Here is a 42,624-nt window from a genome sequence, read left to right as displayed (position 1 = left end):
GTATCCCGTCCTTTCTTTTGCCTGATCTGGCAGACTCCCTCTCAAAAGCTCTTTTCTATATATAGTAGCCGGGCTTGTCCAACAAACGGTTCAGATTGTGGTTCGCTGCGCTCTCACAATCTAACCTTATTCGTTGGGCCATTTCCATTAATTCCACTATTGGAACTTAACTCCAAGTATTTTCCTGAATTCAACTTCAATTTCATTTTTTATTTCAAATACAATCTGTTCAATTGTGACTTGGCCATCTTCCCATGCTTGGCGAGCAGGTCCAATATCATCGTTTTGTTCATATATTTCTAGATGGTGTATCAATTTGCTTACCGGAGCCAAGAGTTCTTTATCCAATTTTTTAATTTTTACACAAACAGTTTCAGGGAAAAAAATTATATTTGGCTCATATATATTTCTAAATTTATTTACAGCATCCAATAATTCTTTTGATTTTTCTTTTCTGCTTTCTTTTTCTTCAAAAATTGCGTAACTGACGAATAGACTCGCTAAATCATATAGCTCTACAATGCTTGCATATAATCCTGCAAGTATTTCTGCTTGCTTTTCATGAAGTTTGCTAAATACAACCTGGTGCTCAAAAAATATTTTTTCTATTTCGTATTTAATTTTTGCTAATTCAATCTGATTCTGAAATTGTATTTGTGATTTATGGTTCTCCAATTCTTTGGCAAGAAATTGTGATGTCAGGGATTTGATAAGCCATGCGACAGCACCAAGTAAAACGGATGAACCGCCAAGAAATGAAATTAATTCAATAACTGACATGGCTTAATTCTCATAGTACATAACTCGACACAGTTGTAACTTGTAGTGCCAGCTAAAAATTGACCTGCTTTCTGTCGCTTTTTACGCATCTTTTTTCATAAAATTCCACCAAACCAAAAATGATATAATATATCCAGCAAGTTCGTATCCGATTTCCCATAATGACTGCGCTTCAAAATATCCTTCGACCACCCAAACAAGCCTCATCATGACAGCAACTACGATCATGCGAATTATAAGAGAAGCGAGTGCTAGCTGCTTTTTAGCTCTTGGTGCCAAAGAATAAACAACAAACATTGTAATTAACATGGCGAACACGGGCTTCACGAACGCAAAATCATCTGCACGGAATATTGCGTAAAATATCACTCCAACCAAAGAACCTAAGGCTGACAGCGGCACGAATAAGACCCACCTTAGCCATTCTGGTAAATTTTCATACCACTCAAACATGTTTCCTCCAGGTGGAGTTTAAGCCCAACTAATAATTATCCCGTTTCCGGATATCTCCACAATACATAGCCTTTGTCCCCCTAGAACCTGGAGTTACCAGACCATTTCTTAACTAGATATCACTCCTCACGGAACGATATCCAGGAAACAGGATACCACCGCACCATTGCGCTTCCCCTACCGTTCCACGAAAAACCCACATTTCACATGCCTGCCAAACGCGAACAATGCCAGAGATCAGCTCTTAAGGTGTTAGTGGTAAGAAATTCTCTCCAATAATGCCGATTGACGAAATCTGAAAAATACTAATATTTACCTGGCAACCCTACTCTTTTGCCACCTCCCTCAAAATAAATCAACAGTAAATCCTTCCTAGCACTATAATCGCGCAGCTCTCAGAATTCGCGATCACCATGACACTATCAATCACTGCAAGCGCGCTGCTATCCATCCTCCTTTATATGGAGGCTGAACAGATAAAAAGACTATGGTTGAAACGTTAAAATCTCAACGATATCCACACAAGCGATTACTGAAGCAGATTATGCTTGGGAATGGGTGCTGAAGACGACAGGATAAAAGATAAAATATAAGGCTGGGGTACAAAATGAGGATAAGACAGTCACGACGGATAAATAAGAGGGATGCCCGAGATCAAAGTTCGATCGGTCGGTTCTTCCTCTTTGGAGGGAAACGGCTAAAAGCACAAGGGCAACATCCAGTACAGTTTTGTTGCCAAGAGCTGTTACAATAACACTGATGCCCTGGGAGTGCTTGCCACCAACTTACAAGCTAACGAGACAACGGGCATCGTCTGCCGTCGGCGATCATGGCCAAGTCAGGCTGGGAGAGAGGAACTTTACCGGTTTTAAGAACTAACACCAGGCAGTCGGAACAGACATTGAACTCGGGACGATAATCTTCGGTCTCTTGAGCCAGTTCCCAGCACTCCGTGTCCGGTTGTTGCCGTGCGATGCAAGCATGATTATTACAATTCATGATCATCCAACAGGGAAGCTCTCTCATCCTTGCACCTCGGTATCGTTCTGTAATTCAAGCTTATCGACTGTAAGCGATCACAAAACATCCCGCAATCGCTTACGGTTAGGGCAGGACGTTACTGCTGAGCCTGCCCGGCAATCAATTATTTACGTGCCTCTTAACTGTTTCCCGCTAAATCTTCCGATGAGAATGAACAAGAACTCATACTCAATGTCCTGTTCCTTCGGCTTCGCTCAGGGAACGATTATCGCGGGACCGTTCCCTGAGCGAAGCCGAAGGGAACAGGATCAAGAAAAGCCTTGGTACGATTACCAACAAAAAGGCTGAAGATAGTCTAGAGCCGCAATTATTTATTATCTCGCGTGGCAGCCATAAAACCTTCCAGCCGGGCAATCAACTCATCCCTGCCCTCGCCAGTCTGAGACGAGAACAACACCCTTTCGCTTGGGGCCACCGTCAAACCGGCATCGAGAGCTGCTGCGTGTTGATAACGCTGCCCCCTGGTGATCTTATCAAGCTTGGTATAGACGAGGAGATAGGGCACGCATACTTCGCGCAGCCAGTTGACCAACTCAAGATCCAACTCCTTCAATGGATGGCGGATATCGATAATCACCACCACACAACACAGGGTTTTGCGGGATTCAATATAATCGGAAATCAAACCCTGCCACAGCCCCTTAACCGCCTTCGGCACCTTGGCGTAGCCGTATCCCGGCAGATCAACCAGGTAGAGCGCGTTGTCCACGGTGAAATAGTTCAAGCTCTGGGTCTTGCCTGGTTTGGCGCTGACCTTAACCAGGTTACGGCGATTGAGGAGCCGATTCATCAGACTGGACTTGCCGACATTGGAACGCCCGGCAAAGGCAATCTCGGGGTACTCCGGTTCCGGAAGCTGTTTCAGGGCATAGGCGCTAATCAGAAACTCGACTTCCGAATAGTTAATAGCCATCCTCAAATAACCTTGTTCAGGGAATACTCAACAATTCCCTCGGCACCGCTTTTCAGCAGTTTCGGCACCAGATCGCGAACCTCATGCTCGGAGATGACCGTCTCCACCGAGTACCACTCTTTCTGATAAAGATGGGCGATGGTCGGGGCATTCATGCTCGGCAACTGCGCAATCACCCGATCAAGATTCTCCTTGGACACGTTCATCTTGAGGCCGACGATATTATCAGCTCGCAACGCCCCTTGCAACAGGATGGAGATGTTCTGAATTTTTTCGCGCTTCCACGGGTCGGCCCAAGCCTCTTGGCTGGCGATAAACTGGGTGTTGGACTGCAACATCTCATGAATGACCCTGAGGCCATGGGCCCTGATGGTGGACTCGGTCTCGGTCACCTCAACGATGGCATCGGCCAGTTTGGACACTACCTTGGCCTCAGTGGCTCCCCAGGAAAATTCGATATCGACATTGATCCCCTTATCAGCAAAGAAGTTCCGGGTGTAGTTGACCAATTCAGTGGAAATCTTCTTGCCTTCCAGATCCTTCAACTCCTTGATGTCGGAGTCACCCGGCACAGCCACCACCCAGCGGGTAGGCTTACGGCTGACTTTAGAGTAAATCAGATCGGCGACCACTACTACATCGGACTCGTTCTCCATGGTCCAATCAAGGCCGGTGATTCCGGCGTCAAGGACTCCACGCTCGATATAGCGGGACATCTCCTGTGGTCGACAGATGGAACACGACAACTCGGGATCATCAATTTCGGGAAAGTAATTACGGGAGGAGAGCTTGATCTTCCACCCCGACTTATCGAACAATTCAATAGTAGCCTTTTCCAGGCTACCCTTGGGAATGCCTAACTTCAACACCTTCATTTCTTATATACCTCCGCCGGATCGAAAACCGTCGTACCCTTAATAACCAGCGACTCGCCTTCCAGCCGCCGAAAAAAACAACTGTGATATCCCTTATGACAGGCAGCCCCGCCCAACTGTTCCACGCGATAGACCACTGTGTCCTGATCGCAATCCACCAGGATTTCTTTAATCAGCTGAACGTGACCTGAGGTCTCACCCTTCAGCCACAACTGATTCCGAGACCGGCTCCAGTAATGGGCCTTGCCAGTAGCAATGGTGCGCTGCCATGCTTCCTCATTAACATAAGCCAACATCAAAACCTCGTTGGTCTCATAATCCTGAGCAATGGCTGGGATCAAGCCGTCACCCTTGGCAAAATTCAAAATTTCCATCACCACTTCCTTATCATTTTCCATGCGGCAATCACTTACCGCCCCTGCGGACACCCCGACATTAAACTTCCTGCTCACTGCTCTTCTCTGGAACAACAGCCACCATTGCGGCTTTGGCCTTGTTCTCCTTAGACACGAAATTGATCAGACAGGCCGTCCTGAATTTACAATATTCGGTAGGATGACGACAATAGGCGTCGTCTGCCTCCAACGTTTGCTTATACTTATCGCAAACAAGATCCACTATAGCTTCCCTGCACACACTTTAAGCAAAATCAATGAACGTCCTCTGCCCGCAGGAAAAAATCCGAGGTGAATAATACCAATAGTAACGCACGAGAGACAATCTCAGTCAGCAGTCAGAGTAATCCTACCCGCACCCAATAATTATCCACTATCAACAAACAATTTACACTAGGCGGAACTCTCTTTTTTGTCAAGAAAGTTCCCTTTTGACTCTCCCAATTTTTTGGATTTTCAAATGCCATATTTTCAGTTACTATAGTAGCTTTTCATGGTAAATGTTCTTGGTCAAGGACCTTATTAATTAAATAGCCCTATCATGATCAATACAAACATCCTGCTCCTACCTAGCTGCTAACACCAAAGAGTTCCACCTCCACTGACTTTGATCAGCATCAAACAAACTTCCACTGCATTTAACTCCAACGACGATGCCCCAACTCGAAAACGTAACTGCAATCCTCAACACCCTTCGATCCGATTTGAAGCGTGAAAAAGAGGCCATTATAACCATACTTAAAGACCCGAAAATCGCCGACTGGAACACCATCGACTATAAACACTATTCTCCTCTGCTTGACAGCGCTGGCATTGACACTAACGCTATCAGCGCAAGCCTCAACAACTACCAGCAACAGGCAAAAAAAATCGGTAAACAGATCGACGCTTGGAATATCGAGATTGGCAACCAGTTGGCCGACTGCATTGACATCTCTAACCCCCAGACGGCCCTGGCCTCTGCCCAGAAACTCGCGGAAAAAATCACCGGCCTTACCGCAATGAAGGAAGAATTCCAGACCATCATACGTCCACTCATAACCGCAAATCTTTGTCTGCAACAGCAACTCGACCTCACCCCCCTCATCGCTATTGCCAAACTTCTCGCCCCAGCCAAGAAAGATCAACTCAGCAGCGGGGCAACAATTCTGCGCCTGCTGACCAAGCAACCCGACGACAATGAGGGAAGACACAACCTGCTCGACCTTGGCCATGAACCAGAACGACTGGAAGCACGGTTCCAACGCCTTACCATCAACAAGCTGCCACGCCTGATTGAAGAGATCCTCTTTCACCACATCGAAAGCTCTCTCGCTGCCAACCGAGAAATCAAAATCTTTCTGCATGACCTAGTCGAACGAATGAGTCGTGAAATAAGTTTAATAGCCACCATCGAAAAAGATCTCCGCGCCATCCAGACCGAGTCCCCAGCCGCCCTGATCAAGGGCCTCGTGGCGCAGGGACAAATCATGGCTACTTTGCTTTCGTCCCTCTACCACAAACAAAATCTCCATAGCGCTATGGACACGGCAAGAGTAGCATTGGACTCCATCAACTTTTTTTGCAGCATCATGAAAAATCGGATCATCCCGAGCCTGCAGAAGGAGGTGGAATCAGCAGGGTCTCCCCTTAACCCAATCGTAGTATCCAGCAAGATGACCAGATCTTTTTTTGAAGGAACCGGCGGCATCATCCGCTCACTCAAACTGATGATGAATTCGCTGAAAGGCCAAGAAGCTGTTAACGAGATCGAGCTCCAACTTATGCTCGAAAAAGGAATTACCAACTGCAAAACCTTTTTCGGAACCTCTCATGATGACCTAAATAAAATCAAACATTATATTGACGGGATAGTCAGTCACTACAAGAAACCGTTTCCCTATAATGACCTTTTTAATCTGGTCAAGTCCACGATCATCTCATATGGCGAAGGGGTAGAAATATTCATCACGGACTATGAAATCCCCAAAGACATGCAACTCATGATTTCGCCTCCACCTACCAGGGTCGGGGCGGTGACCACGGCCATCAACAAATATAAAATCACTTTTCAAAAAGCAAATGCCAACACATGAAACAAGGAGCAGACAATGAAGGTAAAAACCGGCGACACCGTTGTGGTTCTCTATGACGGACTACTAGACAACGGCGAACTATTTGAATCCTCTGAGGCCAGCGGTCCTCTCGAATTTACCGTGGGCGATGGAAGCGTAATGGCGGCTTTCGACGCCCAGGTCATTGGCATGGGCGAGGGAGAGATCAAGACCTTCCGCCTTCCGCCTGATGAAGCCCACGGCCCGAGCAACCCCGAGCTGATCCATACTGTAGACCGTGCTGTCCTGCCCGGCCAGGAATCACTCAGCGTCGGCATGATCCTTGGCCTGACCATTGACCACGAAGGGAAAAAGGAACAGGTCCCAGCCACTGTAACATCGGTGACTGACAACATGGTTACAGTCGATTTCAATCACCCGCTGGCCGGGCAACCGCTTAACTACCAAGTCACTGTGCAATCGATCCGCCCCGCTGTCGACAAATGACCCACCAACAAACCAGGGCCATCCTCACCATTGCCGGATCCGATCCCTCTGGCGGGGCTGGCATCCAGGCCGACCTCAAGACTTTCACCGTCCTCAGCACCTATGGCTGCGCCGTCATTACCAGTCTCACAGTCCAGAACACCTTGGGTGTTCTGGACTGTCATCCACTCGCCCCGGAACTGGTCCATCAACAGATTGCCGCCGTCCTTGACGACATGACCGTGAGCCATATCAAAATCGGCATGATCGGCTCGGATGATATCGGCTCGGCCATCTGTCACGCGCTTCAAGGCTTTACCGGTGAGGTAATCTACGACCCTGTTATCTACTCCAGCGTCGGTCAACCAATACGGACCACCGACACCCTGGAAGGAGTTCATCAGCTTGCTGCGCGAGCCACGGCCCTGACCCCCAACCTCCAAGAATTAGGACTCCTCACTGGCCAGAACATCGGTTCCACCACAGAGGCGCTGGTGGCCGGGAAGAAGCTCCTGGCCGTATTTCCAAAACTGAAAGCCGTGGCAATCAAGGGCGGCCATCTTAATCCCGATCTGAACCAAGTAACAGACACCCTGCTTCTCGCCGGAGACGATCAACCTCTCTTCCGCTCTCATCCACGGATTATCAGCCGCAACACCCACGGAACCGGATGCACCTTCGCCTCGGCCTTGGCCGCCTTCCACCAGCATAGCGGTGATTACAGTGAGGCTTTTCAGCGCAGCATCGATTTTCTCAACTTCCTACTTGCTGCAAGCGTCGACTATCGCTTAGGGCACGGCAATGGTGGCCTCTGCCATCATCTCTATCGACACAATGAATAAGGGACCGAGAAATTACAAAAGTTCCGTTTATCTTTGCCGTCATACCAGCATGACCTTAGCTGGTATCCAGCGCGGAACCTGAATTGCGGATAAAAACATGCAGGAATGACGAATGTTTCGAGAGTTAACAAACGACATATCAATAATTGCCGACTCCCAAATACTCTCTTACCACCGGGGGAGCGATTCAGAAATCAGGGCAAATGATCGGGCAACAAGGAGAGCCTCCGCTGACAGAGGCTGAAAAAGTTGACAGGACTAGTTCCTATCAGTATATCATTAGTAGGTAGATACCACAAAGTGAGGGACCGTTACATATTCCACCAGAAAAGTCTCAAATTGGACAATTCACTTTAATTCATTACTTACACCATGAAAAAGTTATTCACCAATAACCCCACCGAGATCGCGGAAGAGATAAACTCGCTGATTACCAATAAGGGCGCGCTGGTGTGCGCCAAGGGGGGAACCTCCGACAAGATGAAAAAATTGCCTTTGGTGGCAAAAAGTAAATCCAGCGCCGGAGACCTTATGGTCATACTCCACCCCGATCATCCATGCGACTCTGATAAGTGCTCATTTTACTACGCCACCGCTGGGGCTCCTTTACGATACTTTGAGGCAGCACGAGTCAAAAAGGCCAAACAATTTCTTGGACTGCAGTATCCCACAGAAATTTACAATGTTTTCCGAAGAAAATCTCCCCGAGTCCAGACAGCCCGCAAGTCCACGATCACTTTCTCCATCCTCCACAAACAGCGGGTCTACAGCGGCAAAGTAGTCGACATCTCCCTGAATGGCGCTCAATTATCAATTGATCTTCCAGCGCAACTTTCAACAGGAGACACGCTCTGCGCCCTCTCTTTCATCCTCTGTTCCCGATTGCTCGCCGATTACGAAGAGACAATCACCCTCGCGGAAGCCAAGATAGTTTGGATTCAAACCGAAGAAGAACGAAACCACACCCTGGGAATCAATTTTGAACCGGATGACAATGCCCGCGATGCCTTAGAAAATTATATCAATTTACGAAAAATTGAAGATCCCAAAGATTTTGCGACATGAATCTCCACTTTCCCCCCATGTCACATCATCCTGATTCGTCCACAATCAGGACAGACCCACGTCGGTCCGTTGGTCAATCCCCATTTATTTTCCTGGAAACATTCATCACAGATTTGGAAACCACAGAGACAATTCCAGCAGAAGGGCAACTCCTTTTTACAGCAGTGACACACAAATAACTTCCCGCCCCGCCGCCGCTCCGAGTAGCTTCCACGTTTCATCACATACCTCAGAGATCAACTACGATCTTGATGGGCCAAAAACGGCTCAAATTCAATCTCATAGATATAGAGCAACACCAAAGCCAAACCAAACAGCAATGGCCCGTAGAGCAGTCCAATCAAGCCAAAACTGTTGATACCGCCAATCAGAGCGAAAAAGATCAACATCGGACTCATATTAGCCGCGCCCTTCATAAACAGGGGACGGATCAGATTATCGAGCAACCCCACCACCAATACGCACCAACCCGCCATAAAGGCAGCTGCCTCCCACCGGCCAAGGACCACAAGATACCCCGCCGCAGGCACCCAAATCAACGCCGTGCCCACAAAGGGAATAAGAGCAGCGAATGCCATCATGCTCCCCCAGAACAATCCCGGCAACCCGGTAATCCAGAAGGCCACCCCCCCTGCGGCTCCTTGGGCCAAGGCCGTCAGAAAAGTCCCCAAAAGCACTGAGCGGGAAACATCATGCACCTTGGCAAGAATCTTCTTCTCATGGGTGGAGGACATTGGGATCAAGTGCTGAAGATGCCTGACAATAATCTCCCCGTCTCGGATCATGAAAAAAAAGGCGAAGAGCAGGAGAAAAAAATGTCCGATAAAAGCGGTGAAATTGCCCATAATCCCGCCCCCTTGACTGACCAGAAACTTCCCGACCAGCGACGTAACATCAAGTACCGTCTGATTGATAGGCTGAGGGTCTCCCCCCAGTTGCGAAGCAATCTTAGACATATCGGGCAAATAAGGCATAATGACAGCCCATACCTTGATCACCAACGGCAGGGCAAAGAGTTTCTGATACTCTCCGGCATTGACCCAGGCATGAATAGCGTTAAAGGAGTCAACGCCCTGATGGATCAGCGAGACACCGACAAAGATGAGGGGCAAAACCACAACCAGCGTCAAGACAAGACATGAAAAGAGAGCGGCAACATGCCGCCTCCCTCTGGTCAGGCGGAGGATAACTTGATGAACCGGGGCAAAGACAATAGCGAGAATAATAGCAAGAATAAGGGCATGGGCATAATCGGCTACCACCTTAACGCAAGCCCCAAGGACCACGACGAGCAGAAAAAGGAGAAAATAATGCCCCATGTTCATCCCAGCATCCCCCTGCCCTTCAACCTCAGACACAGCAATCTCCTTTTTCCGCTTACCTCGTTGCCGTACCATCACTCTTCTCCCTCTGCTTCCGTCAATCCCAACCTGACCGACAATCTACCTAATAAACTAAGGGCTATAGCCTGATCAAATCCACATGATCCTCATCGTGGGGATTGATGTGAATCATGACATCGCCCACCTCGGAAAATCGCTCAAAAATTCGTTGTTTCACTTCACATGCAATCGAGTGAGAACGCTTCACCGTCATCTGAGGGTCCATGTCCAGCTTCAAATCGACAATGATATACTGCCCTGAGCGGCGGCAACGAATTTCATGGACATGATCGACCCCCTCCACCTCTTCGGCTAACACCGTAATCGTGGTGTTCAACTCTTCGGAGGGCTGACCGTCCATCAGCTCATGGGCGGCTGTCATGAAGGACTCATAACCGATATGAAAAATAAAAAAGGCCGTAAGTCCTGCCGCCAAGGGATCCATAATCTTAAATCCAAAAAAAGCGCTGGTAACACCAATCATAGTAGCCACCGAGGTAACTGCATCTTTGTGGTGATCTTTGGCAATGGCCAGCACTGCCGGACTCCCCAGCTCGTCTCCAACATTCTGTGAAACACGGTGCAGAGCCTCTTTGGTAACAATCGTCACCATAGCGGCGATCACGGCGATCATCCTCGGCTCCTGATAAACGCCGGTCATGACCGTGCGTACCGCACTATAAAGAATCCCCCCCCCCGTAGCGAAAATAAGCAGAGCCACAAGAATCGCAGCGATGCTCTCCGCCTTGCCGTGGCCATAAGGATGGTCATCATCAGAAGGTTTACGGCCAATATGAAGCGCAACAAGCGTTGACATAATCGCCACCGAATCACAGGCGCTCTCGACTCCATCGGCAAAAACCGCCTCCGACTTGCCAAAATAACCGGCCAGAAGTTTCATCACCATCAGCAACGCGTTAGCCCACAACCCTACCTTGATGACTCGACCCGCTTTATTGAAACGCTCATCCCTCAGCACAACCCTCTCCATGACACAAACAATTTAGGAATGCCTCACAATACCTAGGCAGCGTAATCATTTTTATTCCGGTTAGTCAACAGAGGAGATAAGGGACTCGGGAAATACCAATTTACCTGGATCACGCCCGGATCTGGGACAGATTTGGTTGCGCCGATTGAACAAAACCGCAGGCGTAGCAGCGCTACGTCGAGGATTTTGTGATTGAGTCGCGACCAAAGATGGCCCAAAGCCGGGATGCGTTATGGTAAATTGGTATTTTCAGCGTCCCTAATACCTGCGCCATCAAAAATCATTTGCTATCCCCTCCCCAACAATGCTACCATTATGAGCAAAGATTCTGGCAAAAAACATCCTAAACCCCACAAAAAGGAGAAATCACATGAACCTGCTCAAAACACTCTTTCTGGCCATTTGCGTATCCGTTCTTATGACCGCCTGCATGACTAAAGGGACTAGCCCGACCGCAAGCGCCCCCCAAGAAGAACGGACCGATATACTCTACAGCTGTAATTGCGGCCCCCAATGCAAATGCAACTCCGTCAGCCTCACCCCTGGAAACTGCAAGTGCGGTTCCCCAATGGCGTGGGGCCACGTGATCAAGGTCGAGGGCAATGAGGCCATTCTCTGCCAATGCAAGGAAGGATGCAAATGCAATATTGACCCCAAGGACCCGACCAAATGCGGATGCGGGATGCCGGTCAAACGGGTAAACCTTGCAGGATCAGGAATTTATTTCTGTAACTGTGGGGGAACTTGTGCCTGTAACACCCTGTCTGCCATGCCTGCAGGCTGCAAATGCGGGATGCCCTTGAAAAAAGCGGAGTAACTTCCGTCAAACACTGCCGCCCTTGAAATCAAGGGCGGCAGCCTCATGGAGACTGTCATGAAACCTGCGTCCCTGATTACCATCATATTTCTTTTTCTGATTGCCGCCCTCCACCTGACCCGTCTCATCATGAGTGTGGAGGTCATTGTCGCTGGAACGGTAATTCCATGGTGGATCAGCCTCTTCGGCTTTCTTTTCACGGCAGGCCTCGGTGTCATGCTCATGAGAGAAAGTCGAATCCATGACCAGTAAGTCCCGCAGCTCTTCCTCGAATTCCCCTGGGCAGTCAAACCTCACCCCATAAAAGACAGCTCCTTATCCCTTATCCTTCGAGTACACCCATGCTTCTTGCCATCGATATTGGTAACAGCCATACCGTCATCGGTATCTTTAACAACAATGACATCAGTCATCACTGGAGAATTCAGACCAACCGCCAGCACACCGCCGACGAAATCGCCATTATCGTCCACAGTCTCTTTGCCATGAGCAAGTTTTCCGCGGGCAGCATCCGTGGCCTCATCCTCGCAAGCGTTGTGCCCCAGTTGAATAGCGCCTGGCTCACCTTTTCGCGGACGTTAACAGCAGACCCAATCTTGGTGGATCACCACACAGCAACCGGTATCCCAATCATGATCGACACCCCGGCCGAAGTCGGGGCAGATCGGATTGTCAATGCTGTAGCTGGATTTCACCGTTATCAACAGGCCATGATCATCGTCGATTTCGGCACAGCCATCACCTTTGACTGCATCTCAGCTCACGGGGAATACCTGGGCGGCGCCATTGCTCCCGGCATGGGCATCGCCATTGAGGCGCTCGGCAGCAAAACGGCCAAATTACCCAGAGTCGATATCAATATCCCGCCACCACAACCCATTGGCACCAATACTGTCTCCGCCATCCAATCCGGTATCCTCTATGGTTATGGCGGCTTAGTGGAAGGGCTGATCCAACGGCTCAAGACCTCCTTCTCACCTCAGATCCCCAAGGTTATCGCCACCGGCGGCATGGCAAAACTGATCGCCCCTTATGCCTCGTCGCTTGAAGAGATCGAACCAAACCTCACCCTGGAAGGACTTCGCCTGATCTATGAGCGCTGCCATGAGTAATAAAGCCCTTCATCCCCCCCAACTACGAAAGGGAGACACCATTGGCCTGGCTGCACCGGCCGGGCCGATCAAGGAAGATATCCTCAGACAGGGACTGCAACTCCTTCGGGACAATCGGATCAAGGTTAAATTCGCCGACGATATCTGCCGCAAGGAAAACTATCTAGCCGGTTCCGATCAGCGCCGGCTTGAAGAGTTCCATCGACTCTGGGATGACGATGAAGTCAAGGCTATTGTGGCGGTACGCGGGGGCTATGGGTGCGCAAGACTCCTGACAAAACTTGATTTTGAACTCATCAGGCGCAAGCCCAAAATTCTGATCGGCTTTTCCGACCTGACCATTCTGCTCAACGCCATCCAACACCAGACCGGCCTTATCACCTTCCACGGCCCCATGTTGTCAACTTTGGCACGAGACGGCAATCCAGCCATGATATCGATGCTCAATGAACTTACGGTTCATGCCCAGGAGCATCTAAAAATCAAAGGTCTTGAGGTGCTGCGCCCCGGTGAGGTCCAAGGACACCTGATTGGCGGCAATCTGGCCTGCCTGGCACAATTAGTGGCGACCCCCTATGAACCGATGTGGGCCGGGCCATCCTCCTCCTTGAGGACATCAATGAATCAGCCTACCAGATTGATCGCATCCTGACCCAACTGAGCCTGGCCGGACGGCTTGACTCCCTGGCGGGAATCATCCTCGGCGATTTCCTGGACAGCGATATGCATAGCATCTCCGACCTGGACTTGATCTGGCAGCGGACTTTGGAGTTGACCGGAGAGCACATTCCGGTCTGGGCCAATTTTCCAGCAGGCCATGGCAGCCGCAATATCTTACTACCGATTGGCAGCACAGTCTCCATGGACAGCAGCAGATGCGTACTTTCGCTACTCAAATAACCAAAGGGCCTTCAACGCTTCAAAAAACCTCATGCCTTACCCTGCAATGAGGTCGGCTACCGCCTGTTGCAGACGGAGGGCAAGCGCCTGTTTATCTGATCCGGAGAATTTTGTCGTGTCTATGGGCTGACCAATCTTGATCAGAACCTGTCCCGACCGGGCCAGCAATTTTCCTTTGGGTAAAATCTGATGGGTTCCGATAATAGCCACAGGCACAATAGGCACCCCCGCTTTGATCGCCAACACCATCGCCCCGCTCTTGAAATCCTGAAGCTGATCGTCACGACTCCTGGTCCCTTCAGGAAAGATCACCACCGATGTCCCATCGGCAATCCTTCTGGCTGCCTCGATTAAACTCTGCATGGCCTGACGCCCCCGGGAACGATCCACCGAGATATAACCTGCCGACCTCATCGCTGCGCCAAAGATAGGAACAGCGAACAACTCTTTTTTGGCCATCCACCGAAAATCACACCCCAGATACCCCTGCAGAGCAAAGATATCGAACTGACTCTGATGGTTAGCGGCAAAAATATAGGGTCCGGCCTGAACAAGATTCTCCCGCCCCTCAACCGACACTCGTGCCCCGGCAAGAGAGCAGATAAGACGGCCCCATCTCTTGGCCAGCGCCTGAACCCAGACAGCAGGACTTCGAGTACAAGAACCCAGAATCAAGGCCGATATGCTCAGCGCCAATGTCGATGCCGGGGTGACAAGCAGCACCAGGATGGCCCGTAAATAGTGAAGTGTTTTCATAATCATCTTGCCGGGATACACGGCATAAGGTATTCGTAACCAGGAGTAATTTCTAAGCGGTTAAAATATCCTGAGGCTCTATTCTTAGGGATGCAATGATTTATCATGTTGATTTCGTTAGTTTTTAAATGTATCATACCTCCCCAGGCAAGACAATAAAAATCCTGGGAAGACGCTCGTTGCTGTTATACCGCATCCATTATATTAATTTTAATTGATGAGGCATGACCAATGGAGGTGAAAAGCTTTGGCGGCGTCCACAGCCACTTAGCTATCCCCCTCCGCCTCCCCTTAACACTCCTTGGTCGTGCCCCAACCTCTCGTAATGAAAAAACAAAACAGCCAACATGACCCTTTTGGCGACATATCCATCGACAGGCCGTCATCTCCAATCAACACTACCGCTGGCCGAACGGTACGATCACCGCGCCAACCCCATTTTTCACGACAGGCAATCCCTCCCAAAGCCAAGGTACCCTTCCCAGTCTCCTTAGTTCTCACTCTGCTTAGTATCAGCGCCATCGGCTATCTATCCTGCGGCTACTTTGTGCTCCCCTACCTGATCAAGACTCTCGGCGCACAAGCCATCGCCCGTGGCCTTGGCCGACCAATCACTATCGGTCAAGTGAACTTCGATCCGCTACGCCTTAAGCTTACCCTGATAAATGGCATTGTCGGTCCACTCCTCTCAGCCCCTAACGACAAAGTCGACCCCATCCTTTCATTCTCCAAGATGACCATTAATCTGGAAACAAGCTCTCTGTTCCACCGAGCCATCATCTGCCAAGAGTTGAGTATTGACCAGCCATTCTTCCACCTGGTTCAAGGCATTGACAACAAATACAATGCTTCTTCTCTCGTGCCGCCCACTGCCACAGAGAATCATCGCCTCTTGACCTGGCTCATCAGCAGAGCCGCCCAACGTTACTCAATCAACAATATCGAACTCACCAGAGGAGAGATCCGTTACGAGGTCCTGACAACGAATAAAAGTCACCGTCTGGAAGAAGTCACCCTGACCCTGCCGGCAATTGAGAATATCAATTATCACAGCGGCACTCTGCAGCCTCAATTTTCCGCCCGGATCAATGGCACCCCCATAGCTATGACCGGGCAAACGCCCCTGTCGCCACAGGGACCGACAACATCCCGCATGAGCCTAAAAATGGCCAACCTCGACCTGGAAACATACAAGGATCACCTGCCGCCACAACTTGGACTGCAAACATTGAAGGGACAGGCTGATCTTGACCTTGACGTGCTCTACGATGGTTCTCAATCAGAAAAAATTCGGGTCCTCGGAGAAATCTCCCTTCGCTCGTTCCAGGGCGAAAACCCTCAAGGAAAACTGACCATTGACTCCGGTCGCATCAGTGGCTGGTTCGCGCCGGTGAGCAAACAATTTCATGCCAATGCAATCACCCTCGCTCATCCTGTCTGGCATCGACCGGCTGACAAGGCATTTCCTTGGCGCCATCTGGCTGCGGCCCTCATCCAAACCAACCCCAGGCAGCTCGGCACCATGCCCGTTACCCTCCTCCAGATCACCAACGGAGAGATCTTCGCCCACCCCGACTCACCACTCAGTCCGGCCACAAACTGGAAAGGCCTTGACGCGTCGATCAATACCGCGCACCCTCCAGACGGCCCGGAACAGGCCTTCTTCTCCCTTAATGCCCGGACAGAAACAGGTTCTCGCCTCAGCCTCCAGGGCAGTGCCAGCGGGGCCCCATTTACCGCCAAAGGACTAATGATTCTCAACACTATCGATATCGCCACCATCCAGGACCTTTGGCAGATAATCGGACCTTCCCTGCCGATAACCGCTGGCACAATAGATCAGACGCAAACCAATTTTGCCGTCACCCTGGGACCAAACCAAGAACCAATCCTGCATCTTGACCCCTTGGCGATTCAGGCCAGAAATATCCTAGTTGAACTCAATGGCCAAACGCTTGAGGTCCCTGTCTGGCATAGTGATCAAGGATCATTCAACCCCGACGAACCAACGCTCCACCTTGGCAAAGTCCGCCTACAGCAAGCCAAGATCGTCTGCAGGAGGAGCAGCGCCACCGCCTCCTGGCAGACACCGCTTACCGATCCTGACATCCAGGCCACACCACCGCCGGATATCGACCTAAATGGGCTGGAGATTACCAACAGCAGCCTTGTGATCGAAAATCAAGGCCCACCAGATATAAGCCTGCGCCTGGAGCGATTCGACCTGCAATTGGACCAGATTGATCGCGCACGCCCCAACACCGTGACCGCCGCCGCCATGCTGGATGACAAATACCCAGTCCAGGCCGCAGGCACCTTTACGCTCGCTCCCTTCAACGCCACTCTCAACCTGCAAACAACAGAAGTGCCCCTGACCGTTTTCCAACCGCTCTTTAATCACTATTTAACCGTGCCAGCAAGCGGGGCCCTGAGCGTTGACGGCACCCTGTCGCTTCCGGCGTTAAACTACACTGGAAATTGGTCCATTACCGAACTTGCCTCCCCCCCTATCAGTTGCCGCAAGATTATCGGAGAAGAAACTGTTTTCAGCCTTCGACCCCTCTCAGTCGCAATTAACCGGCTTACCCTCCAAGGGCCATCCCTCCAGGTAACCGCAAACGAGAATGGCATGCCCACGCTGCCGCCTCTCATCCAGCCGGGATGGCAGCCCGGAACAACCCCCGACGAAGCAACCGTCTCTATCAAATCCATCACCCTGAGCGAAGGGACCCTGATCTATGATTTTCCCGGCCCCCCGGGACTGACCCTCACCCTCAACAAAATTGATGGCGACCTCTCCGATTATATCGTGGCCAAGGACCAGATTATCCCCTTTACCTTCACCGGCAAGATGGAAAACTCTGCCCAATTCGAGGCTGAAGGAACTATCAGCCCCTTTGCAACCCAGCCGGCGATGACACTCGCCACTGAGATCATAGGACTTCCACTCTCATCACTTGCAGCAGTTATTGAACCACATTGGGGATTTACTATTAAGGATGGAACGCTGGACTTCGAAAACGATATGACCTATGAGAATACCTTAATTCACGACGTGAGCCATCTGACATTCAATGGACTCAAACTGAGCAATCCTCTGTCCTCCCAGGCAATCAAGGCGATTGGCTCCACCTGGGAGACTCTGCCTCTGATCCAGGCGCTACTCCAAGATACCGATGGCGCTATTGCCCTGACCATTCCGATCGATGGCCGAACCGACACAGGATTCACCTACCTTGAAGGGATCAAGGCATTCCTCAACCAACTCCTGCTCAAGGCTACCGTCTCCCCGGTCTCCATTCTCGGAAATACGCAGAAAACAATCCCCGAAACGATCTCTTTTAAGCCAGGATCGGACCAATTAACTCCGACAATGAAGGAACGGCTCCCCGCCCTCGCTCTCTATCTCTCAGAACACCCGTTGATCGCAATAATTCTTACGGGATCTACCGATCCAGCCGACCAGAAGGCCTTGCTCCAGCTTAACAAGAACACAGGAAAAGGATCGCCTTCCCACGAATCCTTGCAGCAACTCGCACGTCAACGAACTCAAGCTGTAAGCGACTTTTTGACATCTAACGGCGTGCTAACAGGGCAAATCGAACGAACAACCATAGAAACAACCACTCAGAAAAAAACCGCTCGGCCAAACCGCGGGGTTGCAATCAGCGTGACTATGGCAAAATAACCAACCGATCTTGAGTATCACTGACTGATCTGCGTTTGACGACCCTTGTCCACCCCCTCACGGTAGCCTTTACTGTAGGCCTTCCGCAACACAGGATTCTTCACCGCTTCATCACGAAGCATGGGTCCTTGCCCAGAAGTTCCATCGGTTATCCCGAGCTTATAATACGTTTCAACCTGCTGCTGGTTGGTTTTTCGCCCATAAATTACAGAGGTGGCACAATTGCGTAAAATCATCGCCCCAATAACAAACATCACCACCCAGGCCATAACCCAGCCAACTTTTGTATACACAGGAATCGGCTCTTGTCCTTTCCCCTGGTTGATCATACCCATATCCACCTCATCAGTTGCCGTCTCCATTGACGAATCTCTCTCTTGACACTACTCTCAATGCCATTCCATCTAAAGGATTTCTTACCAGTCGGCAAGAAATAATGAGTAATGATTCATTTTTTCTTGCGTTTCATGGCATCATCCGCTTAAATAGCCCAACTCAAAGATACTGAACCAATACCTGGTGCTAGCAATCTTCCTATTCCGCTCCAATAAAGGATTTTTTCGATTACGGATTATCCCTGCAAAGGCAGAATAGGATTTCAATGCCGATCACATGAGAGCATTATTCTGAATTGCTCCAAATAAAATACTATTTTTTGCTTCAACGCCTACAACCACTTTACAAGATATTCATCATCAATATTAAGAATAACATTTTTTCCATTTCAATCGCACGGAGGGTCTCACCGATGAGTCACAAGGACACACTGTTTTCCTGGGCCGGAACATCACTTGCTATCCTGCTCAGCACTCTCAGCCTGACAGCCGGCAGCGCCTATGCGCTGACCAACGATGACTGTATCGGTTGCCACAGCGACACAGCCATGACCGCCCAAAAGGATGGCAACACCATCAGCCTCTTCGTAGACGAAGCAGCCTTCAAGGAAACTGTGCATGCTGAAAATGGCTGCGTCTCCTGTCATATTGAAGCTGAAGTCGCCGGAGATGAACACCCGTACCCAATGAGTCCGGTCGATTGCTCTAACTGCCATGATGGAGTTAATAAAATTTACGCGAATAGCGCCCATGGTGTCGCCATGGCCAAGGGCGATAAATATGCCCCCCTTTGTAGCGACTGCCACACCAAGCATGATATAAGAAAGCCCTCAGACCGACTTTCCACCACCTATCCCCTGAACATCCCATATACCTGCGGGCGCTGTCACCAGGAAGGATCGACCATGACAACCACCCATGAGTTAAATAAACACAACATCACCCAAAACTACTCTATGTCAGTTCATGGTAAAGGTTTATTTGAAGACGGGTTGATCGTTACCGCTGTCTGCAGCAGTTGTCATACTGCCCATGATGTCCAGAAAGCCAGCGAGCCGACCTCAAGCGTCAATCGTGACAACATCCTCGACACCTGCAACAAGTGCCATGTCGGCATTGTTGAGCAATTCAAAAAATCTGTTCACAGCCCTCTGGTCACCAAAACAGATAAAAAGCTGCCAGTTTGTACCGACTGCCACACCGACCACTCTATCGCGCAGGTCGACAAAAAGGATTTCCGCCTGATTATCGCCCAGCAATGCGGCAACTGCCATGAGCACGAAACCGAAACCTACCTGGAGACTTACCACGGCAGAGCCTCTATGCTGAGAGGTGGCGAGAGCACTGCCAAATGTTCGGATTGCCATGGTTCGCACAACATTATGCCAGCGCAGGACCCGACATCGGCAATCAACACCGTAAATATCGTCAAGACCTGCTCACCTTGCCACCCCAAGGCCAACCAGAGCTTTACCACCTATTTAACTCACGCCACTCACTCGGATAAAGATAAATACCCGTATCTCTTCTATACCTTCTGGGCCATGACCGGACTTCTCGTCGGCACCTTCGGATTCTTCGGACTGCACACCATCCTCTGGGTACCGCGCTCCATGGTTGAACGGATCAAGGCCATAACCAAAGGCCACTGACCCAAACAAAGAAGCTGTAACAACAAATATTATTAACTTGCCCTTCAACACATAGAAATAAGGACACAGACATGGCCAAGACACAAACGCTGTATGTGGAAAGATTTTCCGTCTTTCAGAGATTCATTCATCTATTGATCATTATCAGTTTCCTGACCCTGGCAGTGACAGGTATGGCACTCAAATTCGCCATGGAAGACTGGGCTGGACAGATCGCCAATTTACTCGGTGGTTTTGCCGTGCTCGGCGCACTTCACCGTTTCTGTGCTGTGATCACATTTTTCTACTTTTTCCTCACCATGATCCTGCTTTACACTACCTGGAAGGAATCAGAGAAAGGCCTGTTCGAGTATATCCTCGATCCGGAAGGCCTAGTTCCAAACTTAAACGATGCCAAGGAGATGATCCAAACATTCAAGTGGTTCTTCGGCGGCAAACGTCCCTACTACGGAAGATGGATCTACTGGGAAAAATTTGACTTTATGGCCGTCTTCTGGGGTATTGCAGTCATCGGTTCATCGGGCCTTGCCCTGTGGTTTCCTGAACAGTTCTCACTCTTTTTCCCCGGTTACTGGCTCAACATTGCCACTATTATTCACAGCGACGAGGCCCTTTTAGCATCCGGCTTTATCTTTACCATCCACTTCTACAACACTCATCTTCGTCCAGAGAAATTCCCCCTGGATCCAGTCATATTTGTTGGCTCAATTACAGTAGATGAACTAAAACACGAACGCCCTCGAGAATACGATCAGCTCGTCAAATCCGGAGAGTTGGACAAAATGACCACCCGGAGAGCGCCTGCAGCCTGGTTGAAACGACTGGCTACAGTCTTCGGTATCTTTGTCGTCACCACGGGATCAATCCTGGTAGTTTCTATTATCATCACCATGTTCAAATATATCCAAAAGCACTAAACCGCTGCTGCCAGTAGAGCGCACATAAAAAAAGGCCCGACAGGAAATCTTCCTGTCGGGCCTTTTTTTATGTGCGCTCTATACTTCTTTTGTGATCCACGCTACTTCATTCATTCACCACCAAACAGACTGATGGCGTCGCAAAAATCCCGACCTACTGCGTTGCAGCGCACTTTTGCTCATTCGGCACACCATATGTGTGGCCTCATTCGTAAAAGCACACTGCGCCTCGGAGTCTCTCTTCGCTCGCTTACCTGTATGTCGGCCCTTTTGCTTAGACATCCCGTGACTTTTTGTGAGACCATCAGACTAAGCATATGCGGTGGAATGCTGAACAATATAAGCCTCAAGTTGGACCTTTTGTGCCTTGCTCAATTGGCCAAACTCCAAAGAACGCTGCACCATTCTGATCATGCTGAATGAGGATTCATTAATCAGCAATTTTTCAGACACGGTACGGCATGGAATAGCCTCCATAAAAAAATCATTCTGTCCATCCAGGATATCAACACAATCCCCCGCAACAACTTGTTCCTCGCTATGCAAATAAACAAATGACAGTCCACCCATACTGATATTCTGAATATGTCCCGGGTTGTTTGCGGACACAGCAATGGCACCCTCTCCTAATCGATATCGCGGTTGACACCGCCGTTCATTTGCTTGCTTCATGTTCCCCTCTCCGTTTCTAATAACAATCCCTCACTAAAGAATGTCTCCTATCTGTTAGTATAGAAATTTGGAAGAATAGCTGTCAAACGAAAATATGCTTCGGCTGAAAATACTACTTTTCAAGTAACAGTCCAGCAGTGCCACATCTGCGTTGTTATCGGCCTGCTCATGTGCGAAAAGCACACCTCGCAGGCCGATGCCTAGCATCTGCGGCACTGCTGAACAGTTGCGGTTCTGGGCTTCGGCACCTTTCTGGGTCAGAAGGTGGATAGTTACCTTTTCAACAGTGAATCATAAAAGAATTCGCTCATGATGTCAGGCAAATACCGTCTTTGTCCAGCCGAATAATCTTTTTCTTGTACAGAGCGCCAATCGCCTTTTTAAAATTTTTCTTGCTGACACCGAACCATTGATAGATAAGTTCAGGTGGAGTTTTATCATTGACAGCCATAAATCCGTCATGTCGTTTCAATTGGTCAAGTATCTTTTCCGTCAGGCTGTCTACCTTAGCATAACCGGGAGGCTGTAGACTCAAATCGATTTTCTGATCATCCCGAACTTTTTTAATAAAACCCGATAACCGATCCCCCTTTTTCAGCGGCTGAAACACCTCATTTTCGTAGAGCACACCCCAGTGAGAGTTATTGACGATAGCCTTGTATCCCAGGTCGGTATGAGCGCCAATCAAAAGATCGACCTCCTGTTCCGCGCCATAATTCGGAGGAACTTGATCCAGATACTGATCAACTTTGGACGAGGCAATAATGCGCTTACTGTTAGGGTCATGGATAACTCGCACCAAATAGGATCTCCCCTCCTGCATCGCCTGTTTCTGTTCCCTAGTAGGCACGAGCAGCTGATGATGAAGCCCCCAATCCAATAGAGCGCCGAGAGGGGTAAGTTTGACAACTTTCAGGTACCCGAATTCTCCAGGAAAAGCCAAAGGCTTACGAGTTGTGGCGACAAACCGACCCTCCATGTCATAATGAACAAACACATCAAGCATGGCCCCTATCAGGCAATCGGGCGGAACTGCCCGTAGCGGAAGCAAGATCCTCCCTAAATTTTCACCATCAAGAAAAGCGCCGATATCGACCATCTTGGTCACCATCAGCCGATTCATCATACCTGGTTCTACCATGAACGATTCCTTATAAAATTTGAGTTAAGTTCTGACAATCTCACAAAAAGTCCGGGGATGGCTAAGTAAAAGGTGCGATATACAATGCGCGGGGTGTGTTTCGTGAGTGAGGCCATACATATGGTATGCCGAACGAGCAAAACCGCCACGCAATTCAGTTCAATCCCCGCTGGTGTTGGACAGGGACGCAGTAGATCACACTTTTTGCGACGCCATCAAGTTCTAACCTGGTTTTATTTACTCACCTTATGAGGTAAAGGTCATCGCCTGCTGCTCCCCAAAAATCAGCGCGCCTTCATGTAGCACTTAAGGTAACTCAAGCCTGCAAGGACGTGACAAGCAGACAGGAGCTAGTGGAGACAACAAATGCTACTGGCACACAACATCTGACTTACTGATTTTACCATCCAAACAATCAAGAAGTGCAGCAATCTCATCGCTGTTAATTTTGGCGCCCCGATCAATCATTCGATTAATGGTCCGACTCCAACGAGACTTGCTCTTTTTACCAAGCTTCTCACAGACCCGTGCCATACTGTGGCATTCAACACACTTAGCAGTAACCAGAGAAGCACATACCCCGTCAGGTGAAACTGTTGAAGGCTGGGTGGAATCGACCGGCTGTGTTTGGGGCTCAGCCTTTTTCTCTGGTGCAGACTGAGTCGGGCCGATTGCGCCAATGGGAGCTTCGTCACCCTTATTATCTGAACAAGCGCTCAAATTGAGGAGAAGGCAGCACGCAACAACAAAAATTACCGTCCTACGTTTCCTGTTGCCGTATTGCACACCTGTAATTACCGACATATCCGTTTCTATCCTCATCCAAACTAGCCGCAAAACGACTCAATTAATTAATTAAAACCTGTCAGTAAATACCAGGTAACGGTGATCAGTTATCGGTTTACGGTTAAAAGAATCATGGTTAGTCATAAATCATCGCTTGACACTCAATGTCAGTGAGTCCTCAGCCATTAGCAGGACCCAATCACCGTCAACTGTCAACCGTAAACCGATAACCTAAGCAGTTACACCTGTCAATTCGGCATCCAGGTAATCTTCCCGTGAGGCTCACTGTTAATTTCCCGAAAGCACATGTCCAGCACTCTCGAAGAAATACGACATTTACTACCCTCACTTACGGCATGTTACCAGGAATTTCACCGCCAAAGCAACTCATATTTTCGCAGAAACTCCACTGGATTATACGACATTTTCGCCTTTCGCAGCCCCTCATTCCCGAGATCCTGCTCCCGATTCACCAGAGCAAACCCTCTACTCTTTACCAAAAATTCATGGTTGATCGCCTGATAGACACCTTTGTACTCACCCATTCCCTTTTCAAAATGAATGACTAAAGTATCTTCTCTTAAGGGTTCTGCAACGATAAAAGCCACCACCCTGGAATCGACGACCAGAACCCCTCCCAGCAAGCTTCGCAAAGAGGCATACGACCCAAGAACCTTGGCAATCGCCCGGTCTTCGGCGGCAAGATCAGGTGATGCCTCGCAATCACGCCAGGTGCACCATTGATCCTGCATCTCAAGCACTAGCTTAATCAGATCTTCTGTTAATGGCTGGTAACACCAAAGGTACGAGCCCTTAAACTGCCGAAGCAAATTCATCTTAGCATGAAACCGATTCCCGGAAAGACCAATCAATTCCGGAACCGAATAGAGGTACTCCCAGTGGGACCTGCTGGTCTTGATCATGGCCTTTGAGTGAGCGCGAACCATACGCATAGCCAACTCCTCTGGAAGCCTGACCAAGGGCTGACCCTCAAGCCAGGACATAACCCACTGCCAATCCACCTCATCCCAAGGACCCACAGGTCCCCACAAGGCATGTCCCGGCACACTCTGCCTGATCCAGACCAATCCTTGATCCCAGGCCCACGTCAAGCCATACTCCTCAGCCCACGCCCACAAATTGACGAAACTATAATCAGCAGCAGCCTGAGGCGTGGCCTGAAGTCGCTCCAGATACTCATCCTGACGATCCAAGGTGATGGGAGTAAATTCCAATCTCACTCCTCAGGCCCCCCTGTTCTCTCTCCGGATTGCAGCGATCCTGGCAAGCAGAGGCGGATGAGAATAGTGCAGGGTCACATAGAAGGGATGGGGGGTCAGGTTAGCCAAATTATGAACAGATAACTTTTTCAAGGCCAACACCAAGTCCTCGCCGCTTCCTGTTGTCTGCGAAGCGAACCGATCAGCCTCGAATTCGTTCTTCCGAGACAGACGATTCATAAGCAATGACAGCGCCAGCTCCAGGGGAGTCAGCAACAAACCGAAAAACACCAAGCCGCCATATACGGACCGGTGCGACATCCCAAAAGCATCAAATAAGCCTTGGCTGCCGAGAGAGAGCGACAACAGATACAACATCACTCCGAGATGGGCAATGCTGATGACCATGCCCTGCACGATATGGTGCTTTTTGTAATGGCCAATCTCATGGGCCAGAATGCCCACCAACTCCGGAACGCTATGCCGGGCAATCAAGGTGTCAAACAAAGCGATCCGCTTGTGTCTGCCGAACCCGGTGAAAAAAGCGTTTGACTTACTGGAGCGCTTTGAACCATCAATCACAAAGACATTCTCTAGAGAAAAGCCAACCGACCTGGCGTAGTTCATGATCCTCTCCCGTAGTTCTCCATCGGCAAGCGGCGTGAAGGTGTTAAAAAGTGGCATGATCCAAGTTGGCGCAACAAATTGAACAATAACGATAAAGGCCGTGGTCAACACCCAGCCATAGAGCCAGGCCGCCCCCCCTGCCCACTCAAAAAAGAACAGCAGCGCGGCAACCAAAGGGCCTCCCAGAATCGCCGCCAATAGAACCCCCTTGGCCATATCCAAGACAAAGGTCCGAGGAGTGGTCCGGTTGAAACCATATTTCTCTTCCAGAACAAAGGTCTCGTACAGTGAAAATGGGATCGCCAACAGTGTTTTCACCACAAAAAGTCCCCCCAGGTAAATAAGCCCATTCACCACCGGACCAAAACCCAGCCCACGCACAACGAAATCGAGCCAGTTAAATCCCCCGGCCTGCCAAAATATCAGCAGCAGCACCAGGTCAATCCCGGATGCCACCAAGCCAAATCGAGTTTTCTCTCGGGTGTAACGCTGAGACTTAGCATATGCAGCCGCCTCATAGACATCGGCAAAATCGTCAGGAAGCTGTGGATCAAGGGCCTTGAGATTAAGCCAGTCTGCCCATGAAGTAATCAGAAAATTACCAACCAGGGCAATGATGATAAGCCAATAGAACTGATTAAAAACCATAATAAAAACCATCCCTTAAAGAAGAAAAAATAAAACAAACAAGAGTCTCTGCTGCCTAGGCTGAGCTTGACAAATTTTCCCCGACCGGTCAAGCGGTTATTTACCTCACATCGCCCATCAACACCCTTTGGCTCCAAGGACTTTTTCTTCGGTTTTCCATCCAGACGCAAAAAATCATTTGATAAGTTTCACGACTTTGAGTAGGGTGTGCGAGCTAACATAAATACAGATCATTCTCGGAAAATTCATCATCGATACTGCTACACAAGCTAATCCGCCAGCCATACAATCCACCATCATCTGAACGTCAGAGCCCCCATCCACCTCACTATCATAAGGTTATAGCAATGCAGGACCTCAGTATCATCAGTATGTTTCTTCATGCCGGACTTGTCGTCAAGTTCGTCATGCTCCTCCTGGTCATTTTTTCGATTGGCTCCTGGTATATCATTTTCATGAAATTCATCCTGTTCAAGAAGGTACGACAGGAGTCGGATGATTTTTTGGAAACCTTCTGGAAATCCAAGAATCTGGCGGAAGCCGCCAGATCGGCCCAAAAAACTCCGCTCAGCCCAGAATCACAGATCTTCATCACCGGATTCAGCGAACTACAAAAAATCAGCAAATCAAAGGCCTCCAGTGCTGATGGCAATGAAACGTTTGAGATGCGTCTTGCAGGGATGGACAATCTCAAACGTGCCCTGGAAAAAGCCGCCACCACTGAGGCCGAGCGCCTCAGTCGAGCGCTCAATTTCCTCGCCACTGCCGGCAGTTCAACCCCGTTCATCGGCCTGTTCGGCACGGTATGGGGAATTATGACCTCATTTCAGGAGATCGGCCAAAAGGGGGGGGCTTCACTTGCCGTTGTCGCTCCTGGGATCTCGGAAGCCCTGGTAGCAACAGCAGCAGGTCTTGCCGTAGCAATTCCTTCAGTAATCTTCTTCAATCATTTTACCGGCCAGATTAATGATTTCGAAAACAATATGCATCGCTTCTCCACCGACCTCCTGAATCTGGTCGAGCGCGACCTGATTGCTAAAGTGTGACGGAGCCTGATCATGGGAATGGGATCCGCAAGACGAAAAGGCGCGGTTGTCGCCGACATTAACGTCACCCCTCTGGTTGACGTCATGCTGGTGCTGTTGATTATATTCATGGTCACCGCCCCCATGATGAATCAAGGTGTCGATGTCGATCTTCCGCAAACTACATCAAAACCCCTCAAACAGGACGACAAACCTATTGTCATCACCATTGACCCGCAGGGGGGGATTTTCTTCAATCAAATCCAAGGTGACCGAAAAATCCTTCAGCAGCAGCTCAGTGAGCTGGCAGCCAGTCAAGGGACTGAGATTCCGATCTTCCTGCGCGCCGACAAGGAGGTGCCATACGGGATAGTCGCCCAAGTCATGGCTGATATCAAAGAGTCCGGATTCCTGAAACTTGGGATGGTTACCCAGCCTGAAGATCGGCAATGATTAAACCCGATGTCTCCAGCCATCGCCCAGAAGACAACGAAGACCAGTGGAAACTCCCCCTCATCCTGGCCATTGTCCTCCATGTGGCGCTGCTCCTTCTGATCGTATTTCCGCCTACATTTCTCTTTCCCCGGCGAGAAATACCTGATGTCCAGACTATCAACCTTTTTGACGCAGGAGAACTCAATCTCCCTGCCTCCTCAGGCCCAAAACGCTCGGCCAATGCCGTCACCAAGAAGGCGTCTCCCTCGCCTGAACAAAAAAAGGAAGCGCCTAAACCTGAGCCCAAAAAAGAGGTTGCACCGCCGCCACCTCCTGAACCACCAGAGCCAGAACCCACACCACCGGAACCGCCACCCGAACCACCAAAACCGGAACCCATCCCGGAACCACCGAAACCAGAACCAAAGCCTGAGCCGGTACCGGAACCGCCGAAACCGAAACCTGAACCAGCGCCGGAAAAAGCCATTTCATTAAGCCCGAAAAATGTTAAGAAAAAGATAGAACCAGAAAAGAAAGTTGCCGAGAAAACAAAACCGGATACTCCGGTTGAGAAACCCAAAAAGGATACTCCCAAGCCCGACACTACCGCGGCCAAAGCGGACGTCAAAATTCTTAAATCCCTTGAGCGCATAAAGGCCCGGGTGGCCGAGCGTCAGGAAAATCAAGCGGTTAAAGACAAACTGGCAAGACTGAGGGACTCACTGCACGACATCGCCACAGCAAAGCCAACAGCAGAAGAAACTGCCAGCGAGGCCTCTCCAGGGGCCGGTGGCGCTGATAGCGGAGGCGTCTCTTCCTCTGGCACAGGTGGCGGCCCATCATCCCAGCTTGATGAAGCGTTAAAGAAGTATTATATTGCGATTTCCAGAAAGATTCACAGCAACTGGGCTCTCCCCGATACCCAGGACCGGGATAGCAATCTGGAGGCCATTGCGGTCATTATAATCAATCGGGATGGGACCATTGTCGAAACTTTTTTCGAAAAAAATTCCGGCAACAGCTCTTTCGACCACTATGTGGAAAAATCGATCCAAGCTGCGCTTCCCATGCCTCCATTTCCATCAGACCTCAAAGAAAATCAACTTGAAATCGGCCTGAAATTCAGGCCCAGCGGACTCTTTTAACTATGAATAAACATTTTATCTTCATCCTTTCAGCCATTTTCACCTTCATTACCCTGCTCTCCCCCTCCAGAGGTGAGGCCCGGGTCTACCTTGACATTACCTCGGCCGACGCCAAAAAATTATCGATAGCCATCCCGGCATTCACTGATTCAACAACGTCTGGTGTCATCACCGAAAAGGGCCAAAAGATAACTGACCTGATGGCCAAAGCGCTCGTCTTTCACGGTTTTATCTCTGTAGTTCCAGCATCATCACATCAGAACCGCCGTGATGCCAACTGGAGCGCCCTCGGTGCAGATTATGTCATTTTTGGCAGCTATGGCACCGAAGGAAACGAAATGGTTATCGAAGCCAAGCTTATGGACACCCAAGGCAATAAGATGATCGCTGGCAAACGGTATCGAACCCCGGCGAATAAAGCCCGCACCACCGTCCTCAAGTTAAGCGACGAGATCATCTTTCAACTTACCGGCGACCAAGGCGTCAGCAACACCAAGATCGCCTTTGTCTCCGACAAGACCGGTAAAAAAGAGATCTATCTGGCGGATGTCCTAGGTGACAATATCCGTCAGGTCACCCGCCACAACGGGCTCTGCATCTCTCCGCGATTCTCTCCTGACGGTGGTCGCCTGGCCTACACCTCATACCACCGCAACAACCCCAACCTCTACATCACCGATCTCTCCCAGGATAAGACGACCAAGGCCATCTCCTGGCAAAAAGGACTCAATATGGCCCCTGCCTGGTCCCCCGATGGCCAAAGCCTGATCACGACTCTGAGCAAGGACGGCAACTCCGACCTCTACCTCATGGCCACCACCGGCAAGATCCTTGAGCGTCTCACTAAAAACCAGGGGATCAGCTGCTCGGCATCCTGGTCTCCTGACGGAAGACGATTTGCCTTTGTCTCCGACCGCACCGGTAATCCGCAGATCTATATCATGGATATGGGCAGCCGTCAGGTGCAGCGCCTCACCTTCTCTGGCAAGGAAAACACCACCCCCAGTTGGTCTCCCAAGGGTGACCTCATCGCCTACACCGCCCTCACAGACAACGGATACCAACTCTTTATCATCAGCCCGGAAGGCGGCGAGCCTACCCAATTAACCCAGTACTGGGGGAACTACGAATCCCCCTCCTGGTCGCCTGATGGCCGGCAGATAGTCCTCTCCCGTGGCCAAGGCGCCAACAAAGAGTTGTGTCGCATTTTCCTTAAAGGCCAAGGGCTGACCACCCTGTTCCCGATGAAGGGCACCCAGACTTACCCGCAGTGGTCACCCCGCCTCCCCTATTAATCCGCTCACAATGGAGTTGATCATGCTCAAAACCTTACGTACCACCACTTTCATTCTCTTAACAAGCCCGCTGCTGGTCCAGTGCGTCCCCTCCCAGGATGTCAACAGTCTGGACCTGCGGATCCGCAACCTAGACAATCAGGTCTTTCAACTCGGCAAAACCGTCAACCGCTTAGGGGGAAGCGCCGGGCCAGAAAATCCCTTAGATCAGATCCAAGCCAGACAAGCGGAGATGGCCGATAACATTGATCGTTTGAACAGCGAAATCATGCGGTTAAAAGGACAGATGGAAAATAACAGTCGCCAGTCCAGGTCCTCCCAGGCAGACAGCGGCCTGCAAAGAAGAATTGATGAGTTGAGCCAACAGGTTGCTGCCCTAGGCGACCAAGTTAATCAGAACACTTCGGCTCTAAAAACTGGGCAGACATCCGGACTCGCAATAGTAGCCCCAAGTAAACCCATCACCAAGCCATCTGTCGATGTCCCGCCACCCACCAAAATGGAAGTACCCGAGCAGACCGCCACTGACCCCAAAAAAACACCCAGCCCAGAAAAAAAGCCAACTGAGGAGGCGAAACCACAAATAGCGGACGATGCTGAAGCTGCCACCCCCGGCGATCCTGGCAAGGCGATCTACGACAAGGGACTGGAACTCTTCCGCTCCAGTAAATTCAACGAGGCATATCGAACTTTTAGTGACTATCTCAGTAAACATCCAAAGGGGAAAATGGCGCCCAACGCCAGATTCTGGCTCGGCGACTGCTACTATAACCAGCAGGAATTTGAATTGGCCATCCTGGAGTACCAAAAGGTGATCGCCGACTATCCCACCGACAGCAAGGCCCCCTCTGCCCTCCTCAAGCAGGGCCTGGCCTTTGAGAAGCTCAAGGATAACGAAACCGCCAAGATCGTCTACAACAAGCTTCTCAAAGAGTACCCAAAGAGCGATCAAGTTGAGACCGCCAAAAAGAGACTTGATTCCTTCAAGTAAAAATCAGTCCCGCCCAAGTGGCGGCACTGTGAGAACAAGGTCTTGGGGATATTGTTACCCCAGAACATTCGTAGGCACAAAAAAAGGACAGTTTTGTACTGTCCTTTTTTTGTGCCTATTTGATTTTAATGGACGCTTGCTTGCGAAATAGGGAGTAGGACGGATCAAACCAGGAAGGATTTAAGGTCGTTACCGGACAATTCATCATTAAATTTTACATGAACAGAGTAATCGCTCAGAACCAGGTCAACGACTTGCACCCCGATGACCGTACCCTGCAGGATTTCATCCGGGCTGCCAGTGACCGGGATACTCGCCTTGATACTTCTGCCCAACAGCAGTCGGCTACTCTCCTTCTTGGCAATCCGGATGCAAAAGGATAGCCCCCCTTGAGAGATGTCGGTCATCGCCCCCCGAAAGCTGCTCAAGATGCGATCCTTGTCATCAATAATTTGTAGCTGGATCTTGCTCTCAACCTTAAACCGTTCATGAACTCGACGATCCATGCCCTTTCTCTTTATTGCGGCAGAGATATCACTGTACTTGTTGTAATAATCGATCAGTTTGGATTCGATCCCAGGAATCCGTTGCTCTAGACGAGAGAGCTTGTCCCGATTGAGCGCCAAGATGGAGGTCTGCTGCTGAGCGGTCAAGGACACGGTCCACACCGAGGCGTTGAAAAAATTCTCCCCGGCAATTTCACCACTGCCCAAATTCTTCAGGAGCATCTCCTTGTCGCCTCCCGCGTAGGACGCCCTGACGCTGCCGTGATTGATGAAAAAAAGCTCATCATTGTTCGCACCTTGGGTAACTATCATCTCCTCCGGCTTGAAACTCCGTTCTTCCATCTCACAATAGAGGGAGTTGAACTCCTCCAAAGAGAGCACGGTGAGAAGCTTAGCCCAGATCGCCAGGAGGTCTTTGCTGATAGCCCCTGCTTTTTCCGCCTCAATGACGTCACCGGACTGGATGATCTCCATGAGCGCCATAGGATCGATCTCGTAAATCCGATCCCGTAGCCTTTCCGCATTGAAAAAGTCTTTTTTTCGAGCACAGGCGACCACCAGATCAAAAAGCTGTTCCTTGGCCACATCCTTATTCCCCTTGGCTGCCAATTCGAATATCTGCTCTTCCCGCGAGGTCAGTGGGTCCATCTTTTCTTTCGCTGCTGCCTCCGATTTCCCCCCATCGATTTGCCGGGCGTGCGCCATCTGCAACGCGCTATTAGCCTCATCCCGCAACTGGTCAGGATATCTCAAATTACCGGCAATAGTAAGTAAACACGCAACACTTTTGTCCAAAACGTCCCACTGCCCTGCCATGGCCAGCCTGGTGGCAATACGCACCAGACAAAATGAGGCAGCCTGGCGGATATCCGCATCTCCACTACCTGAGGCACGCTGGATCTGTTCCAGGAGCTTATCGACGACCGGCGTTTTATGATTATTGATGAGGCGAAGGATAGTCTCAGGCAGTGGAGTGGTAATGCCGGGATCGAGCAAGACTTTATATTCACCACGCAAGAGACCATTGAGGGCATCTTGAAGAATAACAAGCTGTTGTTGAGTCAAAATATCTCCCGTGGCGCAGATAATTAATATTCGTGGATTCAAGAACGAAGTGCAACTTTTATAGAGTTTAAGAAGACAAGCTTGTGTAGCATCCAGGCTTCTTAAACGCCCAAGTAAAAGGAGTACGAAGAGACACTACAACCAGCTCACCATTGAGCAATGGTACCAGATTTATGGACTGAAGAAAGCAGGATTTTTGTCAGACTGAGATTGTTGATGCATTAAAGGTCCACAAATCAACAATTTCACGTGAGTTAAGACGAAACGTTGGTGAGCGGGGTTGGCGCCCAAAACAGGCTCAGGAAAAATACGTAACACATCGCTTGGCTTGCCATAATGCAAACAAGTTTCCCCCTGAAGACTGGGCTCAAGTTGATGTATTGATAAGAGATAAATTAAGCCCTGAACAAGTCTCCAGTCGCATGGTTATGGAGAAAACGTTGAAAATCAGTCACGAAACCATCTACATGCATGTATATAATGACAAGCGTGCCAAAGGTGATTTATGGCTTCACTTGAACAGCCAAAAGCGCTACCGAAAACGCTATGGAAGCGGCCAGGAACGTAGTGGAACGCTGAAGAACAGAATCAGCATCGATGACCGTCCTAAAATAATCTTAAGTCGATGATCCCGTCTCAGTCTAACCATAACGAGTTCAGTGTTAAATTTTATCTCCTGGATTACCCAGCCAAGAAAGTTGTATAATGGGCGAAAAGAGGGGGTGCGTGACATTGTTGAAATCTCCATATCAGATTTGGTGTGGTAACCATCTAATATGGCTTATATTTGGCCTAGCACCCCCTCTTTTTTTCTGCAAACGTGACAAAGACCCAAAAAAGAATGGGAGTTCCAGAAAAAAAGATTAAGCAATGGTTTAATCTGTAGCGACAAAAAAAATAATATCAAAAAACAACAAATGCAAAATTGGACCTTTTTATTCATAATTTACAAAAAACAAAGAGGACAATTGCATGTTAGAACTTCTTTTTATAATGATCATTATAATAGGAATTACCATTGCTGTAATATGCACGTTAATAAAATATGGGAATAAAGATTCAAGTAACTTACTTCAAAAATATAAAAAAAGAGAAGAAGAAAAAAATGAATTACAGAAAACTGAACTTGAAAAACATATTAACGAAAAAGAACTAAACCCAAGCGAGAATAATGAGTTTTTCAAAAATAACATAAACAAGAATGAACAGAAAAAAAATAATATATTTAACTTATTTATTTTCCAAGAAAATATAGCACAATGTATGATCGTTGCATTAATTGCAATAGGAGTGGCATCAACATTTAGTGCAATCAAGCAGTATAAAACAAGAATCCCAATAGAATCAAAACCAAAAAGAATTAAAACACAAGAAACGATAATTAAGAAATCACCTGAAGCAATAGATAAATTTTCCGACAAAAGAAATAAAGTATCGTGGACCAGCGGTGAAGAAATTATTTACACATGGGAAGGTAAAAATGGAACAAGACATTTTACAAACGAAAGGATAAACGTAATAAAACAAGGCACTTCACAGAGATCAGAAAATAGAATCGAAAAGGAAACACGAGTTATCATAAAAAACAATGCGATATTGATACCAGCAATAATAGAAAACAATGGTACTCGATATCAATTGACTCTATTAGTAGACACCGGATGTGGACAAACACTTATCCACTATTCGATAGCACAAAAAATACAGCCTAACTTCTTAGGGAAGGGTAACTCAATAGTTGCAGATGGAAGAAAAATAGAAAACGCAATTATCCAATTTGATGCGTTAGAAGTAGGCCCGCACAGAGAAGAAAACTTTGTAGCAACCACCTCATATATTCATAACGAACAAGATGGAGATCACAACGGTCTATTAGGTATGGCGTTTCTAAAAAAGCACCCATTCCAAATAGACATGAAAAAAAGTGTAATTAGATGGCTGTAAAGAATATCAAAATAACCCACAAAAAACAGTCCTAAAAACTTAGGACAGAATCGACAAAAATCGTAAGTTGATCTATTTTCAAAAAGAGAGTATAAAGCCAACAATTATCGAGTATTCAACAAATTGCCCGGGTGGCGGAACTGGTAGACGCAAGGGACTTAAAATCCCTCGGCACTCGCTGCTGTACGAGTTCGATTCTCGTCCCGGGCACCAACAAATACGGGGCTTTCCAAGAAATTGGTTAGCCCATTTTTTGTGATACATAGCATTTTTGATCGTTTCGACTCAGATCCGTGACTCTATGCCCTGACTATTGATATTGCCTTTCTGCTTGGTAGCAGCTATGGTCTCAGCATATGGAGGACACGAAGAATGACCAGAACAAAAGGACAGGTTGAGGCTGACATCAGTGAGGCCATCATCAAGTTTGAAAAAGAGTTCATGGGTAGAGGCCCCCTCGAAACCAAGACCTATATTATCGGTGACCTAATACTAGTCCGCCTCAAAGGTGTGCTCACTCAGGCGGAGCACCAACTTTCCAAACCAGGTGAAATGAGCAACGGCCGAGAATTGATCAAACAGGTTCGAATTGCCCTTCTGGAAAAAGGCAGGCCCCTACTGGAAGCCGTAGTGGAATCAATTACCGGACAAAAAGTCAAAAGTCTGCACACGGATATCAGCACTGTAACTGGAGAGAGAATCATCCTTTTCACCCTCTCTGCCCCCACTGGATTCGAATAATTTCAAGCCCTCACTTTTTTCAAATTGACATCCTGAAAAACAAAGGTATTTTATAAAGCATAATCAGACAGAAATCTGAGGGGCTGAAGAACAGGGCCTGTCAGAATCAGATCACTCACTCTACCTGCCAAGAATGTGAGGATCACTTTCGGTCGAAACACATAACGACAACAAGTTCAATCGGGCCCAGACATGGGCACGAAAGAAATACGAGGTCGAAGATCGCTGGGACACCAGGGATTTTCGACCTTTTTTTTTTGCTTTTTTGCAAAACGAGCGGACAGGAGAAGCATCATGAGCATCAAATCGTTTGCCAGAGAAGGACGGCAGTGCATCATCTATTCAGACGGCAAGGTGTGCGAATCTAAAAGAGAATTGCTTTCTAGCGAAGTTTTTGCGGACATCGTGCAGACCTTGGTCGAAGAGTTGTGTCGCAACGACTCCCCATTACTCGATTACCTGGGTCCGGATTTGGCTAATAAGCGGGACCTTCGGCAACTGATCAATATTCTCCGCGCACTCAGCGAACACCCCATCGAACAGGTGGCCTCGGTTCTCCCGTCAGCGACAATTCTGACAGGTCATGAGCACCGCCTGGCCATGCATTCATTTATTGAAAAATTGTACGATTATTGGCGCTCGTTTGACCGTTACATTGTCCTTCTTGCCGAATCCAGGCCTGACGGCTCCAACCAGCGGCCATACCGGGCATTCAATGACTCCCTCGTCACCTTAGCTCACCAGATACGTTCGCTTTATCGGGACATGTGCGAAAACATTACCGGTAGCCACCCCAGAGTCTACCGGCATGTCGCCGCAGGCTTCGACGCAGGTGTAATCGCAGTCCCCAAGAAGTGCTCCCTGCCATCCATCTACCAAAAAGCGCTGGCGGATGTTCCTTTTATCCGCCAGGTCTGGTTCGCCCCTCCCCTGATCTTAGATCCTCCCATGAATACACGCACCGGTCAGTTTAAGGCTGCTACTGAAAATCCCATCACCGGACTACAGCTCTCAGACAAAGAGTGGCTCTGTTATCCGGCCCAAGTCGGACCTTTGACAATCTTCGTCTATTTCCACCGCAGATTCATGGGACTCGGATTTTCCCTTGCCAACTTATTTGAACTGGCAAGCAACGAACAAATCGCAGCAGGACCCGAGGCCATCTACATTTTTGGCGCCCCGCCCGACCACATGGCACGTTTTGGCGACCTGCCGACCGTTTTCTTTGATGACCAGGAAAACAACCTCCTTACGGCGGCAGTTCCCCTGGAGGAGCGTTTCGGCTATTTCGGCTATTTGAAAAAAATGATCCTGACACTCCACAATATCGTGATGATGAAGCGAGGTCGGTTGCCTTTCCATGGAGCAATGGTCCGCATCCTGCTCAAAGGGGGCAAAGCGGCCACTCTTCTGATCATCGGAGATACGGCCGCTGGCAAATCTGAATCACTGGAAGCCCTCCGAATATTGGGAGAAGATCTGGTCCAGGAGATGGTGATCATCGCAGACGACATGGGTTCCCTGGAAAGCGACCTACAGGGCAGAGTGATTGGCTATGGCACTGAAATCGGCGCTTTTATCCGACTGGACGACCTGCAGCAAGGATACGCCTTCGGCCAGATTGACCGAGCGATCATCATGAGTCCGCAAAAGGTTAACGCGAGAGTCGTGTTACCGGTTACCACCATTGATGAAGTCCTGCACGGCGATGCCATTGATTTTCTGCTCTACGCCAACAATTACGAAGAAGTGGACGAAGAACATCCGATCATTGAACAATTTAACTCTGCGGGGCACGCCCTTAATGTCTTCCGAAACGGTGCGGTAATGGCCAAGGGTACCACCACCTCCACCGGTTTGGGACACACCTATTTCGCCAATATTTTTGGAGCGCCTCAGTACCGTGAACTACATGAAAAACTTGCCATTAATGTTTTTGAAAAAGCATTTCAACAAGGGGTATTTGTCGGCGAACTGCGCACCAGGCTTGGCATTGGCGGGTATGAGAGCACCGGCCCTCAATACGCGGCCAAGGCGCTGTTAGAACTGATCGACGCAACATCAAATTAACTTAGGCAACAACGGACGCTCTGTAAACATCTACACGCTTGAAACAAACGCATCACGTGTATCACTCCCCGTGATTACTGGGACATTAACCGAAAACAACAACTTTCAAACAACACACAATCGTAAGGTGAACACAATGACACAAAAACCACTTGTCGGAATCTTAATGGGAAGCGACAGCGATCTGCCGGTAATGAGAAAAGCAGGGACCGTCCTTGATGAAATGGGCGTTCCCTTTGAAATGGACATCAGTTCCGCCCACCGATTACCGGACAAGACAGCCGAGTACGCACGCACAGCCAGAGAGCGCGGCCTGGAAGTTATCATCGCAGGAGCCGGCATGGCCGCACATCTGGCAGGAGTCATCGCAGCACACACGACCCTACCGGTGATCGGGGTGCCACTGGCCTCTGGCCCCATGAATGGAGTTGACGCCCTGCATTCCACAGTGCAGATGCCCCCAGGGATTCCAGTGGCCACGGTGGCTATCGATGGCTCAAAAAACGCAGCATATCTGGCCTGTGAAATACTTTCCATCAAGTATCCTGAAATCGCCAGGAATCTTGACACTTTCAGAGAAGACACCCGCAAGTCCCTGCAAAAGAAATCAGACGAACTGAAAAAAGAACAAAAGACCTCATAGTGTCGGTCATTATCATCACCACTTCGCTGCTGTCACAGCTTCGGTGACAGCAGTAAACAATCCACTTACCAACACCATCGAAATAAAATCTTCAAAGGAGAACAGTTATGTCCCGCAAAATGGTCACCATCGACGGCAATCAGGCCTGCACCCATGTCGCCTATTCAACCAGCGAAATCATCACCATCTACCCCATCACCCCCTCGTCTTCCATGTCCGCTGAATCGGATGACAAAGCAAATGCCCTACAAAAAAATATCTGGGGCTCAGTTCCAGCCGTGAGTCAGATGCAGTCCGAAGCCGGTGTGGCGGGATCGATCCACGGTTCTCTCACCACTGGCAGCCTTTGCACCACCTTTTCCGCCTCCCAAGGGCTGATGTTGCTCTTGCCCAACATGAACAAGATCGCTGGCGAATTGACTCCCACGGTCTTTCACATCACCGCCCGTTCCTTGGCCTACCAAGGGTTGTCCATTTTCGGCGACCATAGTGATATCATGGCAGCCCGCCAGACCGGTTGGGCCATGCTTGGCTCTCAGAACGTGCAGGAAGCCCAAGACATGGCGCTGATCAGCACCCAGGCAACACTCAAATCCCGCATCCCCTTCATGCATTTCTTCGACGGCTTCCGGACCTCTCATGAAATTCAGAAGATCGAGCAGTTGACGGAAGACGACATGAGGGCCATGATCGATGATGAATTGATCATTGAGCACCGCAAACGTGGACTATCCCCTGACCGGCCGATGATGCGGGGTACCGCCCAGAACCCGGATGTCTATTTTACCGGTCGCGAGACTGTCAACAAATTCTATGCGGCAGTCCCGGAGATTGTCCAAGAAACAATGAACAAGTTCGCCTCTATCGTCGGTCGTCAGTATCACCTCTTTGATTACTTCGGCGCTGCCGATGCCGAGAATGTGATCATTATCATGGGTTCCGGCGCCGAGACCGTGCAGGCCACGGTTGAATATCTAGTAGCCCAAGGAGACAAGGTCGGCGTGATCGTGGTGCGGCTCTTCAGACCCTTTGATGCCAGCGCTCTTCTCGGCGCCCTGCCCGATTCGGTAAAACGTATCACCGTACTCGACCGCACCAAAGAGCCGGGTGCCGCAGGCGAACCTCTATACCTGGATGTCCGCACCGTGATGGGCGAAGCACAGGACAACGGAACTCTAACGCTGGCGCCGGTGGTTCTGTCCGGTCGCTACGGCTTGGGCTCTGCCGAATTCACCCCAGCCATGGTCAAAGCAGTATTTGACAATATGAGCTCAGCCTCTGCCAAAAACCATTTCTGCGTAGGCCCCAATGATGACGTGGCCTTTTCCAGCCTTAATTACGACAAGTCCTTTGACATCGAGGGCAGCGATGTGTGTCGGGCCATGTTCTACGGCTTAGGTGCGGACGGCACCGTAGGCGCCAACAAAAATAGCATCAAGATCATCGGCACCGAGACCGACAACAATGCCCAGGGCTATTTTGTATACGATTCGAAGAAGTCCGGCTCCATCACTACCAGCCATCTACGATTTGGTAAAAACAGAATCATGGCCCCGTACCTCATCAACAAGGCCAACTTCATCGCCTGTCACAACTTCACCTTCCTTAATAAATACGATATGCTGGCCAATATCGAGGATAACGGCACCTTTCTGCTCACCTCCTCTTTCAGCAAGGATGAAGTCTGGAATCAGCTTCCGGCTCGAATCCAAAAACAGATTATCGACAAAAAGCTTAAATTCTACATCATCGACGCCTTAAAACTTGCTGCTGCCATTGGCCTTGGCGCCCGCATCAACATGATCATGCAGACTGCGTTCTTCCTGATCTCGAACGTCATCACCAAAGACGAGGCCATAACCAAAATCAAGGAAGCCATCAAAAAAACCTACGGGGTCAAAGGCGACAAAGTAGTTACTATGAATTATGGCGCCGTGGATGCGGCAGTAAACAATATCGTTGCCGTAGCTGTCCCAAGCGCAATCACCGGACACGAGCTGCCTCTTACAGTCCCGGCGGCAGCCCCGGCCTTTGTCAAAGAAGTCACCGCTAAGATGATCGAAGGCAAGGGAACAGAGATCAAAGTTTCCCAAATGCCATGCGACGGCACCTGGCCTACCGCCACCACCCAGTACGAAAAACGGAATATCGCCGTTGAAGTACCAATATGGGACGCAGAGACCTGCATCCAGTGTGGCCAATGTTCTCTGGTCTGCCCCCATGCTTCGATTCGCATGAAAATCGTCCCACAAAATGCCCTTACCGGAGCACCGAACACCTTCCAGAGCGCTGGAGCCGTTGGTAAACAATTTAATGACCGCAAATTCGTCATTTCAGTGTCCACCGAGGACTGCAATGGCTGCAGCCACTGCTTCCAAGTCTGCCCGGCCCGCAAAAAGGATGCCGCAGGCAACAAGACAGAAGATAAAGCCTTGCAAATGGTGACCAATACCGAAGAAGTCCGGCAGCGCGAATCCGTTAATTATCAATTTTTCCTCTCTCTGCCTGAGCTTGATTACACCGAACTCAATCCGGCCACCATCAAGGGCAGTCAGCTGCTCCGTCCACTCTTCGAATACCCTGGCGCCTGCGTGGGCTGTGGAGAGACCCCGTACATCAAACTGGCCACCCAGCTTTTCGGCGACCGGATGATGATCGCCAACGCCACCGGCTGTTCCTCCATCTACGGCGGCAATCTGCCAACAACACCTTACTGCAAACGGGACGATGGCCGGGGACCGATCTGGGCCAACTCCCTGTTTGAAGACAATGCCGAATTCGGACTTGGCATGCGCCAAACCGTCAACAAGTTAGGATCGCAAGCTTCTGAACTCCTTGAGGAAGCTGAGACAACCGGAGTCATCGGCAACACCTTGAAGTGGGACCTGCTCAACTCACCACAAACCACTCAGATGGAGATCGAGGCTCAGCGTGCACGGGTAGCCGAGTTGAAGAAGGTCCTGGAATCGAGCACGGCGCCGAGAATGAAACAGTTGCTGCATGTGGCTGACTACCTGGTGAAAAAATCGGTGTGGATCTTCGGGGGTGACGGCTGGGCCTATGACATCGGCTACGGCGGTCTGGATCATGTCCTGGCCTCTGGAGAGAACGTCAATGTCCTGATCATGGACACTGAAGTCTACTCCAACACCGGCGGCCAGATGTCAAAATCAACCCCACGGGCAGCAACCGCGCAATTTGCGGCTGGCGGCAAACGGATGCCCAAAAAAGATATCGGCATGATCTTCGCCACTTACGGCAACGTTTACATAGCCAAGGTGGCCATGGGCGCGAACCCTGCCCAAGTGGTCAAGGCCTTCAACGAAGCCGAGGCCTATAACGGGCCATCCCTGATCATCGCCTACTCTCACTGCATCAACCACGGCATCAATATGACAAAAGGGCTTGATCAGCAGAAAAAGGCCACGGAATGCGGACATTGGCCGCTCTACCGCTATAACCCGTTACTAGAGATGGAAGGCGCTAACCCGCTCACCATCGACAGCAAGGCGCCAGCCATACCCTTTGCCGAGTATGCCATGAACGAGAACCGTTACCGGGCGCTGAAACTCACCAACCCCACCATGTTCGACGAACTGATGGCCAAGGCCCAACACGACGTGGAAAAAGGCTGGAAATTCCTCACGGGACGCGCTGCGGCCCTTGAACCGGAAAAATAATCTGTTGTTGTAAATTCCGCCCACCGCAGAGGGGCTGCACCAGCCCCTCTGTTTTCTTAGGGCCTCGGTCGTAATAAATTGTCCCAATATTGCGCAGGATTTCCGATCGTATTCGAGGAGCGGCAACAGGCGCATAGCAGCGCTATGTAACTGTTACCGGGACGAAGAAGACTACCGGAAAGACAAGCAAGATGGGATGATTTATTTTGACTGAGGCCCTTAACCTGCATGAGAGATGTGATGACACAGACGATTCTAAGGATAAACACTATTGAAACACACGTTCCTTCTGGGATCACCATCATGGAAGCAGCGCGCCAGACCGGCATCACAATCCCCAGCCTCTGTCAGGTGCGTGGCAACAAATCAACAGAGTCATGCGGGCTATGCATTGTCGAAGTGGAGGGACTTTCAAAACCGGTGCTTTCCTGCTCCACTCTTATTTCCGAAGGCCTGGTAGTAACCACCGACAGCCCAGAACTCAAAAAAATCCGTCAGGAGCGACTGGCAGCGCTTGCCCAGACCCATTTTGGCGACTGCAAGTCTCCCTGTAATCT

Annotated in this window: 40 protein-coding genes, 1 tRNA gene and 1 pseudogene; 23 read left to right on the top strand and 19 right to left on the bottom strand. The window is 49.6% G+C overall.

Annotation, left to right across the window (positions count from 1 at the left end; genetic code table 11):
* Positions 1 to 156 precede the first annotated feature (156 nt).
* The 7 genes from FP815_09670 to FP815_09640 all read right to left on the bottom strand — a co-directional run bounded on the left by FP815_09670 (position 157) and on the right by FP815_09640 (position 4,680).
* Positions 157 to 780, bottom strand: coding sequence for a hypothetical protein (locus FP815_09670; protein MBA3015205.1), 624 nt, complete (start codon positions 778 to 780; stop codon positions 157 to 159).
* An 81-nt stretch (positions 781 to 861) separates the two neighbouring features.
* Positions 862 to 1,233, bottom strand: coding sequence for a hypothetical protein (locus FP815_09665; protein ID MBA3015204.1), 372 nt, complete (start codon positions 1,231 to 1,233; stop codon positions 862 to 864).
* A 792-nt stretch (positions 1,234 to 2,025) separates the two neighbouring features.
* Entirely contained in the window at positions 2,026 to 2,232 is a 207-nt protein-coding gene (locus FP815_09660; protein ID MBA3015203.1) for a hypothetical protein, read from the bottom strand.
* Between the two features lie 349 nt (positions 2,233 to 2,581).
* On the bottom strand, positions 2,582 to 3,187 hold the full coding sequence (locus FP815_09655; protein MBA3015202.1) for a YihA family ribosome biogenesis GTP-binding protein: 606 nt from the start codon (positions 3,185 to 3,187) through the stop codon (positions 2,582 to 2,584).
* 2 nt (positions 3,188 to 3,189) lie between these two features.
* Complete coding sequence (locus FP815_09650; protein MBA3015201.1) at positions 3,190 to 4,062, bottom strand: ATP phosphoribosyltransferase; 873 nt, start codon at positions 4,060 to 4,062, stop codon at positions 3,190 to 3,192.
* Entirely contained in the window at positions 4,059 to 4,460 is a 402-nt protein-coding gene (gene hisI, locus FP815_09645) for a phosphoribosyl-AMP cyclohydrolase (GenBank protein ID MBA3015200.1), read from the bottom strand. The genes FP815_09650 and hisI overlap by 4 nt, the downstream gene beginning before the upstream one ends.
* Positions 4,461 to 4,497: 37 nt before the next feature.
* The gene (locus FP815_09640; protein ID MBA3015199.1) at positions 4,498 to 4,680 is read right to left on the bottom strand and encodes an RNA polymerase II-associated protein; all 183 of its coding nucleotides are present in this window, start codon (positions 4,678 to 4,680) and stop codon (positions 4,498 to 4,500) included.
* A gap of 430 nt (positions 4,681 to 5,110) precedes the next feature.
* Here FP815_09640 and FP815_09635 point away from each other — a divergent pair, with 430 nt between their 5' ends.
* From FP815_09635 to FP815_09620, 4 genes are all read left to right on the top strand, one after another.
* Positions 5,111 to 6,532 (top strand): hypothetical protein, encoded by a 1,422-nt coding sequence (locus FP815_09635; protein ID MBA3015198.1) that lies wholly within the window; start codon positions 5,111 to 5,113, stop codon positions 6,530 to 6,532.
* A 15-nt stretch (positions 6,533 to 6,547) separates the two neighbouring features.
* A complete protein-coding gene (locus tag FP815_09630; GenBank protein ID MBA3015197.1) occupies positions 6,548 to 6,997 on the top strand; it encodes a peptidylprolyl isomerase in 450 nt (149 codons plus the stop codon).
* On the top strand, positions 6,994 to 7,818 hold the full coding sequence (thiD, locus tag FP815_09625) for a bifunctional hydroxymethylpyrimidine kinase/phosphomethylpyrimidine kinase (protein ID MBA3015196.1): 825 nt from the start codon (positions 6,994 to 6,996) through the stop codon (positions 7,816 to 7,818). Before FP815_09630 ends, thiD begins: the two co-directional genes overlap by 4 nt.
* 372 nt (positions 7,819 to 8,190) lie before the next feature.
* The gene (locus FP815_09620; protein ID MBA3015195.1) at positions 8,191 to 8,883 is read left to right on the top strand and encodes a PilZ domain-containing protein; all 693 of its coding nucleotides are present in this window, start codon (positions 8,191 to 8,193) and stop codon (positions 8,881 to 8,883) included.
* A gap of 20 nt (positions 8,884 to 8,903) precedes the next feature.
* On the opposite strand, the gene FP815_09615 is transcribed toward FP815_09620, so the two are convergent.
* From FP815_09615 to FP815_09605, 3 genes are all read right to left on the bottom strand, one after another.
* Positions 8,904 to 9,104, bottom strand: coding sequence for a hypothetical protein (locus tag FP815_09615; GenBank protein ID MBA3015194.1), 201 nt, complete (start codon positions 9,102 to 9,104; stop codon positions 8,904 to 8,906).
* Positions 9,105 to 9,119: 15 nt separating this feature from the next.
* The gene (locus tag FP815_09610) at positions 9,120 to 10,280 is read right to left on the bottom strand and encodes an AI-2E family transporter (GenBank protein ID MBA3015193.1); all 1,161 of its coding nucleotides are present in this window, start codon (positions 10,278 to 10,280) and stop codon (positions 9,120 to 9,122) included.
* 64 nt (positions 10,281 to 10,344) lie between these two features.
* Positions 10,345 to 11,244, bottom strand: coding sequence for a cation transporter (locus tag FP815_09605; GenBank protein ID MBA3015192.1), 900 nt, complete (start codon positions 11,242 to 11,244; stop codon positions 10,345 to 10,347).
* Between the two features lie 382 nt (positions 11,245 to 11,626).
* Between FP815_09605 and FP815_09600 the strand changes: the two genes are divergently transcribed.
* The gene (locus FP815_09600; GenBank protein ID MBA3015191.1) at positions 11,627 to 12,073 is read left to right on the top strand and encodes a hypothetical protein; all 447 of its coding nucleotides are present in this window, start codon (positions 11,627 to 11,629) and stop codon (positions 12,071 to 12,073) included.
* A 6-nt stretch (positions 12,074 to 12,079) separates the two neighbouring features.
* Here the strand turns inward: FP815_09600 and FP815_09595 are convergent, their stop codons facing one another.
* Entirely contained in the window at positions 12,080 to 12,370 is a 291-nt protein-coding gene (locus tag FP815_09595; GenBank protein MBA3015190.1) for a hypothetical protein, read from the bottom strand.
* 44 nt (positions 12,371 to 12,414) lie between these two features.
* On the opposite strand from FP815_09595, the gene FP815_09590 reads away from it, so the two are divergent.
* Both FP815_09590 and FP815_09585 read left to right on the top strand, forming a co-directional pair.
* Positions 12,415 to 13,185 carry a type III pantothenate kinase gene (locus tag FP815_09590; protein MBA3015189.1) on the top strand — a complete coding sequence of 257 codons (771 nt, stop codon included), beginning with the start codon at positions 12,415 to 12,417 and terminating at the stop codon, positions 13,183 to 13,185.
* Positions 13,166 to 14,085 (top strand): annotated as a pseudogene (locus tag FP815_09585) (LD-carboxypeptidase). The gene FP815_09590 and the pseudogene FP815_09585 overlap by 20 nt, the downstream one beginning before the upstream one ends.
* Positions 14,086 to 14,121: 36 nt before the next feature.
* On the opposite strand, the gene FP815_09580 reads toward FP815_09585, so the two are convergent.
* Positions 14,122 to 14,847: a 1-acyl-sn-glycerol-3-phosphate acyltransferase gene (locus FP815_09580; GenBank protein ID MBA3015188.1), complete on the bottom strand. Its 726-nt coding sequence runs from the start codon at positions 14,845 to 14,847 to the stop codon at positions 14,122 to 14,124.
* Positions 14,848 to 15,166: 319 nt separating this feature from the next.
* Here FP815_09580 and FP815_09575 point away from each other — a divergent pair, with 319 nt between their 5' ends.
* A complete protein-coding gene (locus tag FP815_09575) occupies positions 15,167 to 18,529 on the top strand; it encodes a DUF748 domain-containing protein (protein MBA3015187.1) in 3,363 nt (1,120 codons plus the stop codon).
* 17 nt (positions 18,530 to 18,546) lie between these two features.
* On the opposite strand, the gene FP815_09570 is transcribed toward FP815_09575, so the two are convergent.
* Positions 18,547 to 18,891, bottom strand: coding sequence for a hypothetical protein (locus FP815_09570; protein ID MBA3015186.1), 345 nt, complete (start codon positions 18,889 to 18,891; stop codon positions 18,547 to 18,549).
* A gap of 386 nt (positions 18,892 to 19,277) precedes the next feature.
* Between FP815_09570 and FP815_09565 the strand changes: the two genes are divergently transcribed.
* Both FP815_09565 and FP815_09560 read left to right on the top strand, forming a co-directional pair.
* Positions 19,278 to 20,516 carry a hypothetical protein gene (locus tag FP815_09565; protein MBA3015185.1) on the top strand — a complete coding sequence of 413 codons (1,239 nt, stop codon included), beginning with the start codon at positions 19,278 to 19,280 and terminating at the stop codon, positions 20,514 to 20,516.
* A gap of 71 nt (positions 20,517 to 20,587) precedes the next feature.
* Positions 20,588 to 21,433, top strand: a complete 846-nt coding sequence (locus FP815_09560; protein ID MBA3015184.1) for a hypothetical protein — start codon at positions 20,588 to 20,590, stop codon at positions 21,431 to 21,433.
* A 309-nt stretch (positions 21,434 to 21,742) separates the two neighbouring features.
* Here the strand turns inward: FP815_09560 and FP815_09555 are convergent, their stop codons facing one another.
* From FP815_09555 to FP815_09535, 5 genes are all read right to left on the bottom strand, one after another.
* Complete coding sequence (locus tag FP815_09555; protein MBA3015183.1) at positions 21,743 to 22,105, bottom strand: PilZ domain-containing protein; 363 nt, start codon at positions 22,103 to 22,105, stop codon at positions 21,743 to 21,745.
* 307 nt (positions 22,106 to 22,412) lie between these two features.
* On the bottom strand, positions 22,413 to 23,246 hold the full coding sequence (locus FP815_09550; GenBank protein ID MBA3015182.1) for a GntR family transcriptional regulator: 834 nt from the start codon (positions 23,244 to 23,246) through the stop codon (positions 22,413 to 22,415).
* A gap of 369 nt (positions 23,247 to 23,615) precedes the next feature.
* Complete coding sequence (locus tag FP815_09545; protein MBA3015181.1) at positions 23,616 to 24,050, bottom strand: hypothetical protein; 435 nt, start codon at positions 24,048 to 24,050, stop codon at positions 23,616 to 23,618.
* A 353-nt stretch (positions 24,051 to 24,403) separates the two neighbouring features.
* Entirely contained in the window at positions 24,404 to 25,273 is an 870-nt protein-coding gene (locus FP815_09540) for a DUF2156 domain-containing protein (protein MBA3015180.1), read from the bottom strand.
* Between the two features lie 3 nt (positions 25,274 to 25,276).
* Positions 25,277 to 26,527, bottom strand: a complete 1,251-nt coding sequence (locus FP815_09535; protein ID MBA3015179.1) for a M48 family metallopeptidase — start codon at positions 26,525 to 26,527, stop codon at positions 25,277 to 25,279.
* Positions 26,528 to 26,874: 347 nt separating this feature from the next.
* On the opposite strand from FP815_09535, the gene tolQ reads away from it, so the two are divergent.
* Genes tolQ through ybgF form a run of 5 tightly spaced genes read left to right on the top strand, consistent with a single transcriptional unit; the run spans position 26,875 to position 31,418 of the window.
* Positions 26,875 to 27,573 (top strand): protein TolQ, encoded by a 699-nt coding sequence (tolQ, locus tag FP815_09530; protein MBA3015178.1) that lies wholly within the window; start codon positions 26,875 to 26,877, stop codon positions 27,571 to 27,573.
* Between the two features lie 12 nt (positions 27,574 to 27,585).
* Positions 27,586 to 28,005 (top strand): protein TolR, encoded by a 420-nt coding sequence (tolR, locus tag FP815_09525; GenBank protein MBA3015177.1) that lies wholly within the window; start codon positions 27,586 to 27,588, stop codon positions 28,003 to 28,005.
* Positions 28,002 to 29,132 (top strand): cell envelope integrity protein TolA, encoded by a 1,131-nt coding sequence (locus FP815_09520; GenBank protein ID MBA3015176.1) that lies wholly within the window; start codon positions 28,002 to 28,004, stop codon positions 29,130 to 29,132. Before tolR ends, FP815_09520 begins: the two co-directional genes overlap by 4 nt.
* 2 nt (positions 29,133 to 29,134) lie before the next feature.
* On the top strand, positions 29,135 to 30,427 hold the full coding sequence (gene tolB / locus FP815_09515; GenBank protein ID MBA3015175.1) for a Tol-Pal system beta propeller repeat protein TolB: 1,293 nt from the start codon (positions 29,135 to 29,137) through the stop codon (positions 30,425 to 30,427).
* A gap of 10 nt (positions 30,428 to 30,437) precedes the next feature.
* Positions 30,438 to 31,418: a tol-pal system protein YbgF gene (gene ybgF, locus FP815_09510; GenBank protein MBA3015174.1), complete on the top strand. Its 981-nt coding sequence runs from the start codon at positions 30,438 to 30,440 to the stop codon at positions 31,416 to 31,418.
* A gap of 164 nt (positions 31,419 to 31,582) precedes the next feature.
* Here the strand turns inward: ybgF and FP815_09505 are convergent, their stop codons facing one another.
* Positions 31,583 to 32,989, bottom strand: coding sequence for a cyclic nucleotide-binding domain-containing protein (locus FP815_09505; protein ID MBA3015173.1), 1,407 nt, complete (start codon positions 32,987 to 32,989; stop codon positions 31,583 to 31,585).
* Between the two features lie 209 nt (positions 32,990 to 33,198).
* Here FP815_09505 and FP815_09500 point away from each other — a divergent pair, with 209 nt between their 5' ends.
* From FP815_09500 to FP815_09465, 8 genes are all read left to right on the top strand, one after another.
* The gene (locus tag FP815_09500) at positions 33,199 to 33,618 is read left to right on the top strand and encodes an IS30 family transposase (GenBank protein ID MBA3015172.1); all 420 of its coding nucleotides are present in this window, start codon (positions 33,199 to 33,201) and stop codon (positions 33,616 to 33,618) included.
* Positions 33,619 to 33,961: 343 nt separating this feature from the next.
* Entirely contained in the window at positions 33,962 to 34,933 is a 972-nt protein-coding gene (locus FP815_09495) for a hypothetical protein (protein MBA3015171.1), read from the top strand.
* A 125-nt stretch (positions 34,934 to 35,058) separates the two neighbouring features.
* Positions 35,059 to 35,146: transfer RNA gene (locus FP815_09490), tRNA-Leu, on the top strand.
* Between the two features lie 159 nt (positions 35,147 to 35,305).
* Positions 35,306 to 35,674: a DUF2294 domain-containing protein gene (locus tag FP815_09485; protein ID MBA3015170.1), complete on the top strand. Its 369-nt coding sequence runs from the start codon at positions 35,306 to 35,308 to the stop codon at positions 35,672 to 35,674.
* 294 nt (positions 35,675 to 35,968) lie between these two features.
* Entirely contained in the window at positions 35,969 to 37,744 is a 1,776-nt protein-coding gene (locus FP815_09480; GenBank protein ID MBA3015169.1) for a phosphoenolpyruvate carboxykinase, read from the top strand.
* A 136-nt stretch (positions 37,745 to 37,880) separates the two neighbouring features.
* On the top strand, positions 37,881 to 38,387 hold the full coding sequence (gene purE / locus FP815_09475) for a 5-(carboxyamino)imidazole ribonucleotide mutase (GenBank protein ID MBA3015168.1): 507 nt from the start codon (positions 37,881 to 37,883) through the stop codon (positions 38,385 to 38,387).
* Positions 38,388 to 38,494: 107 nt separating this feature from the next.
* Positions 38,495 to 42,067 carry a pyruvate:ferredoxin (flavodoxin) oxidoreductase gene (gene nifJ / locus FP815_09470; protein MBA3015167.1) on the top strand — a complete coding sequence of 1,191 codons (3,573 nt, stop codon included), beginning with the start codon at positions 38,495 to 38,497 and terminating at the stop codon, positions 42,065 to 42,067.
* 228 nt (positions 42,068 to 42,295) lie between these two features.
* Positions 42,296 to 42,624 (top strand): 2Fe-2S iron-sulfur cluster binding domain-containing protein (locus FP815_09465; protein MBA3015166.1); only part of this gene is annotated, 329 nt, incomplete at its 3' end.

Source organism: Desulfobulbaceae bacterium (assembly GCA_013792005.1).
GTDB lineage: Bacteria > Desulfobacterota > Desulfobulbia > Desulfobulbales > VMSU01 > VMSU01.
This window is presented reverse-complemented; position numbering and strand designations above follow the sequence as displayed.

Excerpts from the sequence above, each read along its gene's own strand:
- FP815_09670 (MBA3015205.1), bottom strand. The coding sequence starts at position 780 with ATGTCAGTTATTGAATTAATTTCATTTCTTGGCGGTTCATCCGTTTTA.
- FP815_09665 (MBA3015204.1), bottom strand. The coding sequence starts at position 1,233 with ATGTTTGAGTGGTATGAAAATTTACCAGAATGGCTAAGGTGGGTCTTA.
- FP815_09660 (MBA3015203.1), bottom strand. The coding sequence starts at position 2,232 with ATGAATTGTAATAATCATGCTTGCATCGCACGGCAACAACCGGACACG.
- FP815_09655 (MBA3015202.1), bottom strand. The coding sequence starts at position 3,187 with ATGGCTATTAACTATTCGGAAGTCGAGTTTCTGATTAGCGCCTATGCC.
- FP815_09650 (MBA3015201.1), bottom strand. The coding sequence starts at position 4,062 with ATGAAGGTGTTGAAGTTAGGCATTCCCAAGGGTAGCCTGGAAAAGGCT.
- hisI (MBA3015200.1), bottom strand. The coding sequence starts at position 4,460 with ATGGAAAATGATAAGGAAGTGGTGATGGAAATTTTGAATTTTGCCAAG.
- FP815_09635 (MBA3015198.1), top strand. The coding sequence starts at position 5,111 with ATGCCCCAACTCGAAAACGTAACTGCAATCCTCAACACCCTTCGATCC.
- FP815_09630 (MBA3015197.1), top strand. The coding sequence starts at position 6,548 with ATGAAGGTAAAAACCGGCGACACCGTTGTGGTTCTCTATGACGGACTA.
- thiD (MBA3015196.1), top strand. The coding sequence starts at position 6,994 with ATGACCCACCAACAAACCAGGGCCATCCTCACCATTGCCGGATCCGAT.
- FP815_09620 (MBA3015195.1), top strand. The coding sequence starts at position 8,191 with ATGAAAAAGTTATTCACCAATAACCCCACCGAGATCGCGGAAGAGATA.
- FP815_09615 (MBA3015194.1), bottom strand. The coding sequence starts at position 9,104 with ATGAAACGTGGAAGCTACTCGGAGCGGCGGCGGGGCGGGAAGTTATTT.
- FP815_09610 (MBA3015193.1), bottom strand. The coding sequence starts at position 10,280 with ATGGTACGGCAACGAGGTAAGCGGAAAAAGGAGATTGCTGTGTCTGAG.
- FP815_09600 (MBA3015191.1), top strand. The coding sequence starts at position 11,627 with ATGAACCTGCTCAAAACACTCTTTCTGGCCATTTGCGTATCCGTTCTT.
- FP815_09590 (MBA3015189.1), top strand. The coding sequence starts at position 12,415 with ATGCTTCTTGCCATCGATATTGGTAACAGCCATACCGTCATCGGTATC.
- FP815_09580 (MBA3015188.1), bottom strand. The coding sequence starts at position 14,847 with ATGATTATGAAAACACTTCACTATTTACGGGCCATCCTGGTGCTGCTT.
- FP815_09575 (MBA3015187.1), top strand. The coding sequence starts at position 15,167 with ATGAAAAAACAAAACAGCCAACATGACCCTTTTGGCGACATATCCATC.
- FP815_09570 (MBA3015186.1), bottom strand. The coding sequence starts at position 18,891 with ATGGAGACGGCAACTGATGAGGTGGATATGGGTATGATCAACCAGGGG.
- FP815_09565 (MBA3015185.1), top strand. The coding sequence starts at position 19,278 with ATGAGTCACAAGGACACACTGTTTTCCTGGGCCGGAACATCACTTGCT.
- FP815_09560 (MBA3015184.1), top strand. The coding sequence starts at position 20,588 with ATGGCCAAGACACAAACGCTGTATGTGGAAAGATTTTCCGTCTTTCAG.
- FP815_09555 (MBA3015183.1), bottom strand. The coding sequence starts at position 22,105 with ATGAAGCAAGCAAATGAACGGCGGTGTCAACCGCGATATCGATTAGGA.
- FP815_09550 (MBA3015182.1), bottom strand. The coding sequence starts at position 23,246 with ATGGTAGAACCAGGTATGATGAATCGGCTGATGGTGACCAAGATGGTC.
- FP815_09545 (MBA3015181.1), bottom strand. The coding sequence starts at position 24,050 with ATGTCGGTAATTACAGGTGTGCAATACGGCAACAGGAAACGTAGGACG.
- FP815_09535 (MBA3015179.1), bottom strand. The coding sequence starts at position 26,527 with ATGGTTTTTAATCAGTTCTATTGGCTTATCATCATTGCCCTGGTTGGT.
- tolQ (MBA3015178.1), top strand. The coding sequence starts at position 26,875 with ATGCAGGACCTCAGTATCATCAGTATGTTTCTTCATGCCGGACTTGTC.
- tolR (MBA3015177.1), top strand. The coding sequence starts at position 27,586 with ATGGGAATGGGATCCGCAAGACGAAAAGGCGCGGTTGTCGCCGACATT.
- FP815_09520 (MBA3015176.1), top strand. The coding sequence starts at position 28,002 with ATGATTAAACCCGATGTCTCCAGCCATCGCCCAGAAGACAACGAAGAC.
- tolB (MBA3015175.1), top strand. The coding sequence starts at position 29,135 with ATGAATAAACATTTTATCTTCATCCTTTCAGCCATTTTCACCTTCATT.
- ybgF (MBA3015174.1), top strand. The coding sequence starts at position 30,438 with ATGGAGTTGATCATGCTCAAAACCTTACGTACCACCACTTTCATTCTC.
- FP815_09495 (MBA3015171.1), top strand. The coding sequence starts at position 33,962 with ATGTTAGAACTTCTTTTTATAATGATCATTATAATAGGAATTACCATT.
- FP815_09485 (MBA3015170.1), top strand. The coding sequence starts at position 35,306 with ATGACCAGAACAAAAGGACAGGTTGAGGCTGACATCAGTGAGGCCATC.
- FP815_09480 (MBA3015169.1), top strand. The coding sequence starts at position 35,969 with ATGAGCATCAAATCGTTTGCCAGAGAAGGACGGCAGTGCATCATCTAT.
- purE (MBA3015168.1), top strand. The coding sequence starts at position 37,881 with ATGACACAAAAACCACTTGTCGGAATCTTAATGGGAAGCGACAGCGAT.
- nifJ (MBA3015167.1), top strand. The coding sequence starts at position 38,495 with ATGTCCCGCAAAATGGTCACCATCGACGGCAATCAGGCCTGCACCCAT.